This window comes from Paenibacillus sp. FSL K6-1230, from assembly GCF_038002385.1.
GTDB lineage: Bacteria > Bacillota > Bacilli > Paenibacillales > Paenibacillaceae > Paenibacillus > Paenibacillus massiliensis.
Genome location: NZ_JBBOCK010000001.1, coordinates 2,379,532 through 2,437,202, shown reverse-complemented (window position 1 = coordinate 2,437,202; position 57,671 = coordinate 2,379,532). Strand labels below are relative to the sequence as shown.

51 protein-coding genes (1 of these 51 running past the window's edge) are annotated in these 57,671 nt (G+C 49.3%); 6 read left to right on the top strand and 45 right to left on the bottom strand.

All coding sequences use genetic code 11. From position 1 onward, the window contains the following. Nucleotides 1-106 precede the first annotated feature (106 nt). Genes MKX74_RS10735 through MKX74_RS10725 form a run of 3 tightly spaced genes read right to left on the bottom strand, consistent with a single transcriptional unit; the run spans nt 107 to nt 4,847 of the window. A complete protein-coding gene (locus tag MKX74_RS10735; protein ID WP_341178336.1) occupies nt 107-2,533 on the bottom strand; it encodes a glycogen/starch/alpha-glucan phosphorylase in 2,427 nt (808 codons plus the stop codon). Nucleotides 2,534-2,550: 17 nt separating this feature from the next. After that, nucleotides 2,551-3,654, bottom strand: a complete 1,104-nt coding sequence (gene glgD / locus MKX74_RS10730; protein WP_341178335.1) for a glucose-1-phosphate adenylyltransferase subunit GlgD — start codon at nt 3,652-3,654, stop codon at nt 2,551-2,553. A 38-nt stretch (nt 3,655-3,692) separates the two neighbouring features. After that, nucleotides 3,693-4,847, bottom strand: a complete 1,155-nt coding sequence (locus MKX74_RS10725) for a glucose-1-phosphate adenylyltransferase (protein WP_341178334.1) — start codon at nt 4,845-4,847, stop codon at nt 3,693-3,695. Between the two features lie 352 nt (nt 4,848-5,199). Between MKX74_RS10725 and MKX74_RS10720 the strand changes: the two genes are divergently transcribed. Further along, nucleotides 5,200-5,331: a hypothetical protein gene (locus MKX74_RS10720; RefSeq protein WP_018883228.1), complete on the top strand. Its 132-nt coding sequence runs from the start codon at nt 5,200-5,202 to the stop codon at nt 5,329-5,331. A 209-nt stretch (nt 5,332-5,540) separates the two neighbouring features. Here MKX74_RS10720 and MKX74_RS10715 read toward each other — a convergent pair whose 3' ends face one another. The 15 genes from MKX74_RS10715 to murI form a co-directional block, all read right to left on the bottom strand. Beyond that, nucleotides 5,541-6,326 carry a DUF3891 family protein gene (locus MKX74_RS10715; RefSeq protein ID WP_341178333.1) on the bottom strand — a complete coding sequence of 262 codons (786 nt, stop codon included), beginning with the start codon at nt 6,324-6,326 and terminating at the stop codon, nt 5,541-5,543. A gap of 307 nt (nt 6,327-6,633) precedes the next feature. Continuing rightward, nucleotides 6,634-7,620 carry a copper amine oxidase N-terminal domain-containing protein gene (locus MKX74_RS10710; RefSeq protein ID WP_341178332.1) on the bottom strand — a complete coding sequence of 329 codons (987 nt, stop codon included), beginning with the start codon at nt 7,618-7,620 and terminating at the stop codon, nt 6,634-6,636. A gap of 276 nt (nt 7,621-7,896) precedes the next feature. After that, nucleotides 7,897-10,290: a glycoside hydrolase family 95 protein gene (locus MKX74_RS10705; protein WP_341178331.1), complete on the bottom strand. Its 2,394-nt coding sequence runs from the start codon at nt 10,288-10,290 to the stop codon at nt 7,897-7,899. A gap of 134 nt (nt 10,291-10,424) precedes the next feature. After that, nucleotides 10,425-10,907 carry a DinB family protein gene (locus MKX74_RS10700; RefSeq protein ID WP_341178330.1) on the bottom strand — a complete coding sequence of 161 codons (483 nt, stop codon included), beginning with the start codon at nt 10,905-10,907 and terminating at the stop codon, nt 10,425-10,427. 234 nt (nt 10,908-11,141) lie between these two features. Further along, nucleotides 11,142-12,632, bottom strand: a complete 1,491-nt coding sequence (locus MKX74_RS10695) for a UxaA family hydrolase (protein ID WP_018883233.1) — start codon at nt 12,630-12,632, stop codon at nt 11,142-11,144. Then, the gene (locus MKX74_RS10690; RefSeq protein WP_341178329.1) at nt 12,625-14,121 is read right to left on the bottom strand and encodes a tagaturonate reductase; all 1,497 of its coding nucleotides are present in this window, start codon (nt 14,119-14,121) and stop codon (nt 12,625-12,627) included. Before MKX74_RS10690 ends, MKX74_RS10695 begins: the two co-directional genes overlap by 8 nt. 251 nt (nt 14,122-14,372) lie before the next feature. Then, entirely contained in the window at nt 14,373-15,380 is a 1,008-nt protein-coding gene (locus tag MKX74_RS10685; protein WP_018883235.1) for a LacI family DNA-binding transcriptional regulator, read from the bottom strand. 184 nt (nt 15,381-15,564) lie between these two features. Continuing rightward, on the bottom strand, nt 15,565-16,986 hold the full coding sequence (gene uxaC, locus MKX74_RS10680; RefSeq protein ID WP_341178328.1) for a glucuronate isomerase: 1,422 nt from the start codon (nt 16,984-16,986) through the stop codon (nt 15,565-15,567). A 528-nt stretch (nt 16,987-17,514) separates the two neighbouring features. Continuing rightward, nucleotides 17,515-19,005 carry a UxaA family hydrolase gene (locus MKX74_RS10675; protein ID WP_341178327.1) on the bottom strand — a complete coding sequence of 497 codons (1,491 nt, stop codon included), beginning with the start codon at nt 19,003-19,005 and terminating at the stop codon, nt 17,515-17,517. 27 nt (nt 19,006-19,032) lie between these two features. After that, nucleotides 19,033-20,511, bottom strand: coding sequence for a tagaturonate reductase (locus MKX74_RS10670; RefSeq protein ID WP_341178326.1), 1,479 nt, complete (start codon nt 20,509-20,511; stop codon nt 19,033-19,035). A gap of 278 nt (nt 20,512-20,789) precedes the next feature. Further along, entirely contained in the window at nt 20,790-21,794 is a 1,005-nt protein-coding gene (locus MKX74_RS10665) for a LacI family DNA-binding transcriptional regulator (RefSeq protein ID WP_341178325.1), read from the bottom strand. Between the two features lie 175 nt (nt 21,795-21,969). Beyond that, nucleotides 21,970-23,394, bottom strand: coding sequence for a glucuronate isomerase (gene uxaC, locus MKX74_RS10660; protein WP_341178324.1), 1,425 nt, complete (start codon nt 23,392-23,394; stop codon nt 21,970-21,972). Nucleotides 23,395-23,706: 312 nt separating this feature from the next. Continuing rightward, nucleotides 23,707-24,156 (bottom strand): ribosomal maturation YjgA family protein, encoded by a 450-nt coding sequence (locus tag MKX74_RS10655; protein WP_341178323.1) that lies wholly within the window; start codon nt 24,154-24,156, stop codon nt 23,707-23,709. Nucleotides 24,157-24,267: 111 nt separating this feature from the next. Further along, nucleotides 24,268-24,957 (bottom strand): HAD family hydrolase, encoded by a 690-nt coding sequence (locus MKX74_RS10650; RefSeq protein WP_341178322.1) that lies wholly within the window; start codon nt 24,955-24,957, stop codon nt 24,268-24,270. A 39-nt stretch (nt 24,958-24,996) separates the two neighbouring features. Next, nucleotides 24,997-25,788, bottom strand: coding sequence for a glutamate racemase (gene murI, locus MKX74_RS10645; RefSeq protein WP_341178321.1), 792 nt, complete (start codon nt 25,786-25,788; stop codon nt 24,997-24,999). 242 nt (nt 25,789-26,030) lie between these two features. Here murI and MKX74_RS10640 point away from each other — a divergent pair, with 242 nt between their 5' ends. Continuing rightward, entirely contained in the window at nt 26,031-26,657 is a 627-nt protein-coding gene (locus tag MKX74_RS10640; RefSeq protein ID WP_018883244.1) for an FMN-dependent NADH-azoreductase, read from the top strand. Nucleotides 26,658-26,877: 220 nt separating this feature from the next. On the opposite strand, the gene MKX74_RS10635 is transcribed toward MKX74_RS10640, so the two are convergent. The 5 genes from MKX74_RS10635 to MKX74_RS10615 form a co-directional block, all read right to left on the bottom strand. Next, on the bottom strand, nt 26,878-27,390 hold the full coding sequence (locus tag MKX74_RS10635) for a hypothetical protein (protein ID WP_341178320.1): 513 nt from the start codon (nt 27,388-27,390) through the stop codon (nt 26,878-26,880). 239 nt (nt 27,391-27,629) lie between these two features. Beyond that, a complete protein-coding gene (locus MKX74_RS10630; protein ID WP_018883246.1) occupies nt 27,630-27,785 on the bottom strand; it encodes a hypothetical protein in 156 nt (51 codons plus the stop codon). Between the two features lie 487 nt (nt 27,786-28,272). Continuing rightward, entirely contained in the window at nt 28,273-29,352 is a 1,080-nt protein-coding gene (locus MKX74_RS10625) for a lactonase family protein (RefSeq protein WP_025677034.1), read from the bottom strand. A gap of 113 nt (nt 29,353-29,465) precedes the next feature. After that, nucleotides 29,466-29,918 carry an OsmC family protein gene (locus tag MKX74_RS10620; RefSeq protein WP_341178319.1) on the bottom strand — a complete coding sequence of 151 codons (453 nt, stop codon included), beginning with the start codon at nt 29,916-29,918 and terminating at the stop codon, nt 29,466-29,468. Nucleotides 29,919-30,065: 147 nt separating this feature from the next. Beyond that, nucleotides 30,066-31,277: an MFS transporter gene (locus MKX74_RS10615; protein WP_025677038.1), complete on the bottom strand. Its 1,212-nt coding sequence runs from the start codon at nt 31,275-31,277 to the stop codon at nt 30,066-30,068. A 330-nt stretch (nt 31,278-31,607) separates the two neighbouring features. Here MKX74_RS10615 and MKX74_RS10610 point away from each other — a divergent pair, with 330 nt between their 5' ends. Beyond that, nucleotides 31,608-32,531 (top strand): AEC family transporter, encoded by a 924-nt coding sequence (locus tag MKX74_RS10610; protein WP_341178318.1) that lies wholly within the window; start codon nt 31,608-31,610, stop codon nt 32,529-32,531. 384 nt (nt 32,532-32,915) lie between these two features. Here MKX74_RS10610 and MKX74_RS10605 read toward each other — a convergent pair whose 3' ends face one another. Then, complete coding sequence (locus MKX74_RS10605; protein WP_341178317.1) at nt 32,916-33,590, bottom strand: SOS response-associated peptidase; 675 nt, start codon at nt 33,588-33,590, stop codon at nt 32,916-32,918. Between the two features lie 58 nt (nt 33,591-33,648). After that, nucleotides 33,649-35,142 (bottom strand): glucose-6-phosphate dehydrogenase, encoded by a 1,494-nt coding sequence (gene zwf, locus MKX74_RS10600; RefSeq protein WP_341178316.1) that lies wholly within the window; start codon nt 35,140-35,142, stop codon nt 33,649-33,651. 292 nt (nt 35,143-35,434) lie between these two features. Between zwf and MKX74_RS10595 the strand changes: the two genes are divergently transcribed. Next, the gene (locus MKX74_RS10595) at nt 35,435-35,752 is read left to right on the top strand and encodes a hypothetical protein (protein ID WP_341178315.1); all 318 of its coding nucleotides are present in this window, start codon (nt 35,435-35,437) and stop codon (nt 35,750-35,752) included. A 150-nt stretch (nt 35,753-35,902) separates the two neighbouring features. Here MKX74_RS10595 and MKX74_RS10590 read toward each other — a convergent pair whose 3' ends face one another. From MKX74_RS10590 to hrpB, 12 genes are all read right to left on the bottom strand, one after another. Further along, entirely contained in the window at nt 35,903-36,505 is a 603-nt protein-coding gene (locus MKX74_RS10590) for a nitroreductase family protein (RefSeq protein ID WP_341178314.1), read from the bottom strand. 146 nt (nt 36,506-36,651) lie between these two features. After that, entirely contained in the window at nt 36,652-36,879 is a 228-nt protein-coding gene (locus MKX74_RS10585) for a hypothetical protein (protein ID WP_341178313.1), read from the bottom strand. A gap of 101 nt (nt 36,880-36,980) precedes the next feature. Beyond that, nucleotides 36,981-37,193, bottom strand: a complete 213-nt coding sequence (locus MKX74_RS10580; protein ID WP_341178312.1) for a hypothetical protein — start codon at nt 37,191-37,193, stop codon at nt 36,981-36,983. After that, entirely contained in the window at nt 37,190-37,687 is a 498-nt protein-coding gene (locus MKX74_RS10575; protein ID WP_018883256.1) for a metallophosphoesterase family protein, read from the bottom strand. Before MKX74_RS10575 ends, MKX74_RS10580 begins: the two co-directional genes overlap by 4 nt. Nucleotides 37,688-37,780: 93 nt before the next feature. Beyond that, nucleotides 37,781-38,209: an Rrf2 family transcriptional regulator gene (locus tag MKX74_RS10570; protein ID WP_341178311.1), complete on the bottom strand. Its 429-nt coding sequence runs from the start codon at nt 38,207-38,209 to the stop codon at nt 37,781-37,783. A 28-nt stretch (nt 38,210-38,237) separates the two neighbouring features. Further along, nucleotides 38,238-38,615 (bottom strand): DivIVA domain-containing protein, encoded by a 378-nt coding sequence (locus MKX74_RS10565; protein ID WP_341178310.1) that lies wholly within the window; start codon nt 38,613-38,615, stop codon nt 38,238-38,240. 91 nt (nt 38,616-38,706) lie between these two features. Next, nucleotides 38,707-39,711 carry a Gfo/Idh/MocA family protein gene (locus MKX74_RS10560; protein ID WP_341178309.1) on the bottom strand — a complete coding sequence of 335 codons (1,005 nt, stop codon included), beginning with the start codon at nt 39,709-39,711 and terminating at the stop codon, nt 38,707-38,709. Nucleotides 39,712-39,735: 24 nt separating this feature from the next. After that, nucleotides 39,736-40,095, bottom strand: coding sequence for a helix-turn-helix transcriptional regulator (locus MKX74_RS10555; protein ID WP_341178308.1), 360 nt, complete (start codon nt 40,093-40,095; stop codon nt 39,736-39,738). Nucleotides 40,096-40,407: 312 nt separating this feature from the next. Beyond that, entirely contained in the window at nt 40,408-41,628 is a 1,221-nt protein-coding gene (locus MKX74_RS10550; protein ID WP_341178307.1) for an acyltransferase, read from the bottom strand. 231 nt (nt 41,629-41,859) lie between these two features. After that, on the bottom strand, nt 41,860-42,492 hold the full coding sequence (locus MKX74_RS10545) for a general stress protein (protein WP_341178306.1): 633 nt from the start codon (nt 42,490-42,492) through the stop codon (nt 41,860-41,862). A gap of 184 nt (nt 42,493-42,676) precedes the next feature. Further along, nucleotides 42,677-43,159 (bottom strand): hypothetical protein, encoded by a 483-nt coding sequence (locus MKX74_RS10540; protein ID WP_018883263.1) that lies wholly within the window; start codon nt 43,157-43,159, stop codon nt 42,677-42,679. 90 nt (nt 43,160-43,249) lie between these two features. After that, nucleotides 43,250-45,853, bottom strand: coding sequence for an ATP-dependent helicase HrpB (gene hrpB, locus MKX74_RS10535; protein WP_445667265.1), 2,604 nt, complete (start codon nt 45,851-45,853; stop codon nt 43,250-43,252). Nucleotides 45,854-46,120: 267 nt separating this feature from the next. Here hrpB and MKX74_RS10530 point away from each other — a divergent pair, with 267 nt between their 5' ends. Together MKX74_RS10530 and gluQRS are read left to right on the top strand one after the other, a co-directional pair. Next, the gene (locus MKX74_RS10530; protein ID WP_341178304.1) at nt 46,121-46,984 is read left to right on the top strand and encodes a HEAT repeat domain-containing protein; all 864 of its coding nucleotides are present in this window, start codon (nt 46,121-46,123) and stop codon (nt 46,982-46,984) included. A 94-nt stretch (nt 46,985-47,078) separates the two neighbouring features. Further along, nucleotides 47,079-48,146: a tRNA glutamyl-Q(34) synthetase GluQRS gene (gene gluQRS / locus MKX74_RS10525; protein WP_341178303.1), complete on the top strand. Its 1,068-nt coding sequence runs from the start codon at nt 47,079-47,081 to the stop codon at nt 48,144-48,146. A gap of 99 nt (nt 48,147-48,245) precedes the next feature. Here the strand turns inward: gluQRS and MKX74_RS10520 are convergent, their stop codons facing one another. The 8 genes from MKX74_RS10520 to essC all read right to left on the bottom strand — a co-directional run. Next, complete coding sequence (locus tag MKX74_RS10520; RefSeq protein WP_341178302.1) at nt 48,246-49,067, bottom strand: SDR family oxidoreductase; 822 nt, start codon at nt 49,065-49,067, stop codon at nt 48,246-48,248. Nucleotides 49,068-49,270: 203 nt separating this feature from the next. Then, nucleotides 49,271-50,119 carry a protein phosphatase 2C domain-containing protein gene (locus MKX74_RS10515; protein WP_028589292.1) on the bottom strand — a complete coding sequence of 283 codons (849 nt, stop codon included), beginning with the start codon at nt 50,117-50,119 and terminating at the stop codon, nt 49,271-49,273. 14 nt (nt 50,120-50,133) lie between these two features. Next, nucleotides 50,134-50,886, bottom strand: coding sequence for a vWA domain-containing protein (locus MKX74_RS10510; protein ID WP_018883269.1), 753 nt, complete (start codon nt 50,884-50,886; stop codon nt 50,134-50,136). Nucleotides 50,887-50,937: 51 nt separating this feature from the next. Further along, nucleotides 50,938-53,040, bottom strand: coding sequence for a hypothetical protein (locus MKX74_RS10505; RefSeq protein ID WP_341178301.1), 2,103 nt, complete (start codon nt 53,038-53,040; stop codon nt 50,938-50,940). Between the two features lie 364 nt (nt 53,041-53,404). Continuing rightward, nucleotides 53,405-53,680 carry a WXG100 family type VII secretion target gene (locus MKX74_RS10500; protein WP_018883271.1) on the bottom strand — a complete coding sequence of 92 codons (276 nt, stop codon included), beginning with the start codon at nt 53,678-53,680 and terminating at the stop codon, nt 53,405-53,407. 219 nt (nt 53,681-53,899) lie between these two features. Then, nucleotides 53,900-54,439 carry a WXG100 family type VII secretion target gene (locus tag MKX74_RS10495; protein WP_341178300.1) on the bottom strand — a complete coding sequence of 180 codons (540 nt, stop codon included), beginning with the start codon at nt 54,437-54,439 and terminating at the stop codon, nt 53,900-53,902. A gap of 5 nt (nt 54,440-54,444) precedes the next feature. Beyond that, on the bottom strand, nt 54,445-55,269 hold the full coding sequence (locus MKX74_RS10490; RefSeq protein ID WP_341178299.1) for a hypothetical protein: 825 nt from the start codon (nt 55,267-55,269) through the stop codon (nt 54,445-54,447). 16 nt (nt 55,270-55,285) lie between these two features. Continuing rightward, on the bottom strand, nt 55,286-57,671 hold the 3' portion of the coding sequence (gene essC, locus MKX74_RS10485; protein WP_341178298.1) for a type VII secretion protein EssC. Its footprint extends 1,610 nt past the window's final position; the window shows 2,386 of its 3,996 coding nt (coding positions 1,611-3,996); its start codon lies off the right edge, out of view — the gene reads right to left on this strand; its stop codon occupies nt 55,286-55,288.

Sequence of the window (57,671 nt, the reverse complement as noted above, 5' to 3'; positions counted from 1 at the left end):
TCTGTCCATCACCCTCTGAACATTTCATTCTCCTCACAACCCAAAAAAATCCGGACCGTTCATCGGCCCGGATGACATCACAGGATTCAATTACTACTACATTGAGTTAATGCACAGGTCGAATGCCCCAGATCTCTTCAGCATACTGAATAATTGTACAGTCGCTTGAGAATTTGCCTCCATGGGCCATATTCACAACAGTCTTGCGCCCCCACTCGGATTCGTTACGATAGCAGCGATCAATCCGCTGATGTGCCTCCACATAATCGTTGAAATCCTTCAATACAAAATACTCATCATTGTGATCAAGCAACGATTTGTGAATGGATTCGAACTCGTAGCCCTGACACGCGAATGGACTATCCTGTAGCAATTGATTCATAATACGATACAGCCGTGGGTCCTGCTCTGCAGCCTTACGGGCTGAATAATGTCCTGTTCGGTAATATTCCAGAATCTCCTCGGAGCTGAGTCCGAAGATGAACATGTTGTCATCACCGACCATTTCATGCATCTCTACGTTCGCGCCGTCCATCGTACCGATGGTCAGAGCACCGTTCATCATGAACTTCATATTACCAGTCCCGGAGGCCTCTTTGCTCGCCGTTGATATTTGTTCACTAATATCTGCTGCAGGGATGATGAGCTCCGCCAGAGATACTGAATAATTAGGGATAAAGACAACCTTGATCCGCCCCTTGATGAGCGGGTCCTGGTTGACGACTGCAGCCACGTTATGAATCAGCTTGATAATCTGCTTCGCCAGATAATAGCCAGGAGCAGCCTTGGCGCCAAAAATAAACGTGCGTGGCACCATGTCAAGTCCCGGATTACTCCGAAGCTCATTATACAGATGCATCACATGCATGATGTTCAGCAACTGCCGCTTATAGCCATGCAGACGTTTGACCTGCACATCGAATATGGACGTAGGATCCACTTCAATACCAAGCTTTGAATGGATATAGGCGGACAGCTTGTCTTTATTCGTTCGCTTGATCTGATGCAGGCGTTCCTGGAAAGACTTGTCCCCACAATATTTTAGCAACTCAATCAGCTCACGGGGCTTCGTTGCCCATGCCGTTCCAATCGTCTCGTCAAATAATGAAGCCAGCTGTGGATTCGCATGCATCAGCCAGCGACGGTGCGTGATACCATTGGTCTTGTTATTGAAACGGCCCGGATACAGCTCATGAAATGGCTTCATTTCCCGATTCTTCAGAATCTCCGTATGCAGGGCAGCCACACCATTGACACTATGGCTTCCGACGATAGCCAGATTGGCCATTCGTACCTGATCATTATAGATGATGGCCATGTCCGCCAGCCGCTGCTCGTCACCTGGGTAACGCTCCAGGAGATAAGCACAGAAGCGCCTGTTGATTTCTTCAATAATCATATAGACTCGCGGGAGCAAGCTGCGGATCATGGACACGGGCCATTTCTCCAGAGCTTCACTGAGCGTCGTATGATTGGTATAGGATACAGAGCGGATCGTAATACCCCAGGCCTCATCCCAACCTAGCCCCTTAATGTCTATAAGAATACGCATGAGTTCAGGGACGACCAGTGTTGGATGCGTATCATTAATATGCAGCGCTACATGTTCAGATAGCTGATCATATGGCAGCTTCAGTTTTTCGTAGGTGCGAAGAATACTCTGGAGTCCCGCCGAGCACAGGAAATATTGCTGCTTCAGGCGAAGCTGCTTGCCCTCCTCGTTGGAATCATCCGGATACAGAAAAGCCGAAATGGACTCGACAGAGCGATTGTAATCCAGATAGCGATAATAGCCGCCTTCCCCTGGCATACGGCCATTAACCGCATCCATAGAGGATTCTGCTTCCCAGATGCGCAGCGTGTTCACCTTTTGGTTCTGATAGCCTACAAGGGGGATGTCGTAGGGAACCGCCCACACATTTTCCGTATCCTTCGTTTCATAGATGATCCGTCCATTCTCTTCCCTACTCTCGACCCGTCCCCAGAAGCGAACCTCCACCTTTTTGTCAGGTCGTCGAACCTCCCATACATTCCCCTTCTGCAGCCAGTAATCCGGCAGCTCTACCTGATTTCCATCCACGATCCGTTGCTCGAATAATCCGTATTTATAACGAATACCGCATCCGTGTCCGGCATAATGAAGCGAAGCCAGGGAATCCATAAAGCAGGCTGCGAGCCGGCCGAGCCCCCCATTGCCAAGCCCGGCATCCGCCTCCTGTTCCTCGATATCGTCGAGACTCCAACCAAGGTCGTTCAGACCGTCACGAACCAACTCCAGCATACCAAGATTCAACAGATTGTTCCCAAGCAGACGCCCGATCAGGAACTCCAGGGAGAAGTAATACACCTGCTTTTCCCCCTGCTCCTTATAGATCTGATTTGTCTGTGCCCAGCTTTTGCCGACAAATTCACGGATCATACTGCCAAGAATCTTATAGACATCCTCGGCCTGCGCCTCTTCCATGGGCTTGCCCAGTCGACCGACCAAATGCTCCTGAAATGCTGTCTTGAATTCTTCCTTGTGATTAAACAAAAGATCAGTCCCTCCGGTTATAAATGAATGTTTTTGGCAATCACATAAGGCTTGCGGGCATCGCCAATCAGTGTTCTGCCCTGGCTTAGTCGCACATCCTTGTCAAGAATGACATTATCAATTACGGCTCCCGCTTCAATAACGCATTTCTGCATGATGATCGAATTGGTGACCCGTGCGCCCTCATGAATCTTTACCCCGCGGAAGATAATGCTATTCTCTACGGTGCCACCGATCATGCAGCCGTTGGCCACGAGGGAGTTGGCTACCTTGGCTCCATCCTGATACTGGGTGGGCGGTTCATATTTAATTTTGGTGTGGGCCGGGTTTTCCTTGAACAAGGCTTTATATTGCTCTTGCTCCAGCAGCTGCATGCTGTTCTTGAAGTAGCTTTCCACCGAATTCACCACCGCATGATAACCCTCATAGCGATACCCATAGATTCTCAGCTTACCCGGATTTTTCTGAATGGCGGCCTTGAAGAAATGGCTTTCTCCATGGGCAATACAACGCTCCACCTGCTCCAGATAGAGCTTTTTGTCCATAATGAACATTTCCATATAGATATTGTGGTGATCCTGCTCATGGTGAATCTCCATTACTCTGCCTTGCTCATCTACATCCAATCGGGTGCATGTCGCATACTCCGGCTGTAGCTGTCTCACCTGACGGTACACCAGAGTGACATCGGCACCTTTCTCCTGGTGAAAACGGTAGGCATCCAGAATATCGACCTTATTGATATGCTGAGTTCCCGCATGAACCAGCGTACGGCCGGAAGAGCGGTTGAAGAAGTCCAGATTATTATGCACATGCTGGAGATCACCAAGCGAGGTATCTGTCGGGTCATTCCAATCTGGCGGCAGGATGAACATACCTCCCACTTTGCGATCCAGATCCCATGGGCGACCATCTCCCAGGTGATCCAATAGGGAACGATACTTCCGGCGAATGAACAAGGCTGTATCCTTGATGCCGGCATACATCATATTGGACAAGGTGAAGTCGATCAGCCTATATCTACCGGCGAACGGCACAGCAGCGCCGCAGCGGAAGTAAGTCAGCTCTTTCAGAAGATCCAGTTCATAATCAAGATTGATTACACCAATTAGCTGATTCATAAACTCACCCTCCTTATTCATCACAAATGGTTCCAGTATTACAGTGTGATCTGCGCAGACAGCACCTCTGATCCGTGTTCCACGAGCACAATATCCTCCTGTTTACTGTTGTTCCCAATAATCGTATTATCCGGGATGACGACATTCTCACTAATAATCGCACGGTGAATCTGCACATTGCGTCCGATCCTGACATTCGGCATAATCACCGAATCGGTAATTCGGCTCCCCTCCCCGATCTCTACCCCATAGAACAGAACGGAATGCTTCACCTCACCGTGAACGATGCAGCCCTCGTTAATGATGCAGTTTGTGACGACAGCCTGATCCGATACATACTGCGCTGGTTGATTCGGGCTGCGAGTGAAGATGCGCCAATTCGGATCATTCAGCTGCAGGGGCGGGTCCTTCTCCAGCAGATCCATATTGGATTCCCACAGACTTTGGATCGTGCCGACATCCTTCCAGTATCCCTTGAAGGGGTAAGCATACATGGTACGGCCTTTGCTCAGCATCAGAGGAATAATATCCTTGCCAAAATCATGAGAGCTCCCATGATCAAGCGCACTGGCAATCAGATATTCGCGCAGTACCTTCCACTTGAAGAAATAAATACCCATCGACGCCAGTGTGCTCTTCGGCTGACTCGGCTTCTCCTCAAATTCATAGATCCGCAACTGATCATCGGTGTTCAGAATACCGAAGCGACGAGCCTCCTCAATCGAGACATCAATGACAGAGATAGTGCAGTCTGCATTTTTTTCTCGATGATAGGCAAGCATAGTACTGTAATCCATCTTGTAGATATGGTCGCCAGATAGGATAAGTACATGCTCAGGATTGAACTGATCAATGAAATTCAGATTGCGGTAAATGGCATCGGCGGTGCCGCGGTACCAACTGCTCCCATCTTCACGTTCGTGCGGCGGAAGCACATAGACGCCCCCATTTAACCGATCCAGATCCCAATCACTGCCGACCCCGATGTAGGAATGAAGCACAAGTGGCTCATATTGGGTCAGTACCCCCACCGTATCAATGCCTGAGTGGGAGCAATTGCTAAGTGGGAAATCAATAATCCGGTACGTACCGCCAAAATAAACCGCTGGCTTGGCTAATGTTCTGGTCAATCCCTTGAGTCGTTTTCCTTGGCCTCCGGCTAACAGCATGGCCAGCACTTCTTTCTTCTGCATAGCAAGCTCCTCCTTCTAAAAAAACTCGGCATAATGCACCTGTTCCATACCACTTGCGATACGCTCAGGGTACGTCAATGAACGACTTTCAGCTCGACCGCTTCATCAGGATAAGAGTAAGAATTCAGGCTGGCAGGAAACATAAGATGTGGGAGCTAGGCGATGGCATGCATGCTTCACGCACAATATGTACACGAAGATATGTACACAATGGTATGCACCTGATCCATCTGGCATGAGTAATGCAATGGAGATTAGTGACCTAAGAAAAAGGGTAACAGTGTGTGTATCATTCTTATGTTGAAAAGGGTAAGTACAGTCCACTAACGATAGACTAAGGAGGAAAATTCCCATGGGAAAAAGAAAACTGTTGTTTGCAGCATTGGGACTTGGAGCCACATATCTAATGAGGAATAAGGATGCCCGCGACAAGGTGATGCATCAGGTGCAATCATTCATGAAGAGCAAGGGTAGAATCAGGTAGGATGAATTGGCGCGAATTCAGCTGGCAGTAGATGTAGCTGACGAGTACAAACAGGAGACATGCGGCTCCCCTTGGTGTCATTCCAGGGGGAGTTCGTTATATGCGATACCTCACATGAGCCGTCAGGCCCATGGAGGTCATCCATAGAGGTTATCCTTGCAGCTTATAGCTGCAACATTATAGCGAAGTAGCTAAAGGGAAATAGGAGCTTAATCCTTGCCATGTAAGGTAATTGTTCGATGTTGAGGTGGAGCATGATGAAATGCTGAGTATAGTCCATGCTCACGAATGGCCTTCTTATAGACTTTACGATAAGTATGAGTAACTGAGGCATTCGGCAGCAAGGCATCTGTATCTAACTCAATAGAATTTTCAGATGTCCAGCTGACACGCATTCGCTCCTCACCAGGTCCGGGAGAAGGGTGATGTAGCCCATCTGCGAACCATTCGTATTCGGAGCTCGGTGTACCAGGTTCGGCGAGACATACGAACAGACTTAGCTCGTCACAGAACAGCAGCATGTGTAATTCCACTTCAGCCCGTTGACGTAAGGAAGGTGTATCTCCCAGTTGCTCATAGAGACGGGTACGGCGCTGCACCTCTCCATCTAGAAATGCACGATTCGCCGCTTCATCCTGCGGATCAGGAATCTGAATTCGTTCGAACAGTTCGGTGTACATCAGACTACATAAGAGAGCTGCATAAGGGGAACGTTGTTCTACTTCTTGAATACCAAGTCTGTAAAATACATAACGTGGCCTTAGGGGAAAATCCTTGAAGGAATAAGGTGCTGTGGAAGCATCATTCCAGAAAGGGGCCGCATCCAAATTGATCCAGCCACGATCATGCTCGGTCGCCGCCAGCTGCAATTCGTCTTTGGTATCGGGGTTATACAGGTGTTCATTTTTCCAGTGGGCAACAACTTCTCCGGAGATTCCGGCATGATCGTGCTGCTCCGTAAGTACAAAAGCATCCGCTGTCTCATATACGATCATTTCTGAAACCTCCCCTCTGCTGCGACTAATAGCGAAGTATTCGTTACACCAAACCCTACTTACTTACACAAGGTATAAACACTTGAAACATAAAGTCGATCATTCGCGATCCATTTAAGGATATGAATTAAGTATACAAAATAATTATAGCATTTACGATACCCCAACGGTTCCTCGATTGAAAAATTGAAATTAAACAAAATAACCCCCACAGTTGTGGAGGTTAGCGGTTAAGCTTATCCTCTATGCGTGACTACGTCTGCTTTGCTCGTTTGGATTGCAGCTATATAGAAGTTCAGTAAAGTGATTATTGAGCAGCAGGCTCCTCATACACCACGACAGATTGGCTTTCAGGCTCCCATTTAACGGTCGCTCCCAGGGCTTCTCCAATTACTCGCAATGGGACAACTGTGGTGCCATCAATCACCGCTGCCGACTGATTCAAAGTATACAGCTCGTTATTGATATACGCTTTTTTACTGTTGATCTGCAGTTTGACGTTCATCCCGTCACGGATCACGGTTACTGATTTCTCCTTAGCGTTCCAGGATACTTGCGCATCCAACGCCTCCGAAGCAGCACGTAGCGGGACAAGTGTCGTGCCATTGTGATTAATTGGCTTCGCTTCGTGCTCCTCACCGTTAACAAACAGCCTCATTCCATCTGGTCTCCCGGCTTTTTTGAAGAGCGCACCTAATCTTTTATAGCTGTCCAGATGGGACACATCAGCTAGCAACGCTTCCTCCTGCATGTACACGGCATCTGTAACACTTCCGTCCGCAGCCAACAGTTCAGCAGCCTCCGTTAGAGCCTCTCTTGAATCAAGGAGTGTTTCCAGTTGAGCAATCTGCTCCGAGTTCAGCCGATCAGGGTATTTCGTTAGAAGCAGATTCGCAATAACCGTTCCCGCAGGCTTATCTTTCGTATTTTCTACAGCCTTAAGGAGTCCCTTATATCCGTTTGGTCCATTTTGTCTTTTTGGGTCTGTGGACTCTCCGTAGGTATCTTCCGTTACAGTAGCAGGAATGGCTTCGCTGTCTTCTACTGCTTTGCTTTGTTTATTATTTTCGCCATTCTTGCCAGTCTTAATCTTGTCGTTTTGGGCTTGGCCTTTACCCCGGTCCAGGTTCTTACTCTGATTTTCTTGTTTCTTTTCGTTCCCATTTGTTTTCGACGATACAGCTTCTTGTCCGCTCTTCTGATCGTTTCCGCGTCCCTGCTTAGCTGTAGCGGTTCCTGCTGTCATACCCAACACCAGTATGCACGCTAATAAGGCTGTCCAAGTTATTCTCATGCTGTCATTCCTCCTTGTAATTAGCCGGGCATAATCGCCCCTAACTATATTTACGGCTTTTATAAGCAAGTAATTGAGAACTATAATTATCGCTAGTGATACAAATTCAACTGTCTCTACTATCTGAAGCCTACCAGCAGTTAGTATGAAAAAAACACCTCCTACAATGGATTGGCTTCCCCATATAGGACATCCAATGGTCATTGCAGAAAGTGCGATTCAAGGCTTCTGGTTACCTTATAGGATCAAGACACCCCATAATTGTTCAAGGTACATTCAGGCGTTGGATGGCTGCTGCATGTCGAATTTCAGGATATATCTTGAGCCTGCCTTCGTCGGAAATGATAACAGTCTTTCCCCGACAGGTGTCAAAGGAATCAAGAGGCCGTCTTCACGAACCTGCATTGGAGTATCGGTTAGGACCACACATCCTCTTCCCATATCTGATATGACTTCAGCTTCACGTATAGCTCCATCCTGCCAGTTCAAGCTGACCTCGAAGCCTCCCCGAGCTCTGAGTCCTCTTACAAAGCCTGACTCCCAGCGATCAGGCAGCGCAGGAAGGAACTCCAAGTAGTCTTGATGGGATTGGAGCAGCATCTCTGCAATCCCTGATGTCGCAGCAAAGTTACCATCGATCTGGAATGGAGGATGAGCATCGAACAGATTCGCATAGACTCCTCCCCGTTGACCGGATTCGCCATCCTTAACAAGTGTCAGCAGATTGGAGATCAGCTGCTCCGCTCGGTTCCCCTCGCGAAATCTGGCCCACAGGCCCATTTTCCAGCCGAGGCTCCAGCCTGTTCCCCCATCGCCCCTTAGCTCAAGTGAGGTTCTAGCCGCCTTGAACAGTTCAGGAGCCGAGCTACCTGTGATCAGCCTGCCAGGGTAGATACCTACAAGATGTGAGACATGTCGATGATGGACATCCTCATCCTTAAAATCAAGGCTCCATTCCTGAAGCTGCTTCTGGCGACCGATACGCAAGGGCAGGATTCCCTTTTTTTTCTCACGCAGAACCTCTACAAAATCACCATCTATCCCCAATAGCTCGGCGGCTTGAATACAGTTGTCGAATAGCTCCCTAATCAAGGATATATCCATCGTCGTAGCTTCACTAATAGCATGATAGCCATCTTCAGCCACGAATTTATGCTCAGGTGATGTGGAAGGGGATGTCACCCAGAAGCCCTCCTTATTCATAACTAGCCAATCGAGACAGAACCATGCCGCTTCCTTCATCAACGGATATGCCTGATCCCGCAGATAAGCTTCATCTCCCCCGAATGCATAGTGCTCCCACAAATGCTGAGTAAGCCACACACCACCCATCGGCCACAGCACCCAGATCGGGTCTCCGTCTCCGTATTCTCCCACAGGTGCCGTCTGCCCCCACAGATCGGCATTGTGGTGGGCAACCCAGCCCTTTGCTCCGTAATTGATCCGGGCTGTCTCTCGTCCATTCACAGCCAGCCGTCCAATGAACTCAAGCAACGGCTCGTGCAGCTCTGACAGGTTGCAGCTCTCCGCAGGCCAATAATTCATCTCCGCATTAATATTGAGCGTGTAATTACTGCTCCAAGGAGCCCGCAGCTCTTCGTTCCATAGACCTTGCAGATTGGCTGGTGTCGTACCGGGACGGGAGCTGGCAATTAGCAGGTAACGGCCATAGTGGAACAGCAGCTCCACCAGACCAAGATCGTCGCTTCCATATTCGACAATCCGCTGGTCTGTTGGTAAATTCGCAGGAGCGATGCTTTCTCCCAAATGCAGCTCTACCCGGTCAAATAACCGACGGTGATCCTCCAGATGACGCTTACGGACCTCCTCGTATTTCCTGATGCACACTGCTCTAATCGCTTCAGCCGTGAGGCGACGAGGATCACGGCTCCTGTTGCTTGCACCCAGGATCGGATCGAAGGAGGTCGCAGCACTGAAATACAGCACGGCCTCGGATGCACCGCTGATATGCAAGCCATCCTCATCAGCCTGTAGTGAGCCCCCATCCAGTACGGCGGCCAGTCTGCCGTGAAAATGCAGAGCTTTCGTGGTTGCTGCCTCACCATAGCGAACGGGATGCTCCACATCGTAATAATTAGGCGCAACATACTCTGGAGCTACCCCAAATAACGTAAGCTCCTCTCCTTCCACAGCCGTTTGGGCCCGGAGCTGGCTCTCCAAGCTGGCACGAAAGCTGAGCTGACCCGGCTTGCTTGCTGTCAGTCGAACCACCAGTGCTTGATCCGGATAGGACGCCAGCACCTCACGTGAATATTGAACTTCACCCACCTGATAGGTAACGCTTACAATTCCTGTGCTGATATCAAGTCTTCGCTGATATAGCTGGTTGCTGTCCAGAGGTCCATGCTCCATCCAGATATGCAAGTCGCCAAAGGGCAGATAGGATTGAGTGTAGGGTCCCATCATCTGCTTACTTAGCTCATCCGCTTCGGCATATTTCTGCTGAGACACGAGCTCTCTCATTCTGGGGAGAAGCTCTTGTGCGACTGGATTATTCCATTCACGGGGGTATCCTGACCAGAGCGTGTCTTCATTCAAGGCAATGCGCTCTCGTTCTACTCCTCCAAATACCATACCGCCAAGTTTGCCATTTCCAATGGGTAATGCCTCTACCCAGTTCTGGGCAGGGGAGTTGAATTGAATGTTCATCGACGCTTGGACCTCCATTGCGTGGGATCGTTGTTTTGAACAGGATGTGGACGTTGTAGTTGAATCATTGACCATAACTATTCATAGTGTAACGCTAATTATGCCATGTAGCTCGCACATTTCCATCCCTGCAGCTACAGATCAAACACGTTCTTGATGAACCTCTGAATCTGCTTGCGATGATGCTTGTCATGGGGAATGAAGCCCTGCAAATAGCCGCGTATAGCAAATGTCTTCCCGTCTCCACTCTTATACTTCCGAGTATAGGCCTCCTCAGTCAGTCCCGAGATTTCAGCAATAATGCGCTGCCGCATCACACAGAACTCATCCACAATGCCCGCTCTGGTCTTGTTTTGTGCGTAGCGGACCGCATCAGCATTAAATTCATCAAAATTGAGACTACGAACAGTAACAGCCTCTCCCAACGTGATCTTGTGAATGCCCTCCTCATAAAAGTATTTGTCCCACAGCATCATATGACTGATGACATCCTTCAGACTCCATTTCCCCTCTTCCAAGGGAATGGTCCAGTAGCTCTCCTCAAGTGCCTTCAATCGCTCTACGTATGCGCTGAATCTCGCAAATTCCTCCACCATATCAGCTGTTGTTCTTGCCATCGCACACCCTCCAAATGATCAAATTTTAAAGATTCCTCACATCTACCACTACTACCATAATAGACCATGCTTTTCCTTTTTTCTATCAAATTGGACACCCTCCAATTACTATGATCCGTTAGTACAAAAAAAGCAGGCTGACATCGAGACACCCTGGTACCATCCAGTGCATACTCTCTCATCAGACCTGCTTTTACTATCTCCTATTATGCCATAACAAGATATCAAGACCTCTTACAGCGTTACCCCGTTCTTGAAGATCGCCAGCTCACGGAACTGATTCTTCTCGTTGTTAACTTGCTTGCCGCTCGCTACCTCAATGATATATTGTACGAATTCCTTCAAGGTATCCTCCATACTTGCACCATCTACCAGACTACCCGCATTAAAATCAATCCAGTGTGGCTTCGACTGATAGAGTGGCGAATTGGTAGATACCTTCATCGTCGGTACGAAGGAGCCGAACGGCGTGCCTCGACCTGTCGTGAAGATGACCAGCTGACAGCCGGATGCAGCAAGTGCTGAAGAGGCCACCAGATCATTACCCGGCGCACTCAGCAGGTTCAGTCCCTTAGTCTGAAGACGTTCGCCATAGTGGATCACATCATTGACAGCCGAGATACCTGATTTTTGCGTACAGCCTAGTGATTTGTCCTCCAAAGTCGTAATGCCACCAGCCTTATTGCCTGGTGAAGGATTCTCATATACTGGCTGCTTGTAATCCAGGAAATATTGCTTGAAGTTATTGATCAAGTCCACAATTTTGTGAAACACAACTTCGTCCGCTGCACGTTCCATCAGAATCGTCTCTGCGCCGAACATCTCTGGCACCTCAGTCAGTACAGTCGTCCCGCCCTGAGCGGCCATATAATCTGACAGTTTGCCTACGAGTGGATTCGCCGTAATGCCAGATAAGCCATCCGATCCGCCACATTTCAGTCCAATCTTCAGCTCTGACAGCGGCACCGTCTCCCGACGATCCTGGCTGGCTTCACGATGTAGCTCATGCAGCAGAGCCACACCGGCCTCGACTTCATCCCCGACCTCTTGGGATAGGAGGAATTTTACTCGTGCAGGATCATATTCGCCAATCGCTTGCTTGAAATCCTCCATGCTGTTATTTTCACAGCCCAGGCCCAGCACCAATACCCCGCCAGCATTTGGATGCTGTACGGCGTCGGCCAGAATGGTACGAGTCATCACATGATCATCCCCCAGCTGAGAGCAACCGTAGTTATGCTTGAGCACGAGGGTGCTTTCAAAAGGAGCTATGCTTCCTGCCTCCTCCTTAAAGCGGTTAATAATCATTTCAGCTACACCGTTCACACAGCCTACAGTAGGCACAATCCAGAGCTCATTACGAATACCGACATTGCCATTTTTGCGTACATAGCCTTCAAAAGTAAGGTTCTCCAGCTCGAACTCGTTGGGCTGAAGTCTAGGCTCATATGAATAGGACTCCACTCCGGTCAGGTTCGTACGCGCATTCTGGGTATGAATATGCTCTCCGACTTCAATCGTTTGCGTAGCATGACCAATCGGATACCCGTACTTCAGTACATTCTCTCCCTCAGCAATGCGCGACAGCGCAATCTTGTGACCGCGTGGCACATCCTCCAGCAGCACAGTATCCTGGCCATCCACATGAATGGCCTCCCCCTTGACATAATCACGCAGGGCTACAACTACGTTATCACGTTCATGAATTTTGATAAATTCAAGCATGCTGTTCGCCTCCATATGGTTGAGATCCGCTAACAGCGTATATTTGCTGTCTTAGCGCCTCTTTCATTCCATGTGTTTCCATAATGAACATTTGATCTGCCAGCTGATCCACCAAACCCGCTATCCCGGTCAGATCCTGTCCCCACCAATCCTCGTGCTGCAGTACAGCCCTTGCAAGAATGCCCAGCTCTTCTCTCGTGCAGGTGCAATCGCGCCACATATCCTGTAGCTCCTGCAGAATGACCGGGTTATCGGAGAGCTCAATTTTCTCTGCCCCTCTTCTTCCTTTATACATGACCAGTAATGCCGCTAGGGCAAAGACCGTAGCTGAGGGGAGCTCATTGTGCTTAGCATGATACTCCAGAAGAACCGGGAGATTCCGGGTTCTGAATTTGGAAAAGGAATTGAGCGCAATGCTCATCACGTAGTGCTTGATGAAAGGATTGCGGAAACGATCTATAACATCCTCTGCAAAGCTTTTCAATGCCTGCTCAGACAGATCAAGCGTCGGAATAATCTCACGGTGAATCAAATTCCGGATATAAGCGCCCACCTCAGGGTCCTCAACCGCCTCTCGAACCGTCTCCAGACCGCTTAGATAGGCTACTGGAGTCAGGGCTGTATGCGCTCCATTCAGGATGCGAACCTTTTGCTCTCGATAAGGCTTCAGATCGTCCACAACAAGAAGGTTCAGCTTCGCCAGATGGGCTGGAAATTCCGCACGCACATACTCTGGTCCTTCAATGACCCATAGATGATAAGGCTCGCCTACAATCATGAAGGGGTCCTGGTACCCTAGTTGCTGCTGAAGCTCAGCTGCCCGATCCTTCGGATACCCCGGAACAATTCGATCCACCAGACTGTTGCAGAACGTATTGGCTTCCTTCAGCCAGTGAAGAAATCCTTCCTCCAGTCCCCACCGATGGGCATGCTGCACGATAATGTCCCGCAAAATCTCCCCATTGCGCTCGATCAGCTCACAAGGAACGATGATCCAGCCCTTTGAGGGGTCTGCCTGGAACGTCTGATAGCGACGATACAGGAGAGCCGCCAGCTTGCCCGGGAAGCTGCGCTGAGGCTGGTCCTCCAGTCGATCATCCGGATCGTAGACAATGCCCGATTCCGTAGTATTGGATAAGACAAAGCGGATGTCGGGGCTGTCCGCCAACTGCATGAAGGCTTCGTATTGACGGTGAGGATTCATTCCCCGCGTAATACACTCAATGACACGTTGCTCTCTTACTTCCTCCCCATGCTGAATACCTTCCAACTGTAAGGTGTATACTCCCCCCTGCTCATTAAGGCCTTCAGCTGACGTTCCTTCTGCCCTGGCTTGCAGTACAACTACACCTGTATTCCAGCCCAGACGTTCATTCATCACATCAATATGCCATTCGGCAAAGCCGCGCATAAAATTCCCATCACCGAACTGGATCACTCGTTCCACCAAGTCGGAGGATGCTTCACTGCTTCTGACAAGCCTCTCCATTGTTGAACCCCTCCCAGGTATGTTTGGTAACTCATTACGTTTGTTGCTAATACGAAAATATTCGCAATTTATTGCACACGTTAACATTTTCACGTAGTCCAGACTCCCCCGTATCTTAGCTGGGGAATCGTGGACTGTCTATACTTTTGAGTCGCTTACATGCACACGAGCGCTTCTGAAGTGTCACCAAATGTCTGGAAGAATCATTTTCCACCAAGACCAGGATAGTGATTCGCCCCAGGTTCACTTAATTATCGCGTCCATAATGGTGCTGTCGAACGTCGCTCTATGAAGCGCGTATCTACATAGATCAGCTCGCCCGCCTGAGCGCCGGATTCCATCCGGTTCATCATCCGCTTTGCTCCGAGTGAGCTTATCTCCTCAATAGGTCGTTTTACCGTTGTCAAAGCAGGTGTCGTATACAGGGAGTACCCGATATCGTCGAAGCCTACGATGGATACATCATCAGGCACCCGCTTCCCTGACTCGAAGGCCGCATTCATGGCACCGATTGCCATATCGTCATTCGAGCAAAACACAGCTGTCGGCGGCTCCTCCAGACTTAGCAGTTCCTTCATTGCACGACTTCCGCTTTCGTGATCATATCGCCCCTGCACCATATAATCGGAACGGATCGGCAGATGATGCTCAATCATGGCTTGCATGAAGCCTTCTTTCCGCTGCAGGGTGGACATGAAGCCTTCCACACCTTCAATAAGTGCGATGCGCTCATGCCCTTGGTCAATCAGATGCCGGACAGCATCGCGCACGCCTTCTTTATCATTAGGTACGATATTGACGATTCCCGGATCGGCTACATGACGGTTCATGACGACGATTGGAATCTCCTGCTGCAGTACATGATAGATGAACGCATTATCTGCCTCACTTTGGCTCATCAGCAGAATTCCATCAAAACGCTTGCGATGAATCGAGGAGTAGCTCTCATAATCATCAATCCCCCGCACGAACAGGTTATAATTCACGTCAATGATGCTGTTAATGCCACGAATTGTGTCCGCGAAAAAGCTGGAGGATGTACCTTTAGATATGCTGGTAAAAAACAACCCAACCGTATGTGAGCGCTGCAGCACAAGGCTCTTGGCATTCACATTCGGAATATAATTCAATTGCTCGGCGATCTCCATAATTTTGCGCTTCGTTACTTCTTTAATTAGCGGGCTATTGTTCAGTGCTCTGGACACTGTTGTATGGGATACATTCGCCAATCTGGCGATATCCTTGATGGTCGCTGCCATATTCATACCTTCCTTATGCTTCTTCCATAAGATGACCATGGACATCTTTGTAATCAAGCATAGCATACCCGCTCGTTTGCGGACAGCGTATCAGCACACAAATTGCTATGTTAGCTCATATTATTACTATAAATGTGTTGATTGGCCCCGCAAGAAGCTTCCCGCCTGACCAGTTATGTTCCTGTTACTGCTTAACCAGTGCCGGGAAGCGGAAGTATTCCACAGCATTATAATAGCAAATCCCCCGAATCAGCTCTTCCAGCAGCTCATCATCCGCAGGTGCCTCACCTTCTTCTACCCACGTTCCAACCAGATCACACAGGATACGACGGAAGTATTCGTGACGTGTATAGGACAAGAAGCTACGGGAATCCGTTAGCATTCCGATGAAGCGTGGCAGGACACCAAGATTGGCGAGAATCTTCATCTGCTCCAGCATACCTTCCTTATGATCATTGAACCACCAAGCTGTACCGAACTGAATCTTGCCCTTGACTCCACCAGACTGGAAGCTGCCAGCAACGCTAGCCAGTACATGATAATCAGTTGGGTTCAAGGAGTACAGAATCGTTCTTGGCAGGCCACTTGCCTGCTCCAGCGCATCCAACAGCTTCATAAGCGGCTCGGCAATTGGACCATCATTGATGGAATCGTATCCGGTATCCGGCCCCAATTTGCGGAATGCTGCTGTGTTGTTATTACGCAGAGCGTGAATATGGAATTGCATCGCCCAATCGAGCTCGGCGTAGAGCTGACCTAAGAAGACCAGTGTATAGGACTTGTGCTTCGCTTCTTCCTCTGCGCTGATCTGACCTTGCTCCAACGCTTTAAGGAAAATCTCCGATACTTCCTCCAGCGATGCATGCTCGTATCCGAGCGTATCCAGAGCATGGTCTGACACACGACAGCCAATGGAATGGAAAAAGCGAACACGAGATTCAAGCGCTTTCAAAAACTGTCCATAATTCGTAATCTCTTGCTTCGCTGCCTCCGACAGCTTCGTTACCCAAGGGCGGAATGTAGTACGATTGATTTCCAGGCCCTTGTCGGGACGGAAGCTTGGCAGCACCGCTGTCTCAAAATTCGGAAGCTGGCTGATCTTCGTATGATAATCCAGATCATCTACAGGATCATCCGTCGTGCAGACCACCTTCACTTTGGATTTGGTAATCAGGTCACGTGCACCGAAGCCCTCTCCCTGCAGCTGTGCATTCACCTGCTCCCAGATGACTGGCGCATTCTTCTCATTCAGAAGCTCTGTTACACCAAAAAAACGCTGCAGCTCCAGGTGCGTCCAATGATATAACGGGTTGCCGATGAGCTGAGGTACGGTTTTGGCCCATGCCATGAATTTATCGTAGTCGTCTCCATCTCCCGTAATTAGGCGTTCTTCAACTCCATTTGCGCGCATAACTCTCCATTTATAATGATCGCCGTACAGCCACGCCTCAGTAATGTTCTTGAAGGTCTTGTTCTCATAAATCTCCTGCGGGCTCAAGTGACAATGATAATCCACAATCGGCATATCCTTGGCGTACTGATGATACAGCTTGACAGCTGTGGGTGAGTTGAGCAGAAAATCCTCATTCAGAAATGCTTTTGCCATGAGATACATTCCTTTCTGGTAAACAAGATTATGTTAACGTGAACATTTTATAATCAGCTACACCTCATTATAAAACATATATCCTATATAAATGCAATACCCTTTTATGATATTTATCATATTTCCCTTGTAAAACAGTACATTTCAGAGCTATGTCTCCTATTTCCATATCTAGGATGCAGCAGTATGCACACATGTGCACATCTTCACTTATCTTACATCGTCCATTCCCCTCTGGATGACAGCAACAAGACTCCTGACCGACTGGGGGCGGCAGGAGTCTTGAGATTCAATGACAACACTATTCAAGCTATAATACCAACTAATACAGACCTGTTAACAACAGTCTACAATAACAATTCGAATAACCATTTCAATCATAGGTTAAAAGACAAGTTAAATAATAAGCTATAAAAAAGCTATAATTATTCTATAAACTTAACACATAAGCTTTTTCAAAGGCTTTTTCAAAGGCTTTTTCAAAAACTTATTCAAAAGCTCACTGCATACCCTTCTTCCTAGCGAATCTTATAGGGTAACGCCGTTTTTGAATATAGCAATCTCGCGGAACTCATTCTTCTCGTTATTGACCCATTCCCCGCTAGCCACTTCGATAATATAATCGATGAATGCATTCAGGCCATCCTTCATACTGACATCTTCAACCAGGGAGCCTGCGTTAAAATCAATCCAGTGCGGCTTCGAGCGATACAGCGCCGAGTTCGTTGACACCTTCATCGTCGGTACAAAGGCACCGAACGGCGTACCGCGTCCTGTCGTGAAGATGACGAGCTGACAGCCAGCAGCTGCCAAAGCTGATGAAGCTACCAGATCATTCCCTGGAGCGCTCAGCAAGTTCAGCCCCTTGGTCGTAAGTCGGTCTCCATACGGAATCACATCCATGACCGCTGAGTTGCCCGACTTTTGTGTACAGCCTAGAGACTTATCCTCCAGCGTTGTGATGCCACCCGCTTTGTTACCCGGGGAAGGATTCTCATATACTGGCTGTTTGTAATCCAGGAAATATTGCTTGAAGTCATTAATGAGATGCACGATTTTATGAAATACCTCTTCGTTCGCAGCACGCTCCATCAGGATCGTCTCTGCGCCGAACATCTCTGGCACTTCCGTCAGCACAGTCGTTCCGCCTTGAGCAGCCATGTAGTCCGATAACTGACCGAGCAATGGATTCGCTGTAATACCCGAAAGTCCATCTGACCCTCCACATTTGAGACCAATCTTCAGCTCGGACAATGGAACAGGCTCACGCCGATCCTGCTGCACCTCTGCGAAGATCTCCTTCAGCAGACGGACTCCTTCGGTCACCTCGTCTCCCACTTCCTGCGATAGCAGGAATTTTACACGAGACTCATCGTACGTTCCGATGGCTTCCTGGAACTCGCCCATGCTGTTATTTTCACAGCCTAATCCCAGTACCAGTACGCCAGCCGCGTTCGGATGCTTGACTGCATCAGCCAGAATCGTCCGCGTATGGACGTGATCATCTCCTAGCTGGGAGCAGCCGTAATTATGCTTCAGCACAAGCGCATTTTCGAACGGCGCAATGTCACCCACCTCCGCTTTGAAGCGGTTCAAGATCAGCTCGGCCACGCCATTGACACAGCCCACTGTAGGCACAATCCACAGCTCGTTACGGATACCCACGTTCCCGTCTTTTCTTCGGTAGCCCATGAAGGTCCGTTTTTCCAGCTGGTATGGATTCTCTTCCAGCCTTGGCTCGTACTTGTATTCCTCCACCCCGGTCAGATTAGTCTTCGTATTGTGAGTATGCACATGCTGACCTGGCACAATATCCTGCAATGCATGGCCGATCGGATAACCATATTTGAGTACATGGCTTCCCTTAGCGATCGGAATCAATGCAATCTTGTGGCCTCTTGCTACAGGCTCCAGCAGCTCAAGCTCTGCATTCCCAATAGGGAGCTTCTCTCCCTGCTGATAATCTCTTAATGCAACTGCTACATTGTCTCGTTCATGTATCTTGATGAATTCCTGCATGTGTGGCTCCTCCCTGACCTACGTGCTTTACTGGCTAATTTTATTCATATGTCTATCCATCAGCTTATCCAGCGTCGAAGTCATTCCTTCCAGGCTCAGCTTGTTCAGATATCCAGTCAGTTGCTCGGTAAGCCCGTCAATCTCGTTCAGATCCTGCCCCCACCAGTCTTCACGACTCAGCACTTGCTTCGTCAAGACACGCAGGGAAGCCGGGGTTCCGTCATATCCACGCCATAGCTCGCGGAAAGCTTCCAGTATATCTTCATTATCTGCCAATTCAATAACCTGACCGTTGCGGTCTCCCTTGTAGAAATAGAGCAGGGAAGCGAATGCGAACACCAGCTTCTCTGGCAATTGCCCACGATCCTCCACATAACGCAGCAGCGTAGGCAAGTCTCTAGTCTTGAACTTCGAGATGGAATTCAAGGAGATGCTCATCAGATAATGGCGTACGTAAGGGTTACGGAAACGCTCCAGCACAGCATCCGCGAACTCTCGTAGCTCACTCTCTGGCAAATCCAGTGTAGGAATAATTTCCTCATCAATCAGTGCCTGAACGTAAGGACCCACCACGTTATGCTCAACGGCATCACGCACCGTATCCAGCCCGTACAGATATGCCACAGGCGTCAGTGCCGTGTGCGCCCCGTTCAGAATGCGTACCTTGCGGGTACGATAAGGAGTCATATCATCTACGACCAGCACATTCAGACCAGCCAGATGAGCAGGGAACTCTTCCTTGATGAATTGCGGACCTTCAATGACCCACAGATGGAATTGCTCTGTCACCACGACAAGCTGATCCTTGTAACCCAGTTCCTCAGTAATTTCCTCCATACGGTCACGCGGATACCCTGGCACGATACGGTCTACCAGACTGCAGCAGAACGTATTGGCTTCATGCAGCCATTTGACGAAGTCTTCCTCCAGAGACCACAGCTGTGCATACTGGAGCACGATCTTCTTAAGCTCATCTCCATTTCTGTCGATGAGTTCACACGGGATAATGATAAAGCCCTTGTCAGCTGCACCATTGAACGCCAGATAGCGACGATACAGCAGCGCTGTCAGCTTGCCCGGGTAGCTGCTCTGTGGCTTATCCTCAAGACGATCCTCAGGTGCAAAGGCAATCCCCGCTTCGGTCGTATTGGATACAATGAACCGCAGTTCAGGCTGGCGTGCTAAATCCTCATAGGCTTCAATTTCAGCATAAGGATTGATCACCCGTGTCACACAATCCACTAACGTGTGCTCACGAACAGCCTTACCGTCTTTTATTCCTTCCATGTATGTCGTATACAGTCCATCTTGCGAATTCAACAAATCTGCCAGCCCGCCTGCCAGTGGCTGCACGATGACGACACCGCCATCCCAATCTGCCTTCTTGTTCAACTCGTGGATCTGCCAGTCCACGAATGCACGCATGAAATTACCTTCACCGAATTGAATGACCTTCTCTGTGTGTCTGACAGCGGATGGACTGGACGCTCTGCTTAAATTTTGCATTGGATGAACCCTCCTAGTCGCTTTATGGTTTTAGTTTAATAAATGCACACGTTAACAAAAGTGATAAAAATCACAATGTTATTTGTTTTTTTCCACAATTATGTCTAATCGTCAACAGATTTCTTCGTAAGCATGGATACACTAACGCAGAATCCTTTCCTTATACGCACACGCTTTCAACTTACAGAAATGAATCTCTGTCGGCTCTGTATTCTCATCCCCATATGAATTGCTCCATCCTCTATATGCAGTCAGGGGCCCGCATTCTATTCTCTCTATCATGTATGGGGCGCTGAGACAGAACCACGTGTAACGAGTTGGGTGCTCAGCAGGACCTGCTCCTCCTTACAGGAGGTAGCATTCATCAGACTGAGGATATACTCGGCTCCTCTGGCGCTGATCTGCTCAATCGGGCGCTTCACTGTTGTTAACGCAGGTGTAGTGTAGCGGGAAAAGCCAATATCATCGAAGCCGACCACAGACACATCTCCAGGGACCTGCAATCCCTGCTGGAAAATGGCATTCATTGCACCGATCGCCATATCATCATTGGAACAGAATACCGCGGTCGGTGGTTCCCTGAGTACTAGCAGTTGCTCCATCGCATAGCTGCCGCCTGTCATGGTGTAATCACCTCTGACAATGTATTCGCCACGAACAGGTAGATCATGATCCATCAAGGCGTTCAGGAAGCCGTCCCTCCGCTCCTGGGTCGACTTGAATCCCTCCACCCCCTCGATCAGTGCGATACGCGAATGCCCCATGCGAATCAACTCCAGTGTTGCCGTGTATGCCCCTTCTTTGTCATTGGACAGTACATTCACAATTCCATGACCGCTCATCTGACGGTTCAGGATGATTAATGGAATACCCTCCCGGATGACATGATACACGAAGGGATTGTCCGTCTCGCTCTGGCTCATCAGTATCATACCGTCAAATCGCTTCCGATGAATGGAAGAATAATCATCATATTCGTCAATACCTCGGACAAGCAGATTGTAATCAACACCGATGACACTGTTCACGCCCCGAATCGTATCTGCGAAGAAGCTTGACGAGGTCCCCTTGGAAATACTCGTGAAAAACAGTCCAATGCTATAGGACCTTCGCAGCACGAGGCTGCGGGCATTATAGTCCGGAATGTAGTTCAACTGGCTGGCCAGGTCGAGAATACGGCGGCGGGTCTCCTCTTTGATAAGCGGACTGCCATTAAGTGCTCGGGACACCGTCGTATGTGACACATTAGCCAATTTGGCAATATCCTTGATTGTCGCCGCCATTACTCTATCCTTTCTGCTGCACCCAGCGTCATATCTGACAGACTCGCAGTTTGTTATGATTCTAATTTAGCTTTCTTAGCCCATCAACGAACTCGCTTATTCTATACACTAACTCACCTAGAATATCCCACAGACACACTTCAGACCACCTAAGCCCTATTGAAGTCTCTGTGATCTATTTCATCGGTACGACTGCTGGAAAAGCAAAATATTTCTCCGCATTGCTATAGCAAATATCCTGGACAATGCCACCCAGTAGCTCAAGATCATTCGGCGCCTCGCCATGCTCAGCCCAATCCCCGATCAGATCGCAAAGCAGACGTCGGAAATACTCATGTCGCGTATACGACAGGAAGCTGCGAGAATCTGTCAGCATGCCAATGAAGCGAGAGAGCACACCCATGCTTGCCAGGAGCTTCATCTGCTCCAGCATGCCTTCCTTGTGGTCATTGAACCACCAAGCGGTGCCGAATTGGATTTTTCCTGCGGTCCCACCAGCCTGGAAGCTCCCAGCCACACTTGCAAGCACCGGATAATCTACCGGGTTCAAGGAATAAAGAATGGTTTTCGGAAGATTGCCTGTTGCGTCCATTCCGTCCAACAAAGCCGCGAGCGCCGAAGCGATACTTCCATCATTAATAGAATCATAACCGGTGTCAGGGCCCAATCTGCGGAACATCGCCGTGTTGTTATTCCGCAAGGCATGAATGTGGTATTGCATTGCCCAGCCACGCTGAGCGTACAATTGTCCAAGATGAATTAACGTAAAGCTTTTATACTTGGCCTCTTCCTCCAATGTAACCTGGCCTTCTTGGAGTGCCTTGGCATAGATAGCCGATACTTCCTCCAGTGTAGCAGGGGCATACAGCAAGACGTCCAAAGCATGATCCGATACGCGACAGCCGACGCTGTGGAAATACTCTACTCTGCTCTCAAGAGCACGCAGCAAGCCGCTATATTCCGTCACATCAATGCCAGATACCTCGCCTAGCTTATCGATCCATGGACGGAAGGTAGAACGGTTAAGCTCCAGCCCTTTATCCGGACGGAAGCTTGGCAGGACAGCTGTGTCAAAATCCTTCAGCTTGGCGATCTGCTTATGCTCCTCCAGAAGATCCGTCGGGTCATCCGTTGTACAGACTACAGTCACGCCCGATTTGGTGATGAGATCGCGTGCACCGAAGCCCGGGCCCTGCAGCTGGGCATTCACCTTTTCCCAGATTGCAGGAGCTGTCTGCTCATTAAGCAGTTCATGTACATCGAAAAAGCGCTGAAGCTCCAAATGTGTCCAGTGATACAGCGGATTGCCGATCAGGGTAGGAACGGTTTTGGCCCACGCCATAAATTTGTCAAAATCCTCCGCATCACCCGTAATGTATTTCTCCTCGACCCCATTGGCACGCATTACCCGCCATTTATAGTGATCGCCATATAACCAGGCCTCTGTAATATTCTTAAAGCTCTTGTTCTCATAGATTTCCTGCGGATTCAAGTGACAATGATAGTCCATGATCGGCATATGCTTGGCATATTGGTGGTACAGCTGGACGGCAGTCTCGCTGTTCAGCAGGAAATTGTCACGCAAGAAGGAGACGGACATTGCTTATCAATCCTTTCCCGAGGTTTTGATTTTGCTAAAATGTTAACGTTAACATTTATGGATTTATAATAGCGCTTTCTATTCTTTAGGAAAGTGACTTTTATCATGCTACATGAGGCGAATACGTGAACATTTTGTGGTCATGTTTATCATCTCGTTTTAAATCATGCTTTATCGTCTTCTTTTGGAGGTTGTTTTGGAGGTTATTTTGGACCTTGTTTTGGACCTTGTTTTGGACCTTGTTTTCGAGCTCGCTATTGAGCTTTCTTGCTTTCTTGCTTTACAGCCTTTTCACAGTTATGTATGTGCACTTCATTTAGGGGAGTGATTTTTATGCAATGCCCTTTGAAATCCATTCTGAGATCGGCCCAGTCGCCAATCGAGAAGGTATGCTAGGCCAATTCCAGCCGTATAACGGAACAGGTCCATTACGAGAAATCCCCTTCCCAGCACCAATGCACCAAGCGTCGTGCTGCGAATCGCATTGAGCCAATCCAGCTGGAGCAGCTGCGAAGCCTCGATCGCATAGCAGAACAGTAACCCTATGAGGGCTGCGAGACGTCTGCTTCCTTGTGGCCACAGTGCTCTTACACCAAAATAAATCATGACAGCCCATAGCGCATCTCCTGCATGAGCCGTGATCACAGCAGGCAGGTGCAGCCCATCATAGCGGGAAGCAAGTCCCAGTCCGATCGTCGCAGCGACACCTGCTGCATAAATGAACCTCTTCCGCCACACCCCTGATTCTCCTGCCTTTTTCATCTGTAGCTGATCCCCCTACAATCTAAAGTATTAACTGTAGTACATTCTCAACAGTCTACCGCCTCACTCAGTTGCTGCATAGCAGGTATTCGCACTTGACCCTCCACCTCTTTACCACTGGTTCCAAGCATGTAGCTCCGACAATTGGCGAATCGTGTGCTGTGGACACTCTATGATCTCATCGGGCCACTCCTCAAAGCCCTCCAGCCAAACTGTCCGAAGACCTGCCCGACTTGCCCCCTGCACATCGTTGACGGGATGATCTCCGACATACCAGGTTTCCTGGGGGGAGACCTTCATGCGCTGTAAAGCTAGCTCAAAAATGCGACGATCCGGCTTATCCAGCCGAACCGCCTGTGACACGATAACCGTCTCGAAATATGCTCGAAGCTGCAGCTGATCCAGCTTGCGATTCTGCATAGCGACCGAGCCATTCGTAATCAATCCTAACCGGAAGCCTTGGGCATGAAGATCAAGCAGCAGCTCCTCTGCTCCTTCCATCATGGTCGTATGATGAACAAATTCAGAATGCCAATATTCCAGCAACTGACGTACAGTCACTCGTTCATCCTTGAAGGGCAAAGTTTGAAGCAGCTCCTGAAACAGCTCCCGCTTGCTTCTATATCCATTCCGGTCAGCGATTCGGATCGTCTCCATTAGTGCAGCCTCGTTGTCCATACTGGAAGTGCCAATATCAGAGGTAGCCAGGAAATCTTCAATGAATTGACGTGTAAAGCTATCAAATGCCTGCCTGCGATTAGCAAGCGTATTATCTAGATCGAATAGCACCGTGGTCGTCACGCCATCACCTCATTTGATTACCTAAATCCTGTTGCCTGCTTAGTTCCCTGCCGGAATTCCTCTGCGGCTTCGTAGAAAGGAAATCGCCTGTTGCATCTTCTCTACATATTGCTCATCCCCGCTTGAGCACATATATCGAATTTCAGGGTGAGTGGAAGCCCCCAGCAAATGATTCTCCTGTAGGACGCTCTGCAGACGCTTAACAGTCCCTTCACTCCCATCAATGATGTGTATATGTCGTGGTAAAATTTCTTCTAATAGCTTTCTATAGTAGGGATAATGCGTACAGCCAAGCACCACCGTACCATACTGGTCCAGATCAAAGGATGCTAGCTTCGTTGTGAAATAATCCACGATCACCTCGCGGTCCCATATCAGCTGCTCACAATATTGCACCAGCTCAGGCAAGGGAAGAGAATCCACACTGCCCTGGTCGTCAACTCTTGCTACCAATTCTGTGTATTTGGACTGGCTTAGTGTCAAAGGGGTAGCCATGACAAGCACTCGCTTGCCGTGAGGGCGGCTCAATGCGACAGCTGGCTTCACAGCCGGCTCCATTCCGATGACAGGAATCCGATATCGAGCACGAAGCTCTGAGATCGCAATGCTGGTAGCTGTGTTGCATGCCACCACAAGCGCCTTGACATCCTCCTGCATAATTCGATCTGCACACTCCATAATATACCTGCGAACTTCCTCTTTTGGCTTACTGCCATAAGGGACATGCAGGGTATCTGCATAAAACAAGTAATTCTCTCCAGGTAGGACAGACAAAGCTTCATCCAGGACGGTCAAGCCGCCAATACCTGAGTCAAACAGCGCTACTCTCATATCATTCACCTGATTTGTTTAAAATTGATGTCATACGCTCATCTAGGTCCTGTATCATTCTAACATGATTACTACATAATTGTATGCTGGCCCTCAGGCATGTGTATTTACTTCCAAGCATGATGAGTCACCATAAAAAAGAAAGTAACTCCATAAAAAATATTATGTGAAAATATGTTGACTGAATTGTCTTAATGCTGTAATATTCCACTTGAGAATAACTCTTGGGAGGAATTAAATCCATGGCTAAAGTTCTATTTGTAAAAGCTAATGACCGTACTGCTGAAGAAGCAGCAACAGTTAAATTGTATAACGCATTTCTGGAAAGCTACAAGGCTTCCCACCCAGCTGATGAAGTAACTGAGCTGGACCTGCACAGCGTAGAGCTGCCTTACCTGAATGCTAACATGATCCGTGGTCTGTACAAAACTGCTAACGGATTCGAAGCGACTGCTGAAGAAGCACGTCTGGCTGGTATCGCTAATGGCTACCTGGATCAATTCCTGGCTGCTGACAAAGTCGTATTCGCATTCCCACTGTGGAACCTGACAATTCCTGCTGTCCTGCATACTTACATCGACTACCTGAACCAAGCAGGCAAAACGTTCAAATACACTGCTGAGGGTCCTGTAGGTCTGGTAACGGACACTAAAGTTGCTCTGCTGAATGCAAGAGGCGGCTTCTATTCCGAAGGTCCTATGGCAAGCTGGGAAATGTCCCTCAACTTCGTTAGCAACATCCTTACTTTCTTCGGTGTTCGTGACATTACGAAGATTGTTCTGGAAGGTCACAACGCAACACCTGACAAAGCTCAAGATATCGTTGCTGATGCCTTGAAGCGTGCTAGTGAAGCTGCTGCTCAATTCTAATTGAGCTAGGGAGTCTTAACGGCTCTTGCCCATGTATCTGACTGCATCCGCTGGCACGATGATACATCATGAACGATACATCCGCAGTCACACTACTTGTGCTGACAGCATCAAAAAGGATGCTTCCAGAGTCCATCGACTTGGGAGCATCCTTTTCTTATAGCTTTTATTTGTACATGTACAGCTGAGCCCAATGTTGTTGAATATAATTCTACACTTGTTATGGGATGAACTGCTGTACGATCTTCACAATTTGACCGTTCTCCACCGTGATATGATACGGGAAGTCACCCAGATCCAGGCGCTCCTTATTCTCAAAGCCATCCACGAAGGTCTGCAGCGATACTTCCTCATTCCAGTTCACCTGTACATCCTCCAAATGACCTGTGCGATCATAGATCTGCATGATGACCTTGGCATCAGCTGCAATGGGCAGCTCCTCGTTCTCAATCTGGTCATTCACGATATAATAATTATCAGGGGCCTCCGTCATCTCCGAATCTCCTTCACGTTCCCGGAAGATCTCGTGTGCTGCCTCGCCCTCATACCATTCAATCCGATCAGCCTGCACATAGACTGTGCCATCCTCATTCCGCTGTAATCCGTTAAAGAAGACTGTCTCCTGTTGATCTGCTGCCTGCACTGGTTCGTAGCCTGTGGCTGCAGTTCCACCTGCTGTAACAAATATTAAGACTAATGTGAACATCAGCAGCTTTGCAGTAGCTTTTATCATGTTGCTTCCTCCTTACGGTACGGGAATGGACACCGCCATCTGCGTCTTACAAGTTCATTACCCTTCTCTTCAAATCATAAACGATCCTGCCTGCAAAAAAGTTTCAGAAATCGCTGAAAGTAGTTACAATTTCTTCAGAATCGCTTGGTGGGCAAGCGTCTGGATGGACCTAATGCTACAGTGGTTTGCTTCTTGTAATGGTCTGCTTCTTGCAGTGGGTTGCTTCTTACAATTGCCTGTTATCGCAGTAGCCCAAGCTTTCTAGCTCGTTCCTCCGAGAGAATAAACTCCTCACTCTCCCATACAGTATCATCCTCATCCAAGCCAAACATCGTCATGATCTCAGGCCAGATGCCCTTCTCCAGCGCTTCCTGCTGCGTGATGATGACCTTCATACATTAACACTCCTTTATTCTACAGGCTGTTTGTTACGTCTCTTACCCATTGCCTAGCGCCTAATCTCAGCGCCGCCCAGATCATTGCTTATTGCTATGTTTGCTAATTGAACTGATTAGGCTACGATTGATCCACAATCCAGTCCAGACTTAGACCATATAACATAGCTTGGCCCCGATCTGCAGCAGCAACTTCGCTCTTCCAAGTGAAATCAATCCTCTACGTTGAAAATCACTCTTCTATTTGCAATCACTCTTTCTATGTGAGATCACATTTTCTACGTACAATCAATATACTTGTCTTATTTACTATATACACAGGTTTGTCCAGGTATGCATACTTAAATGTATACTTTAATGCCTTATTTCTTTGCAAATAAATAAAGAGCCACAGGGTTCACCCAAAAGGTGAGGCCCATGACTCTTCACTTCATTTCCTATCTGTATTCTCTATGTTCACTGCTCCCATCAACTAGCATGGAATGCATTAGATGGAGAAGTATACTGGTTTCACGCATACCGGCTTCGATACTTCAACGCTGAGTCCGGTGTATTGCAAGCGACCTGTTGTGCGATCTACCTTGAAGGTCACAATGTTGTTGGTGTCACGGTTTGCAGCAAGCAGGAATTCCCCGCCAGGTACGATAGCAAAGTGACGTGGGTGACCGCCTTCTACAGACACATATTCAACCACTTCCAGCTTGCCGGATTCGCTATCAAAAGCATAGACGACAATGCTGTCATGTCCACGGTTAGAGCCGTATACATACTTTCCGTCCTCAGACACTGCGATCTCAGCCGTCGTATTCTCGCCCTCAAAGCCGGCAGGAAGTGTGGAAATGTTGCCTACCTCTGTAAGCTGTCCCTTCTCAGCATCATAGGCAAATGTCGTCACAGAAGAATCTACCTCGTTGATTACAAAAGCATATTTGCCATTAGGATGGAATGCCAAGTGGCGTGGGCCTGCACCCGGATGCGTCTTAGTCTCCCCATGCAGCACCAGCTTGTCCCCTTCAACCTTGTAAGATCGGATCACGTCGAGACCGAGATCCTGTACGAACAGGAAACGTCCATCCGGGCTGTAGAAGGAGGAGTGTGGATGCGGGCGATCCTGACGCTCTGGATGGTGTCCATGACCTTCATGCTGTGCAACATCCAGCAGCTCGCCGATCTCGCCATTCTCACGGATCGCCAGGAGTCCAATCATACCACCATGATAGCTGGTTACGGTAAGGTAAGGCAGCGTGTCATGCTGTTGAATATGGCAGGTCGTTCCAGCAACGGTGTTTACGCGATTCAGCAGAGTCAGCTTGCCAGTAGATGGGTCAATGTCGAAGGATACTGCTTCTCCGGCTTTGCCGCCTTCTTCCGTCACTCTGTCACTGATGGAATAGAGCTTACGCTGGTCTGCATCCACATGCACGAACGTAGGGTTGCTCAGACCGGATTGCTCGTCCAAGAGCTCCAGGGCACCTGTTTTTTCATCAAAAGCGTATACGTATACGCCGCTCCCTTGACTTTCAGCATAGGAACCTGCAAATACCAATAATTTTTGTGCATTAGACATGTGAATATCCTCCTCGGTGTGTTAAGAATAGTATAGTATGTGTACAAAATGAATGACTACATGTGGTTGTCAGTAGAGACCCACTATGGATCGCCTTTCTTCATTAGAAGCGGCTATCCGGCATCATCCAGCACCACGACTGCCTGAGTAGACAGCTCTACATTGCCTGCCAAGGCGCGAGAGATCATACACGATTGCTCTGCCTTGTCAGCCAGACGCTCCGCCTGCACCAGATGCTCATGGCTTGATCCAGCAGCAAGCACAATTCGTGGGCGGTGAATAATACGCCGGTAGGTAAATATGTTATTCGTCACATCCACAATGCCTTCAGAGGACAAAGCTAGCGATTGAACTAGCAATCCTGCTCTCTCCATCATAGCAGCTAATGTAATGATATAACAGGTGGACGCCGCGCCCAGCAGCATTTCATCCGGGTTGGTCCCCGTGCCGGGCCCCCCCATCTCTACAGGTATGGAGATCACTGAACGCAGACCCCCTGCATCAATCTCCCCTTCACTGTTACGCCCACCCTTCCAGGTAGCCTCCAAATGAAATACATGCTCCACAACCATCAGCTCCTTTCCCATAGACTCTTACCATAATCTCTGTCAGCTCAGACATTTCATTCTTTATTTCATGGCGCTGATTCCTTGACACAGACTCGGGCAGCATTAACTCATCAGCACTAACTAAGCGACATTGGCAAGCCCTGTCTACGTGAGCTCCTTGCCCTTCGTCTCCGTACCAAGAAATAGCACTGCGAAGGCTCCAATCAGAATAGCAATAAAGAAGATGCTGAATACCGTGACAAGACTGACACCGCTAGCAAGCAGAATCCCGACCAGATAAGGGCCAATAACCCCACCGATTCGGCCAAAGGAAGCTGACATACCGACACCAGTCGAACGTACGGATGTGGGATACAGCTCTGGTGTGTAGGCATACATGCCACCCCAGGCCCCCAGATTGAAGAATGACAGACAGATGCCTGCTGCCAGCAAGGAGCCTGCGCTCTCCGCTGTACCGAACCAGATCGCAGCTCCTGCCGTAAGTAGCAGGTAGACCACCAGCACGAATTTGCGTCCCAGCTTCTCAATGAAATAGGCCGCCGTAAAATAACCTGGAAGCTGTGCCAGTGTCATAATCAGTACATATTCGAAGCTCTTCACCAGCGTGAAGCCCTTAAGTACCATGACACTTGGCAGCCATAGGAACATGCCATAGTAGGAGAATACTACGGTGAACCATAGCACCCAGAGCATAATCGTGGATCTACGATGAGGCGCCGACCAGATCGAGCGCAGTCTATCCCCTAACGGCAGACGGTTCGCCCTTTGCTGTAGATAGCGAGGCGGGTCCTCAATGGCTTTGCGTAGATACAGGGCATACAGAGCAGGTATGGCCCCGATCAAGAAAGCTGCCTCCCAACCAAAGCGTGGGATGACGAAGTACCCTACGAGTGCTGCCACAATCCAGCCACCCGCCCAGAAGCTCTCCAGCAGCACGACCATTCGGCCGCGTTCATTCGCTGGAACGGATTCGGAGACCAAGGTAGAAGCAACCGGTAGCTCTCCCCCAAGGCCTACCCCTGCTACAAAGCGTAGAATCAGTAGCATACCAAAGCCCACGGCAAAGGCAGATAGGCCTGTCGCGATTGAAAAGACGAGCAGTGTCCACATTAGAATCGCTTTACGTCCATACTTATCCGCCAGAATTCCAGCAAAGGCGGCTCCAAAGACCATCCCAATAGAATTCATGGCTGTCAGCAGCCCAACTTGCTCCTTCCCAAGCTGCCAATCAGCAGCCAATGCAGCTACCACAAAAGACAGCAGTCCGATATCCATGGCATCGAACAGCCAGCTGAGTCCTGCACTGAACAGCAGCTTTTTCTTCTTGGCAGGGCTCAAAGCAGGAGTATCATTCATATTCTCGCCCCTTATCCATGTACAATGTTATGTATTGCATAACTGTAGGTCGAATTGGCAGACAGCAATGCATCCGCATATTGACCCTCTCCCCTCAGGAGGTATACAGTAATGATTATACATCCAAATTCATCATTTGCATAAAACAAACAAGCGACTTTTCAATCAAACCATCGAGCACTCGCGCATTTCGCATAGAACCTGCTGAGCTTGTCCATCAGGAATATGCAGCTGAATGTGCTTCTTGTTGAGTGTTCGATTCGAGTGAGTAATGAAACAGGCTTAATTCAGTTATTGGATTGAAAACCTTTCAGAAAGTAGGAGTCATCGTTGCTGCATACGTTCCTGATTACGCTCTACGAAGTATTTGTCCCTATTGCCCTACCGCTCATCGCCGGAGCAGCACTTGCCCGGTTCCGCTCTATGGAGACACGACCGTTGACCACGCTCGCGCTATATGTACTTAGTCCGGCCATCATCTATCATACGTTAGCGAATGCTGCCATTTCCTATGCTGATGTGCGCGATAGCGTTCTATTCTCACTGAGCAATCTGCTCGTGTTATGGTTGCTTGCAATCAGCGCTTCCCGATTGCTCAGGCTGGATCGGTCGGAGCAGGCTGGTCTTACATTGGTAGTTGCCTTTACGAATAGTGTTAATTATGGGCTTCCGCTTGTCTTGCTGGCCTTCGGTCAGCTCGGTCTGGACAAGGCCTCGGTATATGTCGTTACCCAGATGATTATCGTCAATACCATCGGTATTCTATTTGCAGCACGTTCACACTTTAACTGGAAGCAGGCTGGTTTGTCCGTATTGCGACTGCCCAGCATTTATGCAGCACTAGCCGCCATGCTTGTCCGTGGCGCAGACTGGCCGTTGCCTTCGGCACTGCAGGAAGGAATCTCACTGATTGCCGCTGCCTATTCTCCGGTAGTACTGGTCATCCTTGGTGCGCAAATGCTTCATGTCTACAGGGCTCCGCGTGCAGAGCAGATGGATCGGGCCTTTTGGGCCGGAATGGGCATTCGCTTGTTGATTAGTCCGGCTGCTGCTTTTGCCATCCTGCTGCTGCTGAATGTCGAAGACACCCTGTTCCGGGTGTTATTGATTTTGGCTTCAATGCCTACCGCGGTGAATGCAGTCCTGCTCGCTGAGCAATTCGACGCCTCGCCAAGGCTGGTCTCTCGCTGTATTTTGTGGACGACGTTGTTATCGTTCATCCTGTTGCCTTTATTCATTTCTTGGCTTGCCTGAGAATTAAGAACAAAGGACGCTGGACACAGCACACAGCCTGTAGTCCAATCATATTCAGCACTAACGAAGCGATAAATCCATCGCCCCTCAAGTTCACAGCCCCACACAGCATCTCAAAAAAAGACGGAAGTCCGGCCTCACGGCCAGCTCCCGTCTTCTGGAAACCTACGACCTACCGGCACCAGAACTCAGACCGATGATCATGACGATGAGCACCAGCAGTTGGATGAGCGTCTCGATACTCACATCCAATCGCCTCCATCCCTCATGGAATGCTCCTTCGGCCGATTCCCCTCTCCCCGGAACCTTGCGCAGTTTCCCACTAACATACCTATGAGGGATGTAACGGAATTATGTATAGCGGAGGCAGGTGCTTCTATGAAGTCATGGCTTGAACCAGGCCAGCTTCAGATCCATTTCCTGGATGCACTGTCTAGTATCATGCTGATCATTTCCGACGAGGGGAGTTACTGGATAGATCTGCATATCTGATTCCTCATAGGTCTGTAGCAGCGGCATCAGCCGATCCATCTCCTGAATGTCTGGATCAAGCCAGCGATCGGCTTGGTCAGCGGTCAGGATGGCTGGCATACGCGAATCGAATTCACGAATGGCCGTATTGGCCACGGTCGTGAGCATCGTGCAGGTCCGAAGCGGCTCCTTGCGCGTATCCTTCCATACCTCGTATAATCCGGCCACCGCGAACATGGCCTGCCCCGGGAGCACAACTCTTACTGCACAGCTCCGCTTTCCTTCATTTCTCCAATAATAGAAGCCATTGCAGGGAATGATACAGCGCCGGGTCTCAATCATTTTGCGATAAGTGGGATTTACCCGCACCGTGCTTAGCTCAGCATTCACGCAATCTTTGCCCCAATAAGGAATGATGCCCCAGCGAAATTCATCAAGGACACGCTCGCCATCTTGCTCCAGCACGATGGGAACTTGTTGGGTCGGACTCATGTTGTACCTTGTCTTATAATAATACATGACCCGCTGCACCCCGAAATACTCCCGCACCTCATCTAGCTCCGCAGATAACGAAAATCTTCTGCACATGTCATCATCACAATCCTTTCTGGTTGCTATGATTACAGTGTGCAGAATTTATGGAAAATTATACAGGAATCGCCTTGGTCTGAGGCTCGTACGCATCCAGATGCCAACGGAAGCCATCGCTCGCCAGCAGATCATCCGATGCCTGTGGGCCACAGCTTCCTGCAGGATATGGATGCAGCGGGAAGGAAGCTACCTGGAAGGCATCCAGAATGGGCTGTACCCATGCCCAGGATAGCTCTACCTCTGCCCAATGCGCAAAGAAGGTGGAATCTCCCTGCCAAGCATCCAGGATCAAACGCTCGTAAGCTTCAGGGACATTACCTGCTGGTGCATGGAAATCCATCGTAATCTTCTCAAGCTGTCCGTTCAGCGGATTGGTGCTGTTGAGCTGTAGACTGGCTCCCTCCTGTGGATTGACAGAAATCACTAGCAGATTCGGAGCTGCAGCCTCGTGAACGCCTGCGTGGGGTACAGATGCCTTCGACTTGAATTCCACAACAATGCGCGTCGATTTCTCTTTCATCCGTTTACCTGAACGCAAATAAAACGGAACGCCACGCCATTGCTCATTATCAATCCACGCTCGCGCTGCAATAAAGGTGTCATTGCTGGAATCAGCCTCAATACCAGGCTCCTCCAGATAACCGGCATAAGCGGTGCCTTGATGCTCAGCTGCTGTGTATTGCCCACGGACAATGTCGTTCGATACATCAGCCGTCTGTAAAGGACGAATGGCCTCCATCACCTTTCGCTTGGCCGTACGGATCCCTTCCGGGGTGAAATGCTCAGGTTCAGGCATGGCCGTCATCATGAGCATTTGTAGCAAATGATTTTGAATCATATCACGTAGCGCGCCCGAATGATCATAATAAGCAGCTCGCTCCTCCACACCAACGGTCTCGGAGGCAGTAATCTGAATATTCGCGATATGCTCGCGATTCCAGATACCCTGCAGCAACGGATTCGCGAACTTCAGCGTCTCCAGATTCTGAATCATCGGTTTGCCAAGATAATGGTCAATACGGTAAATTTCCTCTTCCGCAAATGCCTGACTCAGATGCTCGTTCAGCTTGCGTGCAGATTCCAGATCATGACCGAACGGCTTCTCGATGATGAGTCGCTTCCAGCCTTGGGCACCTGCGAGTCCGCTGTCTCTGATCTGACCTGCAATGACCTCGAAAAACTCTGGGGCAACCGATAGATAAAATAAACGATTACCCGGGATGCCGAGCTCTGCTTCACGCTGCTCCGCCATGCGCAGAAGCTTCTTGTAGTCTTCGGCATGATGTACGTTCAGCGAGCAATATTGAAAGGCGGATAAGAATTGACCCATACGGGCTGTATCCCCATCCTTCTGTCTTGCGAATTCAATAATGGAATGTTCTACCCGCTGGCGGAAATCAACATCTGTTACCTCACGTCGGCCTAGGCCAATTACAGAGAATGAAGCAGGAATTTTGCCCTCGATGAATAGTTGATATAATGCAGGATATATTTTGCGCTTTGCCAGGTCCCCTGTTGCCCCGAACAAGACAAATGTAGTTGCTTCCATGATTCAATCCCTCTTCCCCATCATAATACAGGTCAGCCGTTGGCACCTCTGGATTTCGCTTATCCTCTATATATGAAGATGTCATATCCTAAGTGTTTATGACTCACGCCTAACGCCTAGCTTATTAAAAGTTACTCGTTAAATTAATGTAACCTATAATACACCTTTTGTTCCTTTTTAGTCAATTTAGTCGATATGATTTGTAAGCTATCTCACGGATTTCATTACGAGCCTATGCTATGCTATCATGTTAGTCAGGAACATCGTCTAACAGGAAGGACGGGATGACCAGTTGGCATTCGGTATTACTAGACAGGAGCTGGTTGAGTGGAAAAGGCGCGTAAGCAGCGGTGAGATTGCCTTTCTCACACATTATTGGACCGATGAACGCTTCCCACATGCTACAACGGTCACCAAGGTTGGCTGCTCGGACTTGGCCCGCTTGGAGGACTGGTGCAGGGCGAATGGTTTGAATCCTAGGTACATTCATCGCCGGGATGAGTATCCACATTTTGATCTGATCGGACCACGTCAGATTGAGATTTTATCCAGCCACGGGCTGGAGGACCATCTCCGCCGCTTTCGCTTACTTCCGGCCTACAAAGCTTGATCCGTCACACTTATATAACGAGTATCATGACAGCAGGGGCTGCATTCACGCTATTATAGCGATGTAATGCAGCCCCTGTTTATTGGATTCGTACTGCTTTTCAGACTAGTACTTCAACCCTTATTATGCTCAGAGTCTTGCTAAGCTTATTTATTTGAAGGTCTTCACGCGTTCCTCGATGGGCTGGAACTCTTTGTCGCCTGGCTCGAACGTAGGTGCACCAAATGGCATTTGAGCAATCAGCTTCCAATTCTCAGGCAGCTTCCATTCGTTTTTCACATGCTCATCGATCAATGGATTGTAGTGCTGAAGGGAAGCTCCCAGACCTTCCTCTTCCAGAGCTGTCCACACGACCAGCTGAAGCATGCCGTTGGATTGATTAGCCCAGATTGGGAAGTTGTCCGCATAGGCCTTGAAGTTCTGCTGTAATCCTGCAATCACATCATTATCCTCGAAGAACAGCACGGTACCATATCCACTGCGGAAGCCAGCCATTTTCTCAGCTGTAGACTTGAATTGCTCTTCGTTACCCACAACCTCACGCAAAATATTTTCTGTAATGTTCCACAGCTTATCATGCTCACCGCCGAACAGAACTACAGCACGAGCCGTTTGAGAGTTAAAGGAAGATGGAGTGTATTTTACTGCTTCTTGAACGATTTCTGTAATCTTCTCATCGGATACTGACACAGATTTGCTGATTCCATAATAGGAGCGTCTTGCTTTAAGTGCTTCAAAGAACGATTTAGCCACGTAAAAAACCTCCGTTATTTTTATATTTCATTACTTTTCGTAACTTAATATACATTACATAGAATCAGGAAGTCAAGTAAAATATACCAGACTGATCATATTTATTTTACCCTGCTACCTATTCGTACATTCAATATCTACGGAATTTATGACTCAGGCTTGTATTTTCGTTCGCTGGATGAGCTGCTTTTGCTCTTGTCCTTCTCCTGCTCCTCTTGCTTCTCCAGCGTCAGATCTTCCATGGGGATGGCATCTACACTCTGCTCGGCCTCATGAATATCCAAGATACTCTTACGCTCAGTAGGATATTGCTCAGGGTGATCCCGGTTAAATGGTTGCTTTTGTTCTTCCTTGCGTTGATCACTACGTCTCATGGCATGCTACTCCTTCCATATTGCGTGTCTACTATTTCTTACCTGTTCCTGTAAAAAACTAAACACCATTCGTGAGATTCCTAAGATATAAGAAAAAACGTCTATCGTCTTACTTTCACGGGAGACAAGCGGCGTATAGTGGAATTATTTCTGGCGATAATCGAATGGCTCAACTCCTGTAAGAATTTCCACAACTCTACGATCGTGAAAAAGGCCAAGACTGGGACAATCTTGCCCGCTGTCTTGACCTTATATCGGATGTACATGGAATATAGAAATTGATATGTGTTCATGCCTGCAAGCTGGATATTCATCGCGCTGAGTAAAAGATATGCTCCGCATGCAGCTTGTCCGCTTGCACCGTCAGAATGGCAAACGAATATTGCTGTTGCATCCGCTTATCCGTCGCAGATCCAGGATTGAGCAGCATAATTCCGTTAACTTCATCAAGCAGTGGCACATGAGAATGGCCAAACACAATGCAATCCACCTGCTGGTCGGCAAAAGCCTTCAATGCCCGCTGTTCAGTCGTTCCCCGGAAGCCATCCCCGTGAATCATTCCGATACGTTTGCCCTCTGCTTCAATAAGCTTCTCATAGCCCAGACGGGATACGATATCCTCCCCATCATTATTGCCTGCTATCCCCTCTACCGGAGCATAGGCTGCCAATGCTTCATAGACGGACCAATCCGTCCAGTCCCCTGCATGCAGAATCAAATCTGATCCGGGAAGCTCCTCCAATAACCTTGCTGGTAAGCCTTTGGACCTCTGGGTCATATGGGTGTCAGATACGACGATGATTTTCAAGACTTCTCCTCCTTGCAATAACCTGCCGCTGGCCTGACTCACAGTCTCACACCGAGAACGGTGTAGATAGCAAATCTGTTATTTACGGACGGGCTAGCATATGGTGTCTTTATCCAATTGGGCAATCGACTGCTTCAGGTCATATAGTGTAATGGTCTCGAAAAATTCGAGTACCTTTTGCTCAGCCAGGATGTTGATGGACTGCAGTAGCGCATCTATATTTCTTCCCACATCACAATCGGGATTGGTATCCTGATGGACCGTGAATAACGGCCTGTCTTCCTTCGTCGCTTCGTAAATATTCCTTAAATGGATTTTCTCATCGCTGCGCACCAGACAGAACCCTCTTGTACCCGGGGAAGACTCCACAAGGCCGGCTTTCTTAAGACTGCCCATAATTCTTCGAACTACGACAGGATTGGTGTTAATGCTCGAAGCGATCACGGAGGACGTAATGCGATCCGGTGCGCTCTGGCTTAACAACAGCAAGCAGTGAATGCTCACCGAAAAATGGGTGCTCATGCTTCATCATCCTTTATTAATCTAAGGGTTACTCTGGAAAATAATCATGCTCGGGTCTTAGTCGAACCTTTAGCATCCGTACACTGTTCTCCAGTTGCTTAACTACATCCTCTAGCTGACGGCGATCAATGCTCTGATAATCGGGTACGGGCTTTGGAGCATTTTGCAGGTCACGGAGTGCAATCTGCTGTTCCTGCCATTTATCCATCAAATCGGAAATATGGGCGTAAAAGCGCTCATAATCCTTAATAATGTCATCTAGATAAGCATCCACTTCCTCTGGGTCGTAGCCGCGCATCTTGGTCTTGAACTGCTTCTCATGTATGGCTAAAGCATCGAGCTGAATTCCTAGCTGATTGAATAGCTTCTTCTGTTTATCCAGCCGACGTTTCATATGCTCATCCATGCAAATCCCCCTTCCACTTCCTCTACAATTTATATCATATTCAGGCTTGAGATGAAAACACGTTGGTCACAGCTAAATGAATAAAATAATCTCAACCCACCACGACACGCTGCCGGGTCTGAGCCGATTGCAGGCAGGCATCAATCACCTTCATATTCAGCACAGAATCCTCCGGTGAGTAGGGTAACGGTGTTCCATCCAGTACGGCACTTGCGAACACATCAGCCTGTATTTCGAAGGAATTATGACCCTTCAGCCGCTCTTCACGAGTAACACTGCCTCTATGGACGAAGATCTGGGGAACAACTGCTGTCTTCTCCCAACCGAACATTTTTGGCATGGCGATCGTGCCGTTAGTCCCCAGAATCTCCATATTCGAACGATGGGCCGCCCACATTCCACAATCAAAGGTAAGCGTAATGCCATGAGGGAATTCCAATAATCCAGACGCCATCATATCCACATTATCGTGCTCCTCCGAGAATAGTGCATGCACGGTAACCGCTTCCGGTTCACTCTTCAGATACATTCGCGCTGCGGAGATGGGGTACACCCCCACATCGTACAATGAGCCGCCACCCATCTCCTTGTGAAAACGTACGTTATCACTTCCATTGGCATCATTATACGTAAATGTGCAATGAATGCCTCGAATCTCGCCGATCTCACCACTGTCAATGATTTCCTTAATCCGCTGATGCTTCGGATGATAGCGATACATGAAGGCCTCTGCGAACAGCACACCATGTCGCTTACATGCCTCCACCATCTCCTCGGTATCACTGGCACATAGGGAAGAGGGCTTCTCACAGAGCACATGCTTGCCCGCCTCCGCCGCCCTTATGGTCCATTCCTTGTGCAGGTGATTCGGTAACGGTATATACACGGCTTCTACCTCGGGGTCCAGCAGCAGCTCTTCATAGCTGCCATAGGCAGTCTGAATATTACACTGCTTGGACACCTCCACCGCCAATTCAGCATCACGGCTGGCAATGGCGATGACCTCACCGCGCTCGGATTGCTGTATGGCCGGAATGACAGCGGTCCTCGCAATTTCTGCTGTACTAAGAACTCCCCATTTCAACTTGCGGGTCATGACGATCATCCTTCCCGTATGTGATTAGTAGTTGTCCTGTTCGGCTTTATGCAGCAGACCCAGACATCTGTCCAGATCGGCCTTCACCTGCTTCCTGTAAAGCTTGGCTTTCTCGGCACCCTCATCGGTAAAATGATACAATACTATTTCCTGGAAATCGACGCGTGGATCGGAGCCCTTTAGACGCTTGGTTCTGTAAAATATCCCCTCCTGCACAAGCTCATGAAGAGCCCTGTATACCTCACTCTGCGGCGGGACATACCCAAAGCTGCCAAACTCGCTTTTCATCGCCTCCAGCATTTGATACCCGTAGCCCTGATGCCTCTCCACCATGGTAATCAAATAAAGCTTGATGAATGCCCGCTGGGATATCATGAATGCCATCTGCATCCCCCTTTTCGTAGTCAAAATGCTACCTCATCCTTCCATTATAAACCAATCCTTCTGGATGCTCTATTCGCAATTCCCGTTTGTAACGAGGCAGGTACGAATGGTCTGGATGCTCAGGTGGGCAGTAGCACGGGAGCGGAGTAAGATTTTCTATTATGAATTTTTCATATAATGATATTTTGACAAAAATATAACAAGGGTGTCAATCGTTCTGGCGACCGATTTTCGGGCGGATGCTTGGACTACTGTTTATCGTACCTTGCGGACTCATACTTTTACGAGGATTGGACTGCTACTTTTCGCACCTTACGGTACCAAGCTTCGATCAGGAGCTCGCGGCGGGACTCCAGTGCCCTTGTAGCGATGCTCGCTCCTTCTTCGCAGCTTCATCCCCGTGAGCCATCGTCCCCCTGGCAGTTGGGCAAGCAGCCATGTTGCTGCAGTCGACAGCACCAATGCCAGCACGAAGGAGAGAAGCATTCTAACAACGACTGGTAAGGAGGTCAGCAGAGATTCATCAGGTACGTAGGTTACCCTTAGCATCAGAGCATGGATTAGATAACTGCCATAGGACAAATCTCCCAGCACACTCCACCAGCGAGTCATACGCTCACTATAATTTACAATCATTAAAGCGATCCTGTAAGCAGCAAGCACGAGTAAGATACAATACAATGCCATCAAAGGCCGCAGTAAAGATACGCTGTGAAAGCGAATCACCAGCTCCTGGCCCTGCTGAAAGCTACCTGTTAGTGTATATAGCAAATATCCTGTAATCACAGCAATAGCTGGCCAGTATACCCATTGCAGCCTTCGGGCCCATTCGGTCCACCGGTGCATATGGCTTCCAGCCGCCGCTCCCAACACGAAATAGAAGATAAAATAAAGTATATTACGGTCAGCAAGTGTCGTGAACATAGCCGTAACCACAGGTATATTCGTTCCAGACAACAGCTGCTGCATAGGCCCTACTGCGTACATCAGGGCAATATATAGCAGTCCTGCACCAGCAAGTACACTCAGCCTCCATCGCTCGGATATGGATGCTGTAATTGCACGATACCCCTTAAGGAACAGCGGATACACCAGATAAAATTGAATGATCATGATGATATACCACAGATGGTAACTACTCTTCCCCGTGAAAAGCTTCACTACGCTGTCTGTCAGGGCAGCGAGATTCCAGTTGGTGAGTGGAATCCCACCATTAGCTATCTGATAAATGACGGACCATAAGAGATATGGAATGATGACGCCTGACAATCGTTTTCGTAAAAATGCGCCGTAGCCCACATCCGCACCAGGCTCCCGATCGTTATAGAGAAGGAGCATCCCCGTAATGAAGGCGAAGGCTGGCACTGCAAATTTGGACAGCAGCAGCAGGATCGACATGAGGACTCCGTCCTCCAGTCTTACCTCCTGTACGATGGAAAAATGGGCTATTGCGTGCTGCAATACGACGGCACTGAAGGCCATTCCCCGAAGGACGGCTATTTCATTTATTTTCTCTCTTGAATGTTGGCTCACGTTGACCCCCTGAATTTCTATGAACATGCTGGAACGGAACACACAAGAGAGCAAGGGCATCTGTCGGAAGCTTCATTGCTCTTCCGAAGATACCCTTGCTCTGCACAGACTCACCTTGGTCTGATCTTGTACAGCTAATATCCGATTATAACTCCTTATTAAATTAAATGCGGGTGTAGAGCCGCTTGATAAGAATATTTAGTGTAAAGCATGGGTCAACAGCTGGATGAATTAAAGGATTCGATGGGAATCAGGGTAGGCATTACGAGTAGCCTCTACCCGCCGATCGCGATCCTCATCACGCAACCTTGGCTTCCCCTCGCCGGGGACCACATCTGCTCGTTGATTCACAGGGAGCTCATCCCCCCAAGCATAACGATCTGTGTTCAGAGAACGGTTGTCACGAAATGTATTATAGATGTCCTCTCCCCGACCATTCTCATCGACGAGCACCAGAATTTTCCCCTGATCCACAAATTTCTCGTACTCAGCGGCCTCATCCTCCGGAATGCCAAGTCCAACAAGTCCACCTACCAGACCACCGGCTCCCGCACCTACAGCTGCTCCAGTCAAGGTTGCTGCAATTGGGCCAGCCGCCAGGATTGGACCGACGCCCGGAATCGCCAATGCACCAATTCCAGCCAATAGGCCAGCCACTCCACCCAGAACACCTCCAGTTGCAGCTCCTGCGGCTACCCCTTCGGGTGCCCGCGTTCCAGTGTCTTCCTCAATCGCCCGCAGATCGTCCCGATCCTTGGTAAGCACTGAGATCTCATCCTGATGGATACCTTGGCGCTTCAATTGATCAATTGCTTCCGAAGCCTCTCGCTCTGTATCAAATACTCCTACGATTTTCCTGCTCATGACAGATACCTCCTCGAAGTTTTGAGTAGCATGTCATGTAATTACCCTATATTCATAGATTCAAACGATTGTATGAAGATTTGCTAGCTTAATTTTGAATCTATTGTAACAAATAGACTAACATAGTATCACTATGAAACTTAGGAAAAAGGACCAGCATATAGCAGCTTCTCAGCAGGTCAACCTAATCTGCCTGCAATGGAAGACAACTTATAAGCAACTCGTCGTTTCCTATATTTAGCACCACATAAAAATTAGCCGTAGATTGAATATACAGCAGATCATCTTTTCTAATCATGTTCACGAAGGGATTGGAGGTTGTGGAGAAGAGCGCCCATTTCACTCTGTTACTTGAATCTGTCTTCACAATAAACCCTTCATTGCCCATCTCGCCTTCGCCACACAGGACTACCGTCTCTTCATTTACCCATAATGTATCGTTAACTTGAATCGCTGACCAAATATCGTCATCGTCATGGCTATTAGAAATGGCTGCTAGTGTGGTCTCTTCTCCATAGTTAAGACGGTATTCCCTCCTAAAGCTGTATATGAATTGATCATTAGGAATGCAGTCGATCTCTACATTGATGACCTTACCTGATTCATAGATAATCGTGTCAAGGCCCAGCAGCTTATGTTGCAGCCACTGCTCCTGTATTGTATGCATGTATTTTACAGCCTCCTTACTAAGGCTCATTAGGTAGCATCCAGCGCGGGCTAAAGGATCTGGGAGCTCTCCACTGTAGCAGCCTTCATCTCACGCTTTGGGCATCTGCCGCGGCTTCGCCCGACTCGTTGGCTCAGCCTCCAGCGGATTATCCGGCCAATAGTGCTTGGGATAACGACCCTTCAGGTCCTTCTTGACCTCAAAATACGCATCGCGCCAAAAGCTCGCTAGGTCTATCGTTACTTGGACGGGCCGCTGCGCCGGTGATAATAAATGTAGTACAACAGGCACCCGGCCAAAGGCGATTCTGGGCGTATCCACCAGCCCGAACACCTCTTGCAGCCGAACATGGAGGGCCGGAGCAGATGGATTCGAGTAATCCAGGGGAATACGCGAGCCGCTAGGCACTCGTACATGCGTAGGAGCCTCGTGTTCCAGTAGCCTCTGCTGCTCCCAGCTGAGCATTCCCGTTAGTAGCTCGGCTGGATTCAGACGCTTCAGATCATCCAGACGCGAGGCTTGGGCTGCATACGGAAGTAGCCAGTCCTCCAACTGCTGTAGGAGTGACTCCTCGCGTACATCAGGCCAACTCGCATCCTGCTCATGTAGTAACTGGAGTCGAAGCTGCAGCTGTCGCGCTGCCTTGGACCAGTTCAATACGCTTAATCCTTGTTGGCGGATGCCATCCATGAGCGCAGCTGCTACTTCTTCTTGTGACGGGTTAGTCAGCGGCTGATCCTGAAGCACAATAGCCCCAAGTCGGGTCTGCTGACGGGCACGGACCTGCTTCCTGTCTGCGTCCCAATAGACGTTGGCCTGTATAGTTACAAGCTCATTTCGCAGTCCTGTCAGCTCTTGCTCCTCTACTGGAGCAGCCCATTGTATGGTTCCATCTGCACCCTGATCATCGGCAGTAGCTACTACGATGTAGGATGCTCTTGACAGCAGCTCTTCCTTGACGATGCGGACACCCCGGCCATTACTCAGCAGAAAGCGTCCATTACCGCGTGCTTGTCCGATTCGATCCGGATACGCATAAGATAACAGGAGACCGCAGTAATTGGAAAGGCTCTTGTAAGTGGAGAGACTATCAGCTTTGGAGAGTTGCTGAGCTTCGGAGAGATTCTCCATTAATTCAGGCTCAGTTGCCACAGGCACGGTCACAGTAGCGAAAATAGATAGTATTTGTCTACTGCTCATCCATATCCGCTCCACAAGCTCCTTGTCCACCTCCCTGTAGCCTATCACATCGGATTGGCTCGCAGTGGCACGCTTATGCAGCTGCAGCTTTTGCAGTCGATCACGAAGATCTACCCCTCCCCGTGTTAACAGGTCACGCTCCTGAAGCAGAGCTGCAAGGAGTGAAGCCTCTTCTGTTAGTCCGTAGCTGGCTGACCTGATCAGCATATGCCCCAGACGAGGATGTACGCCCATCTTCGCAATGGTCTGTCCATGTGCAGTTATGGCTTCCTCTTTCAGACAGCCGAGCTGCTCCAGCAACTCCTGTGATTGCTGAAACACAGCAGGTGGCGGAGCATCCAGCCACTGCAGCTCCGCAGGGCTGTTCACACCCCATACCGCCAACTCCAGTGCCATGGAGGTCAGATCCGCAGCCAGGATCTCCGGCTTACGCTCCTCCGCCAGAGCTCGATGCTCTTCCTCACTCCACAGTCTGTAGCACACCCCCGGCCCTAATCGTCCTGCCCGGCCACGTCGCTGATCCGCAGAGGCTTTGGATACACGGACAGTTACGAGACGGCTCATGCCTGTATGATGTGAGTAAAGAGACTCGCGACTTAGACCGGCGTCCATCACGATTGTTATGCCTGCAATGGTAAGACTGGACTCAGCAATTGAAGTTGCGAGGACGACCTTCCGTTGCCCGACAGGTGCAGGGCGCACGGCGATATCCTGCTCCTGTAAAGACAGGGAACCATAGAGCTTGTGCACCTTCGTCCCCGCTGGCAGCGACTGCTTTGTCAATTCCTGAGCCGTCCGGTGAATTTCTCGGGCCCCAGGAAGGAAGACCAGCATATCGCCTTCATGCATGCGAAGTGCATGCTCTATCTTCCCTGCCACGAATCCTTCAAGCGCAGCCATTGCGGGTCTGGGACTATAGATCGTCTCGACCGGAAAGGTTCGCCCGGGACAATGCAGTACAGGCGCTTGCTGCAACAATTCACTTACACTGGACGTATCCAGAGTGGCTGACATTACAATCACTCTCAGATCTGGCCTGAACAATTCTCTTGCCTGCAAGGACAGTGCCAGTCCCAGATCCCCATGAATGTTGCGCTCATGAAACTCGTCGAAGATGAGCAGTCCCACCTCCTCCAAGGCTGGGTCCTGCTGTAGCATGCGTGTCAGGACCCCTTCTGTGACCACCTCAATGCGGGTACGGGAGCTGACCTTTGTATCCATACGAACTCTGTAGCCGACCCTCTCCCCCGTCTGTTCCCCTAAAGAGGCTGCTAGACGTGCTGCCGCAGAGCGAGCTGCCAGACGCCGCGGCTCCAGCATAATGATTTTTCGTCCAGCCAGCCAGTCTGCGTCCATAAGGGCCAGAGGTACTACTGTCGTTTTTCCCGCACCAGGCTCTGCCACAAGCACAACCGAGCATTGCTGCTCCAGCGCATGCTGTAATTCGGGAATGATTTGAACAATGGGTAAGGATGTTGTTTCAGTCAATTTCATCGCTCCATACTGTATTCTAATACCTTGAACAATCAAAGGTGAGTGTTCATGCTCTATTGAAATCAATGCATCATATTTTGATTAATTGCAGCCAACAAATCACGACTCATTATAGCATAGTGGCTCACGTAGTAGTTTTGGTTAAATGGAATGGTGGTTGAGTTCCTGTAGGCGAATAGCTCAGTTGCACATACTTCCCAGTTAGAGCTACACTTAAAGATACATTATTCGGTAAATATATATTGGAAGGTTACGGGAGGAGATACGATGACGCAATTCATTCATCTTGCACCAGAAGACACGATTTCGGCCATTCGGCGGAGCGGTATACGAAAGAGTCGTATCCACTATCCAGAAGCGAGCAGCGGGGTCTTCTGTATGCCTGTCATTGATGATTACTATGCGGTCCATCAGTGGCTAAGGGAGCTTAAGCGCTTCAACAAGAAGAATCTGAAGGCCGTTCATTTTCGTGTACGTGATCAAGAGCAGGTCTACTTTGGTAGCTTTTCAGGTAAGCACCGGTACGGAACTGCCGCAGCAGCGGCTGGCCAATTCAGACAGACAGAAGACCGCATGGGCTTCCAAGTCATCATTCCACGCAGGATCGCTGCTGCGGAGATCATCTCTGTACGCTCTGTATCCCAGGTAACTGGCTGGCGTTACTCTCCCAGCTCCAAGGGACGTCCCCCTTGTCTATGTCCGGCTTGCTTTTGGACAGGACAATATAATGCGAATCGACTGGTCATGCACAAATTCTCGCAAATGCTCGCGCAGCTCCGGGAGCCAGAACCTCGCACGCAGATTCAAGCCTTACAGGAAATTAGTGAGCTAAGGTTCAATCATCCAGGCCGGATTAAGGACTTCGAGCCGCTGCTTCATTTATTAAGCTCGCCTGACACAGAAGTCGTCATCCATTGCCTTGATGCTCTTGCCCAATTCCAGAATAATACGGCCTGGCACGTACTTACGGATCACCTGCACCATCCTGTGCAGCAGGTACAGCTCGCGGCAGCCCAACAGCTGCTATATTGGCGAACCACTCAGGCACTAAAGCTGCTCAACCCCAGAAAGGATGATATTCCTGGACTTCATGAGTTGTTGTTGCTATACGGAGAGGATGCAGAAGCCTAGAAAAGCCATATTCTCGGTCTTGAATCGCAGCAAGTTATAGTCCTTAGCACACAGTACGTGATACATAAATACTGAAAATAAGGAAGCGAAGCCGATGAAGTCATCAGTTCATGATCTGAATCAACCATCACATGCAGGCAATATACCTGATTCCTCTGCAGCTTTCAAGGACCAACCCCCCTCTAGAGACAGACGCGGACGATTTGCGCCCACTCCCTCTGGACAGCTCCATTTGGGCAATGCCAGAACAGCCCTGCTTTCCTGGCTTCAAATGCGCTCAGCAGGTGGAGAGTTCGTATTGCGAATTGAGGATACAGACCTGAACCGTTCTCGTACAAGGATTACCGAAGGAATCATCGAGGACCTCTACTGGTTAGGTATCGACTGGGATGAAGGTCCCGATGTCGGTGGAAGCCTGGGACCCTATCAGCAGAGCTCCAGGCTCTGGAAGTACGAGGCCGCCATGAAGGAGCTTGCGGCAGCAGACCTTCTCTTTCCATGCTTTTGCAGCCGCGCTGATCTGGCAGATGTCGTGCACGCTCCGCATGGCTTGACCCGTGAAGGTCCTCGTTACCCCGGAACCTGCCGTACACTTACCCTGGAGCAAGCTGCGGCTAAGACCAAGCAAAAGGGCCCCTCCTATCGCATACGGGTGGACAGGTTGCCTTCAGACGAAATTCTTTTTGTGGATGCCATGGAAGGGGTAACAACATTTCCTGCAGGCTACGGCGGGGATTTTATCATCAAACGGGCAGATGGGATGTACTCCTACCAGTTAGCTGTTGTAGTGGACGATGCTGACATGCAGATTACAGATGTATTACGGGGAAATGACCTGCTAGATTCCACCCCAAGACAGCTTATGCTATATGCTGCTCTTGGGCTGACTCCTCCACGATTCACCCATGTGCCGCTTGTATATGGCCCTGATGGACGAAGATTAGCCAAACGGCATGGAGGAATCTCCCTTCAAGCGGCACGCAGCCGAGGAATTCGGCCGGAGCAAATCGTAGGCTGGCTAGCTTACCTCAGCGGGCTGCTCGAATACCCTGAGCCTGTCGCGGCCACTGAGCTTATCGCTCACTTCGACCTCGACAGGCTGACAAGAGAAGCTATCCACCTGTCTAGTGAAGATTTGCAGCGGCTCCAGACAGCACTGTAGAGTGACTTCCACTTTAGGGATAGTTATACTGTTGAATTCCTTTCAGTCAAGCCTGCTTGAGCAACTTTAAAACAATCAAGCGTTGCAGCAATGTATAGGCTAAAATAAGAGGGACTCCGCCCCATCAATGACAATTTGCGAGCCAGTAATATGTGAGGACTGCTCCGAAGCCAGGAAGGTAACCAGATCAGCAACATTCTTCGGTTGGCCAGGACCATCCGCCAGTGGCTGTCCACCCTCAGGGAATTCTACCGGAATAACAATTTCCTTCAGCCCATCCGTCTTATCAGTAGTCTCATCAATGTTCGTCGCAATCGCACCTGGGCAGATGACATTGACGCGAATTTTGGATTTAGCCAGCTCCAGCGCTGCCATCTTGGCAAACGCCGTCTGAGCTGCCTTGGAGGTGCTGTAAGCTGTCATGCCAAAGCTAGTGAACCGCTGATTCCCATTGATCGAGCTCGTAATGATTATACTTCCGCCACCTCGTGCCTTGAGATGGGGCACAGCATATTTTACTGTCAGGAAGGTACCATCCAGATTAATATTGAGCGTCTTCCGCCAATCTTCCAGTGACAGCTCCTCAATCGGCGCAAGCACCCCGTTGATTCCAGCATTAGCAAATACAATATCCAGCCCGCCGAACAACTCCACCGTCTCCAGCACAGCCCTCTCCAGCCGTTGTGAGTCTGAGATATCCACATCGAACGCGCGTGCAGCACCAGGACTGAGGCTGTTGATCTCCTGCTCAGTAACTGCCGTACGCTCATTAATCAGGTCAAAGAGTGCTACCTTCGCTCCCTCACGAGCCATCTGGATCGCTGTAGCTTTACCTATGCCGGAGCCAGCTCCAGTAATAATTGCTATTTTGCCCTCAAACCGTGGGCCATGCACTGCAGGAAAGTCCACTGGAAACATCATATGTATACACGCTCCTTTGCCATTATTAGCATTCTGTATTCAAGATTACCCAAAATAGCATGGATTATAATCAACTCATTAGTGGATGGTCTTATTGCGGATGCTTAAACCACATTAGGGACGGCAAAGAGCACCGAAATAGCCTGTCAGCTCTCCGGTGCTCTCACTTGTACTTATCATGTTCCGTAACTTTCCCGTATAACCTATGATGTCCCTTGCCAGCCAAGTTCAATGTAGGCTGCGTCATCATCCAGTCCATTTGTATGTCGCGCATCTAGCAGGACCTGGATTTGATCATCTGGTAGCCAGTCTCGAATAGCATCCAGGTCAGACAGCCCATCCGTGTACATTTGGAGACGGATCGAATCCTTGGGGGATAGCTTGAATTCCTGCCAGTGCGGTTCGCCCCCGACAGGGCCCCGAGCAGAAGACCAGCGCTCTCCCGTCTGGAAGGAGCCACGGAACATATGCTCCAGTTCCTGATCTCCCTGCCATAATCGCAGACGTGAATCCCCCTGCCAGGCGAGAATCATACGCCCCTTCTTACCGCTGCGAGCCGGAAGTTCGATTTTTCCACATATGTACATCGACTGACTGCCTTGCTTGCGCTTGTCCTCCAGCACATTTCGGAGCATCTCCGATACATGAGACAACGACTCGGCTGCCAGTTCGCTTGCTGCGTCTGCTGCGAGTGATTTCAGATAGGACTTGAATCTGGCAGGGGTAATGTCACTCTCGCGCTCCATCCAGTCCAGCAGAGATGAGCCCAGAAAACGGGCTGCGAAATCTCCGCGATAGCTCATGCCCACCCCGTCACATACGACAAAGCTGCAGCTCCCGTCCTTAATCCGAATAGCCGCAAAATCCTGGCCGCTCTCTCCTACACTGATAGATTCCGCTGCCCGTCCATAACCATAGCGACAGTAGAACCGGCTTTGAATTGAGGTCAATGGTTGCTCTCCCATCTGGGAGCTGATGTATTCAAATGATGTTCCCTTCTGCTCCTGCTCTCTACGCTTCTTCAAGGATAACAGTGACAGCAATGGCCTCATAGACAAATACCTCCTTACCTCACTGGTGTAGCTGCTGACATTTGAAAACCGATGGATATCAGCTCGGCACAGGTACCTGGCAGCATCATGGTGGCCCCTTCACCCAGCTGATAATCTGCTTCATATAGCATTTCACGGTAGCTCTCTGGCAGCTTGGAGGACATATTGCGCAGCTTGATGGCATGCTCGTCCTTTAGCTCTGTCTCGTCAGTAATCCCCTTCCAGCGACGCGGGTCCGGAATGGGGCTATCAAGCAAGCGATCCGATATAAAAATATTCTCCACCAGCACGTTGCCGTCCGGAACACTCATGGACATAATTCGCTTGGCGATTGGCTCCGGATCGTCCCCTGTCGACACACCATCTGTCATATGGCATACGAGTGGAGCCGGACAATCCTGCATGCTAGGTAGCTCTGCCTGCAATATACGCTCTGCCTGCTGAAAAGCCTTGGCCGAATCCGAGAAGCGCTTGGGTGTCAGATCAGGCAGTGACCCGATGGCCGCAATCTCATCAATACCCTTGATACCGTTCAGTAGGTCATACACATCGTCACTATAGGCCAGAATTGCGATTCGATATCTGGGTGTCAGGCGATTGCCCTTGGTGGAACGAAACACCATCTGTCGTATCGCTAGAGACAGTGCCTCGTACACCACATCCATTCTGCGCCGTCCATCCATGAGCATATTCATGGACGCACTGATGTCAATCAAATAGATAACCAGAGCCGGAGTTCGTTGGGATGCTTGTATACTGTAATTCATTGTTTATGGTCACCTCGGTCAGCCATTAATTTCTCTAGTGTCCCGCTCTGGTCAGATTTTCGGAAGTCTATAGTCTGAATTCCCCAAGAAATTATAGATCGAATTCGCCCGATAGCCGACTTCACCTACTGATTTATAATAGCTAGGGTCCTGATTATAGATTTGGAGGAACTGCTTGGCAAATGTTTTTGCCTTGTCTGTACGTCCTCCTTCTTGTGAGCTATAAGCCTTGTTATAGATATTAATCATTTCAATAACGTTGGCTTTGCGCTCTGCTGCCAGTTGCTTTTTACGCGCCTCAGCCGCTGCCTTTTCTTGGGCTACCTTGGCATCGCGTTCCTTCTTCCATGCCAGATAGGCCTCATACTTGGCCTGACGATCATATTTCTCCTGCAGAGCCTGTTTGTCTGCCTCGGCCTGCTTCTGCTGCTTCTTCGCTGCTTCGGCTGCCTCCTTGGCTTTAAGATCAGCTTCAGCCTGTAGTCGCTTCTGCTCTTCCTCCTCTTGCTGCTTCAGTACAGCTAGCTGAGCTTCCTTGGCTTGATTATCTGCTTCAGCTTGAATGCGTGCAGCCTCCTCAGTCTGTCTGCGCTCTTCTTCCTCCCGAGCAGCCTGCTCCAGCTGTGCTGCAGCCTCCTGTTGCTTGGCATGATCTCGATCTGCCAGAATCTGCACCGTCGGAATAGAGGCTACCAGCAGCACCGCTACAGCAGCGGATGTAATCATTACCTTCTTCGACTTGTACCAGGCAGGGGTCTTGGGCTTCTCCACAGGAGGCGGATTCAATTCGGCTTCGAGACCATCAATAGCTGCCCGAATCTCAATCTGCAAGGGGCTATCCTCCTCTGTAAAGTGATACAGAGAACGATAGATCTCCAGAGCTGCCGCGAGCTTGTTCTGCTGCTCCAGCTCACGCGCTTCATCGAATAAGCGATTCATCACACCTTTGTCGCCCCGCATCTCAGCGGAATTAAGTCCCGACAAGGCTGCCTTGGCCTCCTCACTCAGGTCCTCAACGGATAGTTGTCTTCCTGCTGGGCTTCCAGCCACTACACTTGTCTCTGCAGCCTGTCCTACTCTTTCGGTGGCATAAGGTACAGGTCTGGATGGCGACGGCTGCCCTGCAACGGAATCAGACAAAGCAGATTCGTCCGAAGACTTAGCGGCCGCCTGGTTGTTCTCGCTCGCAGAGCGTGGAGACACGGATGACATATAGTTCTCCATCCGCAAGGAGCTGAGCACCACCAGCCATTCTCCAAAGGTAGGACAGCTACTCAAATCCTGACTGTCCCAGGCACGCTCGAACAATTCAGAGACCTTGGTTCCCCAGCGGGTTTGAAGGGACTTCTTCAGTATGTGATAGCGCTCGGATGGACTCTGCATTTCATGCTGGTCAAAATAACTCTCGCCCCACGCTTTGTCAACGACAATGGCATCGGACCAGCCCATCATCTCCGCGATAATGACTGCCCCTGCAAAACGGTCTGCATAGCCGCTCCACAAGCCGCTAGACACCGTTCTGTGTGCAGCATATCCCGGTGAGCCTGCCAGCAAGGAATCAGGCCTGTCCAGCTTGGTGCTGTACATTTGCTCGACATCCACCAGCTCCACGGGTGATTTTCCATCTGGCAGTTCTACTTCAGAAAAAAACGGAAGCATGACATTGGGAGCAGACAGATCACAATGAGCCAGACCGCGCTGCTCCATAGATGAACCAATGCCGGCCAGCGACTTCGCCAATGCGAGGCTCTCAGCAGGGGTGAGCACCCGTTGCTCCGTAATGCAGTCGAACCATGTCATACCATGGACCCATGGCATGAGGACCGCATACAGCAAATCCGGCTGCGCGGCAATTAAGTCTCCGTTTCTTTCGGGAGTGAGCACGTCTCGTTTGCAGACCTGCAGGCCAGGGATATTTCCGTAGGCTTCCATGTGCTCCGATTGGTATACCATGGAAGGTATACGGAACTTAGGAAAAAATACCTTTAACGCTTTGGCTTCATGAAGCTCTCCATTGGGTGCAAGCAATTGATAGACAATTCCCTGTCGACCTGCCTGCGCGTAAGCAATACCAGGTGCTGCAGGATGGCTGCCGACAATGTACCTCTTTCCATTAATCAGCAATTCATCCCCAGGGTTGGGTTGAAAAGACATTCGACATCCCTCTCTTTGACTTCGATCGGTAGGTTAAACATGGCTGTAGAGGATTGCTCATCCTCAAGCATGTCAGAATCCGCTTTAATGACGGTGTATACTTTAATGACGGTGTATACTTTAATGACGGTGTATACTTAAATGACGGTGTATACTTAAATGACGGTGTATGGCAAGAAAACCGGGTGTCCTAAGAGCGCCCGGTTTTCTTGCTTGCAGCTAATCGCCGATCTATCGATCAGCCTATGCTGCTCCATACATCCATTGTACAACAGGCCTCCCGCCGTGAACACATGCGAGGTGTTCAGCACCAGCTTTACTATGTATCTCTAAGCAGGTGCAGCTACGGCTAACAGAAGCACTGTTACTTCGCTTGGTCGACTGTACGGAATTTATTGGCAATAGCAGTCAGCTCTTGGCTGATGCTGTTCAATGTTTGAACGAACAATTGCATTTGCTTGCTAGCTTCCTGAAACTCCTGGAAGAAGCGTTGCTTTGTCATACCTTCCCATTGGCCTTCCATGCCTTGAATGGATTGTGTCAGGCTGGAAACGATCTGCTGACTTTGCTCGCCACTTTGCTTAAATTGGTTCGCCACCTGATCTACTTGTTCTGGTGTAATTAAAATACGTCCTGCCATGGAATGAATCCTCCTTGTTGAGTTAAATTGATTTGGATGAAAATGTTGGGAATCGAACTGGTTCAAATTGTACTATAACCTTTTTTCAAATAACAAAAGGCAAAAGACCTAATCCTTATTACCCCATTTCCCTCACATAAAACACATCTTTAGTAACTTTTAGGAGACGGCAGGTCCCATTTGACTGCAAGCTGGCGTTAGATAAAAGTGAATCAAAGCTTAGCTTTGTGCAGCTGCATGTTCATTACGTATGAATGCTGGATCGGAGAAATGCCAGTCGCTAGGCTGCTCCAAAGATGCTTGTCGCAGAATATCACCGTGCAGATCAACCGCACGATACTCGGCTCCTCTAATGACGGTCATGACAGACGAGGGGTCTGAAATATTCATCATTCGTTCACTCTGCTCGGTCAACAAGGCGGATGTTCCTGAGAAGGAATGTCTGAACATCGTAGCTGGCCGGACTTGGCTGGAGTGGGCAAAGGACAAGATGGTGCTGTACTGATGATCTGCGGTCTGGAATTGATCGGCCTTGGTGTTCAGCTGAGTCCCCATCGTCCGAAGACTGGAATGAATGTGCTCGGAAAGCCTCCTGGCCTGCTGCCATTGCCGCAACACGTCCTCACGGGCAGAGGTCTCCCAGCTCATGGATTGAAGTGCCCTTTCCAATTCAGATGTCAAATGTTGAATCTGCTCCGCCGCGTTGTGTAGCTGACTGCTAAGCGTTCGAAGCACATCCGGTTCTACACGAATGCGCATGTCTATCACCTTTCTTCTGTCCCTGCAGACTGTCTTAACCAATCAAGGAGTAATGCCAAAAACTGCTCCTGCGTCGTTAATGTAGCAATCAACCAATCCCCGTTACCGACTGAGCTCATCCGATATAGCCAGCTCATGGAATCACATACCGTAAAGGCAGCACGCTGCGATTCCCATTCCTGTCCGTTCCATACCAGAAGGGTAAGCTCCCCTTCAGATACCTTGGAAGAGAGCGTCTTGGCCAGCATGGCTGCTCCCTCGGGATCACCACTGGCTTCGGTCAGCATGGCACGAATTACCTCTGTGTTGTTTTTATCGGCCAGCTTATTAATTTCGTGAAATCTTTTTTGGGAGAACATTAGAGCCGGGGATTCGGCTGGCACCTGTTCACGCCATCCCATCTTCTCAATGATTGTTTCACAGGCGCTCTCTACATCACCAAGCTCACTTAAGCGGTACTCATCTTCATCCGACTGCGCGAGCTCTACAACCTTCTCGTTCGTGCAATGAAGATAGCCCTCAAATCGCCTGCCATCCCTTGTGTACTCGATTAGACATGCTCTTCTGGACAGTCCGGCAATAGCGACTCTTGAGAAGACGGTCGGCGGAATTGCCAGCTCGCCCCCCTCTTCCACCTGCCGCAGATAACCCTTCTCCAGCAATGACGTTTTTACCTCTTCCCATTCTCGGGTTAGCTCTTCAGCAAGATATCCCTGAAATGGATCCTCCACGCCCAGCAGTCTCTCCGATCCAAGTACACCTGCCAGAAAAAACAGCTCCTTGGATTTCAGATGTATCATTTTTTGTTGGGAAACTTCAAACGTTAACATTATGTGCCACCTCCCCTCAAACCACAACGTGCCATCGGTCACGAATTTTGATAATCCATTCCTCACAGTTTTGGCTATTTTCAAATGGAATTGCCGCTTTAATCCTTGTAAATTTGCGACGTACGTAGTATCCCTGGCCAGGAGGCAGGACTTTCAGCCCTCCTGATACGGAGTTCGATTCCGTATAAGGAATACGAAAGACGGATAAATCATTGGGATCAACGGTGCCAAATAAAACTCCACTTTGACTGGCTTTGACATCGTTGAACCAATCTACACCAAAGGTCGGGAAATCAGCAGGTACACCCGAAAGGACTACGTGCACGTTCCGATCACGGCCGAGCCGCACAATTGCGGACAACTGATCCTTCACTGTAAAATCATTAAGCTGCTTGCCAAGCATATCAGCATCATCAATAAATAGTACAATCTCCGGGTCGGAGCCTTCCTTCGTCCGTTGCTGAACGGCGTCATAAAGCCTCGCTACAAGCGGTGCCAGCTCTTCCTCGCTTTCTGCAGCTGCCGTTACATGCGGCAGATGTCGCAGTCGGGAGAGTCCACCACCACCATAGCGTGTATCAACGGTATAGATCTCCAGACGAGTTGGAGAGTTATAATACGCCAATGATAGAATCCAGCTCATTAGGAAGGACGTTTTGCCCCCTTCCATCGGACTACCAACGAGAAAGTGCGGGCCTTCCTTCAGATTCAGCAAAAATGGCTCAAGGTCATCACTTTGTAAGCCGACAGGTACATGGAACGGTTGAGCTGTCTCCCAGCCTTCCGGCCTGTTCCAGCTAGCTAGGAGATCAGCCAGCTGAACCTTCTCGGGCAGTGGCAGAATCTCAGGAGCCGTGCTCCCCTCCCAGCATTCAGCGATCTTGCGAATCCATTGTCGCAGATTGGACGAACGCTTCGTCTCATCTTCACCCGGCGAAGGGAGTGCTGTCTGAAACTCCAGCGGCGGAACCTGCCCCTTGAGCAAGGCTCGGCCTGGAATCATTGGACCAGGGATTTTCGCTGGTCGTCCTACAGCGTAGTAGTAGTCACTTGGGTCGGACAGCTCGAAGCTGACAGCATTAGGTATATTGCTGCGGAACTTCTCGAATAGATCCGTAATCCGATTAGCAGTAATAATGAAGGTAATTCCAAGGCTTCCACCCTCACGCAAAATCGTCTCAAGCAGCTCATTTTCGTCTGGAAACGCATTGCGGAAGTTCAGATAGCCGTCGATTACAACTAAAATTTGCGGGATGTTCTCCACTGCCGAGCGACGATAGCTGTTCACAGTCTTGACTCCGGCTTCCGCGATCAGCTCTTTGCGCAAAGCTGCCGATCTAGACAGGTAACGGAACAATCTCTTGATCCGGTCCTCCTCTTCAGCCATCATTACTGCACCTACTTGCGGCAGGTCTACAAAATCACGCATTGTTCGGCCCATATCAATAATATAGCCGTTCCACTCTTCCGCTGTATATTGACTGGCCATCGAGATGAGTAGCGTCTGGACAAAGGTAGTCTTCCCCATGCCTGGCATACCGTAGATCGCCCAGTGACCGTGGTCAGTAGCGATACTAACAGGCTCCTGACGCTGATTTGGCAGGTCATCAATAAGCCCTACCACGGTCGTTAAGTCTTTTGGACCATAGAACCCAGCCCCCTTGGCATGCGGAGAAGGGATCTCTGTAAGATCAATGCTCTCTGGCAACGGAGGAAGCCAAGGACCTTGCAGCCTCTGGATGCCTGCCTGCTCAGCCTGCGCTGCAATATAGTCAATGAATACTTGCAGCTGCTTTTGGGATTCCTCCATCTGAAGCCCGGTTGCTGCCCGCTCTCCAGTCAGCAACGGCTCACGCTTGCCATTCAAGCGTAGCTCATTCACAGGCAATGCAGCTGATACATCATTATCTGTTCGGTAAGGAGCGCCGCTCCAGGCATACTGAAGCTCTTCGAAGATTTCGTCACTTCCGACTTGAAAATAACCTCTACCCGGCTTCGTAATCCAGGCAGCATTTGGAATCTTGATCATATCCCGGCTATCCCCTTCGCTTTGTACACGAAGACATATTCTGAACCGGGAGTTACTCCATATTTTATCGTCAACAACGCCTGCTGGTTTTTGAGTCGCAAGGATTAAATGGACCCCCAACGTACGACCTATAGCCGCAATACTGATAAGTTCATCCATGAATTCAGGCTGATCCTTCTTCAGCTGTGCGAATTCATCAATAATAATGACGAGATGAGGCAAGGGTTCGGCCTGACGTTGTCTGAGCAGACGATAATATTCATCGATATGCTGTAGATTTCCTGCCTGATTCAATATTTTCTGACGTCGTACCAGTTCCGCCTTGAGTGAAATTTTGGCTCGCTCGATCAGGCTATTGTCAAGATTGGTAATC

What these genes read in the sequence shown, in the direction of transcription:
- MKX74_RS10670 (WP_341178326.1), bottom strand. Translation starts at nt 20,511, where the DNA reads ATGCAAAATTTAAGCAGAGCGTCCAGTCCATCCGCTGTCAGACACACA.
- MKX74_RS10560 (WP_341178309.1), bottom strand. Translation starts at nt 39,711, where the DNA reads ATGACCCGCAAGTTGAAATGGGGAGTTCTTAGTACAGCAGAAATTGCG.
- MKX74_RS10530 (WP_341178304.1), top strand. Translation starts at nt 46,121, where the DNA reads ATGACGCAATTCATTCATCTTGCACCAGAAGACACGATTTCGGCCATT.
- MKX74_RS10505 (WP_341178301.1), bottom strand. Translation starts at nt 53,040, where the DNA reads ATGTCTTTTCAACCCAACCCTGGGGATGAATTGCTGATTAATGGAAAG.
- MKX74_RS10565 (WP_341178310.1), bottom strand. Translation starts at nt 38,615, where the DNA reads ATGGATGAGCATATGAAACGTCGGCTGGATAAACAGAAGAAGCTATTC.
- MKX74_RS10510 (WP_018883269.1), bottom strand. Translation starts at nt 50,886, where the DNA reads ATGAATTACAGTATACAAGCATCCCAACGAACTCCGGCTCTGGTTATC.
- murI (WP_341178321.1), bottom strand. Translation starts at nt 25,788, where the DNA reads ATGAGAGTAGCGCTGTTTGACTCAGGTATTGGCGGCTTGACCGTCCTG.
- MKX74_RS10700 (WP_341178330.1), bottom strand. Translation starts at nt 10,907, where the DNA reads ATGGCAAGAACAACAGCTGATATGGTGGAGGAATTTGCGAGATTCAGC.
- glgD (WP_341178335.1), bottom strand. Translation starts at nt 3,654, where the DNA reads ATGAATCAGCTAATTGGTGTAATCAATCTTGATTATGAACTGGATCTT.
- MKX74_RS10500 (WP_018883271.1), bottom strand. Translation starts at nt 53,680, where the DNA reads ATGGCAGGACGTATTTTAATTACACCAGAACAAGTAGATCAGGTGGCG.
- MKX74_RS10705 (WP_341178331.1), bottom strand. Translation starts at nt 10,290, where the DNA reads ATGAACATTCAATTCAACTCCCCTGCCCAGAACTGGGTAGAGGCATTA.
- MKX74_RS10690 (WP_341178329.1), bottom strand. Translation starts at nt 14,121, where the DNA reads ATGGAGAGGCTTGTCAGAAGCAGTGAAGCATCCTCCGACTTGGTGGAA.
- MKX74_RS10605 (WP_341178317.1), bottom strand. Translation starts at nt 33,590, where the DNA reads ATGTGCAGAAGATTTTCGTTATCTGCGGAGCTAGATGAGGTGCGGGAG.
- zwf (WP_341178316.1), bottom strand. Translation starts at nt 35,142, where the DNA reads ATGGAAGCAACTACATTTGTCTTGTTCGGGGCAACAGGGGACCTGGCA.
- MKX74_RS10540 (WP_018883263.1), bottom strand. Translation starts at nt 43,159, where the DNA reads ATGCATACAATACAGGAGCAGTGGCTGCAACATAAGCTGCTGGGCCTT.
- MKX74_RS10655 (WP_341178323.1), bottom strand. Translation starts at nt 24,156, where the DNA reads ATGAAAAAGGCAGGAGAATCAGGGGTGTGGCGGAAGAGGTTCATTTAT.
- MKX74_RS10665 (WP_341178325.1), bottom strand. Translation starts at nt 21,794, where the DNA reads ATGGCGGCGACAATCAAGGATATTGCCAAATTGGCTAATGTGTCACAT.
- MKX74_RS10515 (WP_028589292.1), bottom strand. Translation starts at nt 50,119, where the DNA reads ATGAGGCCATTGCTGTCACTGTTATCCTTGAAGAAGCGTAGAGAGCAG.
- MKX74_RS10545 (WP_341178306.1), bottom strand. Translation starts at nt 42,492, where the DNA reads ATGAGCAGGAAAATCGTAGGAGTATTTGATACAGAGCGAGAGGCTTCG.
- MKX74_RS10615 (WP_025677038.1), bottom strand. Translation starts at nt 31,277, where the DNA reads ATGAATGATACTCCTGCTTTGAGCCCTGCCAAGAAGAAAAAGCTGCTG.
- MKX74_RS10625 (WP_025677034.1), bottom strand. Translation starts at nt 29,352, where the DNA reads ATGTCTAATGCACAAAAATTATTGGTATTTGCAGGTTCCTATGCTGAA.
- MKX74_RS10490 (WP_341178299.1), bottom strand. Translation starts at nt 55,269, where the DNA reads ATGTTAACGTTTGAAGTTTCCCAACAAAAAATGATACATCTGAAATCC.
- MKX74_RS10720 (WP_018883228.1), top strand. Translation starts at nt 5,200, where the DNA reads ATGGGAAAAAGAAAACTGTTGTTTGCAGCATTGGGACTTGGAGCCACA.
- MKX74_RS10520 (WP_341178302.1), bottom strand. Translation starts at nt 49,067, where the DNA reads ATGATGTTTCCAGTGGACTTTCCTGCAGTGCATGGCCCACGGTTTGAG.
- MKX74_RS10630 (WP_018883246.1), bottom strand. Translation starts at nt 27,785, where the DNA reads ATGAAGGTCATCATCACGCAGCAGGAAGCGCTGGAGAAGGGCATCTGG.
- MKX74_RS10675 (WP_341178327.1), bottom strand. Translation starts at nt 19,005, where the DNA reads ATGCAGGAATTCATCAAGATACATGAACGAGACAATGTAGCAGTTGCA.
- MKX74_RS10715 (WP_341178333.1), bottom strand. Translation starts at nt 6,326, where the DNA reads ATGATCGTATATGAGACAGCGGATGCTTTTGTACTTACGGAGCAGCAC.
- MKX74_RS10555 (WP_341178308.1), bottom strand. Translation starts at nt 40,095, where the DNA reads ATGGCATTCATGATATCCCAGCGGGCATTCATCAAGCTTTATTTGATT.
- MKX74_RS10585 (WP_341178313.1), bottom strand. Translation starts at nt 36,879, where the DNA reads ATGAGACGTAGTGATCAACGCAAGGAAGAACAAAAGCAACCATTTAAC.
- MKX74_RS10570 (WP_341178311.1), bottom strand. Translation starts at nt 38,209, where the DNA reads ATGAGCACCCATTTTTCGGTGAGCATTCACTGCTTGCTGTTGTTAAGC.
- MKX74_RS10580 (WP_341178312.1), bottom strand. Translation starts at nt 37,193, where the DNA reads ATGAATATCCAGCTTGCAGGCATGAACACATATCAATTTCTATATTCC.
- MKX74_RS10685 (WP_018883235.1), bottom strand. Translation starts at nt 15,380, where the DNA reads ATGGCAGCGACCATCAAGGATATCGCCAGATTGGCGAATGTATCCCAT.
- MKX74_RS10635 (WP_341178320.1), bottom strand. Translation starts at nt 27,390, where the DNA reads ATGATAAAAGCTACTGCAAAGCTGCTGATGTTCACATTAGTCTTAATA.
- uxaC (WP_341178328.1), bottom strand. Translation starts at nt 16,986, where the DNA reads ATGGCAAAAGCATTTCTGAATGAGGATTTTCTGCTCAACTCACCCACA.
- MKX74_RS10725 (WP_341178334.1), bottom strand. Translation starts at nt 4,847, where the DNA reads ATGCAGAAGAAAGAAGTGCTGGCCATGCTGTTAGCCGGAGGCCAAGGA.
- MKX74_RS10495 (WP_341178300.1), bottom strand. Translation starts at nt 54,439, where the DNA reads ATGCGCATTCGTGTAGAACCGGATGTGCTTCGAACGCTTAGCAGTCAG.
- MKX74_RS10640 (WP_018883244.1), top strand. Translation starts at nt 26,031, where the DNA reads ATGGCTAAAGTTCTATTTGTAAAAGCTAATGACCGTACTGCTGAAGAA.
- hrpB (WP_445667265.1), bottom strand. Translation starts at nt 45,853, where the DNA reads ATGAAATTGACTGAAACAACATCCTTACCCATTGTTCAAATCATTCCC.
- MKX74_RS10695 (WP_018883233.1), bottom strand. Translation starts at nt 12,632, where the DNA reads ATGCTTGAATTTATCAAAATTCATGAACGTGATAACGTAGTTGTAGCC.
- MKX74_RS10710 (WP_341178332.1), bottom strand. Translation starts at nt 7,620, where the DNA reads ATGAGAATAACTTGGACAGCCTTATTAGCGTGCATACTGGTGTTGGGT.
- uxaC (WP_341178324.1), bottom strand. Translation starts at nt 23,394, where the DNA reads ATGTCCGTCTCCTTCTTGCGTGACAATTTCCTGCTGAACAGCGAGACT.
- gluQRS (WP_341178303.1), top strand. Translation starts at nt 47,079, where the DNA reads ATGAAGTCATCAGTTCATGATCTGAATCAACCATCACATGCAGGCAAT.